General features: G+C 72.3%; 55 protein-coding genes and 2 pseudogenes (1 of these 57 running past the window's edge). 25 read left to right on the plus strand and 32 right to left on the minus strand.

The window, feature by feature from the left end:
* Positions 1 to 157: 157 nt before the first annotated feature.
* From rocD to ACIHCX_RS14820, 3 genes are all read right to left on the minus strand, one after another.
* The gene (gene rocD, locus ACIHCX_RS14810) at positions 158 to 1378 is read right to left on the minus strand and encodes an ornithine--oxo-acid transaminase (protein WP_400029355.1); all 1221 of its coding nucleotides are present in this window, start codon (positions 1376 to 1378) and stop codon (positions 158 to 160) included.
* Positions 1378 to 2196: a dimethylargininase gene (gene ddaH, locus ACIHCX_RS14815; RefSeq protein WP_400029356.1), complete on the minus strand. Its 819-nt coding sequence runs from the start codon at positions 2194 to 2196 to the stop codon at positions 1378 to 1380. Before ddaH ends, rocD begins: the two co-directional genes overlap by 1 nt.
* Before the next feature lie 121 nt (positions 2197 to 2317).
* Complete coding sequence (locus tag ACIHCX_RS14820) at positions 2318 to 2824, minus strand: Lrp/AsnC family transcriptional regulator (protein ID WP_400029357.1); 507 nt, start codon at positions 2822 to 2824, stop codon at positions 2318 to 2320.
* Positions 2825 to 3003: 179 nt separating this feature from the next.
* Here ACIHCX_RS14820 and ACIHCX_RS14825 point away from each other — a divergent pair, with 179 nt between their 5' ends.
* The 5 genes from ACIHCX_RS14825 to ACIHCX_RS14845 all read left to right on the plus strand — a co-directional run bounded on the left by ACIHCX_RS14825 (position 3004) and on the right by ACIHCX_RS14845 (position 8374).
* Positions 3004 to 4203 (plus strand): RNA-guided endonuclease InsQ/TnpB family protein, encoded by a 1200-nt coding sequence (locus ACIHCX_RS14825; protein WP_400029358.1) that lies wholly within the window; start codon positions 3004 to 3006, stop codon positions 4201 to 4203.
* A gap of 122 nt (positions 4204 to 4325) precedes the next feature.
* Entirely contained in the window at positions 4326 to 5081 is a 756-nt protein-coding gene (locus ACIHCX_RS14830; RefSeq protein WP_400029359.1) for a LytR/AlgR family response regulator transcription factor, read from the plus strand.
* Positions 5082 to 5094: 13 nt separating this feature from the next.
* The gene (locus ACIHCX_RS14835) at positions 5095 to 5454 is read left to right on the plus strand and encodes a hypothetical protein (protein ID WP_400029360.1); all 360 of its coding nucleotides are present in this window, start codon (positions 5095 to 5097) and stop codon (positions 5452 to 5454) included.
* A gap of 5 nt (positions 5455 to 5459) precedes the next feature.
* Positions 5460 to 7172, plus strand: coding sequence for a cation acetate symporter (locus tag ACIHCX_RS14840; RefSeq protein ID WP_400029361.1), 1713 nt, complete (start codon positions 5460 to 5462; stop codon positions 7170 to 7172).
* Positions 7169 to 8374 carry a sensor histidine kinase gene (locus tag ACIHCX_RS14845; protein ID WP_400029362.1) on the plus strand — a complete coding sequence of 402 codons (1206 nt, stop codon included), beginning with the start codon at positions 7169 to 7171 and terminating at the stop codon, positions 8372 to 8374. Before ACIHCX_RS14840 ends, ACIHCX_RS14845 begins: the two co-directional genes overlap by 4 nt.
* Before the next feature lie 6 nt (positions 8375 to 8380).
* Here ACIHCX_RS14845 and ACIHCX_RS14850 read toward each other — a convergent pair whose 3' ends face one another.
* From ACIHCX_RS14850 to ACIHCX_RS14870, 5 genes are all read right to left on the minus strand, one after another.
* On the minus strand, positions 8381 to 8551 hold the full coding sequence (locus ACIHCX_RS14850; RefSeq protein ID WP_400029363.1) for a hypothetical protein: 171 nt from the start codon (positions 8549 to 8551) through the stop codon (positions 8381 to 8383).
* Positions 8552 to 8712: 161 nt separating this feature from the next.
* Positions 8713 to 9663 carry a cytochrome c oxidase assembly protein gene (locus tag ACIHCX_RS14855; RefSeq protein WP_400029364.1) on the minus strand — a complete coding sequence of 317 codons (951 nt, stop codon included), beginning with the start codon at positions 9661 to 9663 and terminating at the stop codon, positions 8713 to 8715.
* Between the two features lie 121 nt (positions 9664 to 9784).
* On the minus strand, positions 9785 to 10810 hold the full coding sequence (locus ACIHCX_RS14860; RefSeq protein WP_400029365.1) for a 6-phosphofructokinase: 1026 nt from the start codon (positions 10808 to 10810) through the stop codon (positions 9785 to 9787).
* Between the two features lie 230 nt (positions 10811 to 11040).
* Complete coding sequence (locus ACIHCX_RS14865) at positions 11041 to 11769, minus strand: type 1 glutamine amidotransferase (protein WP_400029366.1); 729 nt, start codon at positions 11767 to 11769, stop codon at positions 11041 to 11043.
* 20 nt (positions 11770 to 11789) lie between these two features.
* Positions 11790 to 13028, minus strand: coding sequence for a MurT ligase domain-containing protein (locus ACIHCX_RS14870; protein WP_400029367.1), 1239 nt, complete (start codon positions 13026 to 13028; stop codon positions 11790 to 11792).
* Positions 13029 to 13178: 150 nt separating this feature from the next.
* Here ACIHCX_RS14870 and def point away from each other — a divergent pair, with 150 nt between their 5' ends.
* Entirely contained in the window at positions 13179 to 13718 is a 540-nt protein-coding gene (def, locus tag ACIHCX_RS14875) for a peptide deformylase (RefSeq protein ID WP_400029368.1), read from the plus strand.
* 87 nt (positions 13719 to 13805) lie between these two features.
* Here the strand turns inward: def and ACIHCX_RS14880 are convergent, their stop codons facing one another.
* Complete coding sequence (locus ACIHCX_RS14880) at positions 13806 to 14450, minus strand: TetR family transcriptional regulator (protein WP_400029369.1); 645 nt, start codon at positions 14448 to 14450, stop codon at positions 13806 to 13808.
* 169 nt (positions 14451 to 14619) lie between these two features.
* Between ACIHCX_RS14880 and ACIHCX_RS14885 the strand changes: the two genes are divergently transcribed.
* The gene (locus ACIHCX_RS14885; RefSeq protein ID WP_400029370.1) at positions 14620 to 15846 is read left to right on the plus strand and encodes an acyl-CoA dehydrogenase family protein; all 1227 of its coding nucleotides are present in this window, start codon (positions 14620 to 14622) and stop codon (positions 15844 to 15846) included.
* Positions 15847 to 16037: 191 nt separating this feature from the next.
* Here the strand turns inward: ACIHCX_RS14885 and ACIHCX_RS14890 are convergent, their stop codons facing one another.
* From ACIHCX_RS14890 to ACIHCX_RS14925, 8 genes are all read right to left on the minus strand, one after another.
* On the minus strand, positions 16038 to 16556 hold the full coding sequence (locus ACIHCX_RS14890; RefSeq protein ID WP_400029371.1) for a cupin domain-containing protein: 519 nt from the start codon (positions 16554 to 16556) through the stop codon (positions 16038 to 16040).
* A 7-nt stretch (positions 16557 to 16563) separates the two neighbouring features.
* The gene (locus ACIHCX_RS14895) at positions 16564 to 17793 is read right to left on the minus strand and encodes a cytochrome P450 (protein WP_400029372.1); all 1230 of its coding nucleotides are present in this window, start codon (positions 17791 to 17793) and stop codon (positions 16564 to 16566) included.
* Positions 17790 to 18926 (minus strand): type III polyketide synthase, encoded by a 1137-nt coding sequence (locus ACIHCX_RS14900; RefSeq protein ID WP_400029373.1) that lies wholly within the window; start codon positions 18924 to 18926, stop codon positions 17790 to 17792. Before ACIHCX_RS14900 ends, ACIHCX_RS14895 begins: the two co-directional genes overlap by 4 nt.
* 371 nt (positions 18927 to 19297) lie before the next feature.
* Complete coding sequence (locus tag ACIHCX_RS14905) at positions 19298 to 19537, minus strand: DUF6213 family protein (protein WP_400029374.1); 240 nt, start codon at positions 19535 to 19537, stop codon at positions 19298 to 19300.
* 25 nt (positions 19538 to 19562) lie between these two features.
* Complete coding sequence (locus tag ACIHCX_RS14910) at positions 19563 to 20948, minus strand: NADP-dependent succinic semialdehyde dehydrogenase (RefSeq protein WP_400029375.1); 1386 nt, start codon at positions 20946 to 20948, stop codon at positions 19563 to 19565.
* A gap of 76 nt (positions 20949 to 21024) precedes the next feature.
* Positions 21025 to 21510 carry an NUDIX domain-containing protein gene (locus ACIHCX_RS14915; RefSeq protein ID WP_400029376.1) on the minus strand — a complete coding sequence of 162 codons (486 nt, stop codon included), beginning with the start codon at positions 21508 to 21510 and terminating at the stop codon, positions 21025 to 21027.
* Positions 21507 to 23045: an ATP-dependent DNA ligase gene (locus tag ACIHCX_RS14920; RefSeq protein ID WP_400029377.1), complete on the minus strand. Its 1539-nt coding sequence runs from the start codon at positions 23043 to 23045 to the stop codon at positions 21507 to 21509. The genes ACIHCX_RS14915 and ACIHCX_RS14920 overlap by 4 nt, the downstream gene beginning before the upstream one ends.
* A gap of 101 nt (positions 23046 to 23146) precedes the next feature.
* On the minus strand, positions 23147 to 24145 hold the full coding sequence (locus ACIHCX_RS14925) for an NAD(P)/FAD-dependent oxidoreductase (protein ID WP_400029378.1): 999 nt from the start codon (positions 24143 to 24145) through the stop codon (positions 23147 to 23149).
* Positions 24146 to 24222: 77 nt separating this feature from the next.
* Here ACIHCX_RS14925 and ACIHCX_RS14930 point away from each other — a divergent pair, with 77 nt between their 5' ends.
* The 4 genes from ACIHCX_RS14930 (at position 24223) to ACIHCX_RS14945 (ending at position 28159) form a co-directional block, all read left to right on the plus strand.
* Positions 24223 to 24807: a helix-turn-helix domain-containing protein gene (locus ACIHCX_RS14930; protein WP_400029379.1), complete on the plus strand. Its 585-nt coding sequence runs from the start codon at positions 24223 to 24225 to the stop codon at positions 24805 to 24807.
* A gap of 93 nt (positions 24808 to 24900) precedes the next feature.
* A complete protein-coding gene (locus ACIHCX_RS14935) occupies positions 24901 to 25878 on the plus strand; it encodes an NADPH:quinone oxidoreductase family protein (RefSeq protein WP_400029380.1) in 978 nt (325 codons plus the stop codon).
* Positions 25875 to 27056 (plus strand): acyl-CoA dehydrogenase family protein, encoded by a 1182-nt coding sequence (locus ACIHCX_RS14940; RefSeq protein WP_400029381.1) that lies wholly within the window; start codon positions 25875 to 25877, stop codon positions 27054 to 27056. The genes ACIHCX_RS14935 and ACIHCX_RS14940 overlap by 4 nt, the downstream gene beginning before the upstream one ends.
* Positions 27053 to 28159 (plus strand): acyl-CoA dehydrogenase family protein, encoded by a 1107-nt coding sequence (locus ACIHCX_RS14945; RefSeq protein WP_400029382.1) that lies wholly within the window; start codon positions 27053 to 27055, stop codon positions 28157 to 28159. Before ACIHCX_RS14940 ends, ACIHCX_RS14945 begins: the two co-directional genes overlap by 4 nt.
* Before the next feature lie 14 nt (positions 28160 to 28173).
* Here the strand turns inward: ACIHCX_RS14945 and ACIHCX_RS14950 are convergent, their stop codons facing one another.
* Both ACIHCX_RS14950 and ACIHCX_RS14955 read right to left on the minus strand, forming a co-directional pair.
* Positions 28174 to 28368, minus strand: coding sequence for a hypothetical protein (locus ACIHCX_RS14950; RefSeq protein WP_141363227.1), 195 nt, complete (start codon positions 28366 to 28368; stop codon positions 28174 to 28176).
* 170 nt (positions 28369 to 28538) lie between these two features.
* Positions 28539 to 28898, minus strand: a complete 360-nt coding sequence (locus tag ACIHCX_RS14955) for a DUF779 domain-containing protein (RefSeq protein WP_400029383.1) — start codon at positions 28896 to 28898, stop codon at positions 28539 to 28541.
* A gap of 210 nt (positions 28899 to 29108) precedes the next feature.
* On the opposite strand from ACIHCX_RS14955, the gene ACIHCX_RS14960 reads away from it, so the two are divergent.
* From ACIHCX_RS14960 to ACIHCX_RS14980, 5 genes are all read left to right on the plus strand, one after another.
* Positions 29109 to 31769 carry a LuxR C-terminal-related transcriptional regulator gene (locus ACIHCX_RS14960; RefSeq protein WP_400029384.1) on the plus strand — a complete coding sequence of 887 codons (2661 nt, stop codon included), beginning with the start codon at positions 29109 to 29111 and terminating at the stop codon, positions 31767 to 31769.
* Between the two features lie 120 nt (positions 31770 to 31889).
* A complete protein-coding gene (locus tag ACIHCX_RS14965) occupies positions 31890 to 32087 on the plus strand; it encodes a hypothetical protein (RefSeq protein ID WP_400029385.1) in 198 nt (65 codons plus the stop codon).
* Between the two features lie 212 nt (positions 32088 to 32299).
* Positions 32300 to 32962, plus strand: a complete 663-nt coding sequence (locus tag ACIHCX_RS14970) for an HdeD family acid-resistance protein (RefSeq protein ID WP_400029386.1) — start codon at positions 32300 to 32302, stop codon at positions 32960 to 32962.
* 149 nt (positions 32963 to 33111) lie between these two features.
* A complete protein-coding gene (locus tag ACIHCX_RS14975; RefSeq protein ID WP_400029387.1) occupies positions 33112 to 33609 on the plus strand; it encodes an SHOCT domain-containing protein in 498 nt (165 codons plus the stop codon).
* Positions 33610 to 33667: 58 nt separating this feature from the next.
* Positions 33668 to 34150 (plus strand): hypothetical protein, encoded by a 483-nt coding sequence (locus ACIHCX_RS14980; RefSeq protein WP_400029388.1) that lies wholly within the window; start codon positions 33668 to 33670, stop codon positions 34148 to 34150.
* A 149-nt stretch (positions 34151 to 34299) separates the two neighbouring features.
* On the opposite strand, the pseudogene ACIHCX_RS14985 reads toward ACIHCX_RS14980, so the two are convergent.
* Positions 34300 to 34464 (minus strand): annotated as a pseudogene (locus ACIHCX_RS14985) (alkylmercury lyase); the annotation flags it as partial.
* 350 nt (positions 34465 to 34814) lie between these two features.
* Between ACIHCX_RS14985 and ACIHCX_RS14990 the strand changes: the two are divergent.
* The 4 genes from ACIHCX_RS14990 (at position 34815) to ACIHCX_RS15005 (ending at position 38022) form a co-directional block, all read left to right on the plus strand.
* The gene (locus ACIHCX_RS14990) at positions 34815 to 35000 is read left to right on the plus strand and encodes a hypothetical protein (RefSeq protein ID WP_400029389.1); all 186 of its coding nucleotides are present in this window, start codon (positions 34815 to 34817) and stop codon (positions 34998 to 35000) included.
* 214 nt (positions 35001 to 35214) lie between these two features.
* Positions 35215 to 36738: a hopanoid C-3 methylase HpnR gene (hpnR, locus tag ACIHCX_RS14995; RefSeq protein WP_400029390.1), complete on the plus strand. Its 1524-nt coding sequence runs from the start codon at positions 35215 to 35217 to the stop codon at positions 36736 to 36738.
* Between the two features lie 157 nt (positions 36739 to 36895).
* On the plus strand, positions 36896 to 37075 hold the full coding sequence (locus tag ACIHCX_RS15000; protein ID WP_400029391.1) for a hypothetical protein: 180 nt from the start codon (positions 36896 to 36898) through the stop codon (positions 37073 to 37075).
* Complete coding sequence (locus ACIHCX_RS15005) at positions 37072 to 38022, plus strand: ThiF family adenylyltransferase (protein WP_400029392.1); 951 nt, start codon at positions 37072 to 37074, stop codon at positions 38020 to 38022. Before ACIHCX_RS15000 ends, ACIHCX_RS15005 begins: the two co-directional genes overlap by 4 nt.
* 36 nt (positions 38023 to 38058) lie before the next feature.
* Here ACIHCX_RS15005 and ACIHCX_RS15010 read toward each other — a convergent pair whose 3' ends face one another.
* From ACIHCX_RS15010 to ACIHCX_RS15020, 3 genes are all read right to left on the minus strand, one after another.
* Complete coding sequence (locus ACIHCX_RS15010; RefSeq protein WP_400029393.1) at positions 38059 to 38727, minus strand: endonuclease; 669 nt, start codon at positions 38725 to 38727, stop codon at positions 38059 to 38061.
* Between the two features lie 106 nt (positions 38728 to 38833).
* Positions 38834 to 39301, minus strand: a complete 468-nt coding sequence (locus tag ACIHCX_RS15015; RefSeq protein WP_400029394.1) for a DUF3147 family protein — start codon at positions 39299 to 39301, stop codon at positions 38834 to 38836.
* On the minus strand, positions 39298 to 39642 hold the full coding sequence (locus ACIHCX_RS15020; protein ID WP_400029395.1) for a DUF3147 family protein: 345 nt from the start codon (positions 39640 to 39642) through the stop codon (positions 39298 to 39300). The genes ACIHCX_RS15015 and ACIHCX_RS15020 overlap by 4 nt, the downstream gene beginning before the upstream one ends.
* 221 nt (positions 39643 to 39863) lie before the next feature.
* Here ACIHCX_RS15020 and ACIHCX_RS15025 point away from each other — a divergent pair, with 221 nt between their 5' ends.
* From ACIHCX_RS15025 to ACIHCX_RS15040, 4 genes are all read left to right on the plus strand, one after another.
* Positions 39864 to 40865 (plus strand): FecCD family ABC transporter permease, encoded by a 1002-nt coding sequence (locus ACIHCX_RS15025; RefSeq protein WP_400029396.1) that lies wholly within the window; start codon positions 39864 to 39866, stop codon positions 40863 to 40865.
* On the plus strand, positions 40862 to 41983 hold the full coding sequence (locus ACIHCX_RS15030; RefSeq protein ID WP_400029397.1) for a FecCD family ABC transporter permease: 1122 nt from the start codon (positions 40862 to 40864) through the stop codon (positions 41981 to 41983). The genes ACIHCX_RS15025 and ACIHCX_RS15030 overlap by 4 nt, the downstream gene beginning before the upstream one ends.
* Positions 41980 to 42873 carry an ABC transporter ATP-binding protein gene (locus ACIHCX_RS15035; protein WP_400029398.1) on the plus strand — a complete coding sequence of 298 codons (894 nt, stop codon included), beginning with the start codon at positions 41980 to 41982 and terminating at the stop codon, positions 42871 to 42873. The genes ACIHCX_RS15030 and ACIHCX_RS15035 overlap by 4 nt, the downstream gene beginning before the upstream one ends.
* A gap of 184 nt (positions 42874 to 43057) precedes the next feature.
* Positions 43058 to 44113: an ABC transporter substrate-binding protein gene (locus ACIHCX_RS15040; RefSeq protein ID WP_400029399.1), complete on the plus strand. Its 1056-nt coding sequence runs from the start codon at positions 43058 to 43060 to the stop codon at positions 44111 to 44113.
* A gap of 70 nt (positions 44114 to 44183) precedes the next feature.
* Here the strand turns inward: ACIHCX_RS15040 and ACIHCX_RS15045 are convergent, their stop codons facing one another.
* The 8 genes and pseudogenes from ACIHCX_RS15045 to ACIHCX_RS15080 all read right to left on the minus strand — a co-directional run bounded on the left by ACIHCX_RS15045 (position 44184) and on the right by ACIHCX_RS15080 (position 52104).
* Positions 44184 to 44600: an SsgA family sporulation/cell division regulator gene (locus ACIHCX_RS15045; RefSeq protein ID WP_400029400.1), complete on the minus strand. Its 417-nt coding sequence runs from the start codon at positions 44598 to 44600 to the stop codon at positions 44184 to 44186.
* Positions 44601 to 44623: 23 nt separating this feature from the next.
* Entirely contained in the window at positions 44624 to 45043 is a 420-nt protein-coding gene (locus ACIHCX_RS15050; protein WP_400029401.1) for a hypothetical protein, read from the minus strand.
* 232 nt (positions 45044 to 45275) lie between these two features.
* Positions 45276 to 45899, minus strand: a complete 624-nt coding sequence (locus ACIHCX_RS15055) for a GTP-binding protein (protein WP_400029402.1) — start codon at positions 45897 to 45899, stop codon at positions 45276 to 45278.
* The gene (locus ACIHCX_RS15060; protein ID WP_400029403.1) at positions 45886 to 46248 is read right to left on the minus strand and encodes a DUF742 domain-containing protein; all 363 of its coding nucleotides are present in this window, start codon (positions 46246 to 46248) and stop codon (positions 45886 to 45888) included. The genes ACIHCX_RS15055 and ACIHCX_RS15060 overlap by 14 nt, the downstream gene beginning before the upstream one ends.
* A gap of 1 nt (position 46249) precedes the next feature.
* Positions 46250 to 46678 carry a roadblock/LC7 domain-containing protein gene (locus tag ACIHCX_RS15065; protein ID WP_400029404.1) on the minus strand — a complete coding sequence of 143 codons (429 nt, stop codon included), beginning with the start codon at positions 46676 to 46678 and terminating at the stop codon, positions 46250 to 46252.
* A gap of 11 nt (positions 46679 to 46689) precedes the next feature.
* A pseudogene (locus ACIHCX_RS15070) lies at positions 46690 to 49162 on the minus strand (nitrate- and nitrite sensing domain-containing protein).
* A gap of 74 nt (positions 49163 to 49236) precedes the next feature.
* A complete protein-coding gene (locus ACIHCX_RS15075; protein WP_400029405.1) occupies positions 49237 to 50244 on the minus strand; it encodes a substrate-binding domain-containing protein in 1008 nt (335 codons plus the stop codon).
* Between the two features lie 342 nt (positions 50245 to 50586).
* Complete coding sequence (locus tag ACIHCX_RS15080; protein WP_400029963.1) at positions 50587 to 52104, minus strand: MDR family MFS transporter; 1518 nt, start codon at positions 52102 to 52104, stop codon at positions 50587 to 50589.
* Between the two features lie 249 nt (positions 52105 to 52353).
* Here ACIHCX_RS15080 and ACIHCX_RS15085 point away from each other — a divergent pair, with 249 nt between their 5' ends.
* On the plus strand, positions 52354 to 52950 hold the full coding sequence (locus ACIHCX_RS15085; RefSeq protein ID WP_400029406.1) for a TetR family transcriptional regulator: 597 nt from the start codon (positions 52354 to 52356) through the stop codon (positions 52948 to 52950).
* Positions 52951 to 53190: 240 nt separating this feature from the next.
* On the opposite strand, the gene ACIHCX_RS15090 is transcribed toward ACIHCX_RS15085, so the two are convergent.
* Positions 53191 to 55214, minus strand: the 3' portion of a protein-coding gene (locus ACIHCX_RS15090; RefSeq protein ID WP_400029407.1) for a hypothetical protein. Its footprint extends 148 nt past the window's final position; 2024 of the gene's 2172 nt are visible here — the last part of the coding sequence; its start codon lies beyond the right edge, outside the window — the gene reads right to left on this strand; it ends in the stop codon at positions 53191 to 53193.

A 55214-nucleotide genomic window follows, 5' to 3' on the forward strand; every position in this document is an offset into this window, starting at 1 on the left:
AAACGTGCCGCCGGGGGGGGGGGGCCCACCAAAATGCCGGCGCCCCCCCGCGGGTTTAGCCCGCCCCCCCCCCCCCCGCCCCCCGGCGGGGGGGGGGGGCCCGGGGGGGGGGGGGGCCCCGGCCGGGCCCCCCCCGCCCCCGGCGCCGGCGGCCGCGTCAGGCGGCCAGCACCTTCTCCAGGGAGGCGAGCGCCGCGCGCAGCTCGCCCTCGGTGATGGTCAGCGGCGGCGCCAGCCGGATCGTGGAACCGTGGGTGTCCTTGACCAGGACACCCTCCCGCATCAGGCGCTCGCCGATCTCCCGTCCGGTGCCGAGCGCCGGATCCACGTCCACGCCCGCCCACAGCCCCCGTGAGCGGAAACCGACCACACCCCGGCCGACCAACTGGACGAGCCCCTCGTGCAGTACCTTGCCCAGCTCCGCCGCCCGGAGCTGGAACTCGCCCGTCTCCAGGAGCCCGATCACCGCCGTGCCGACCTCCGCGGCCAGCGGGTTGCCGCCGAACGTCGACCCGTGCTCGCCCGGCCGCAGCACCCCGAGCACCTCCCGGGACCCGACGACCGCGGACACCGGCACGATGCCGCCGCCGAGGGCCTTGCCCAGCAGCAGGACGTCGGGGACGACGTCCTCGTGCTCGACGGCGAGCGTGCGCCCGGTGCGGCCGAGGCCCGACTGGATCTCGTCCGCGATGAACAGGCAGCCCGCGCGGCGGGTCAGCTCCCGCACGGCGGCGAGGTAGCCGTCGTCGGGGATGAGCACGCCGGCCTCGCCCTGGATCGGCTCGATCAGCACCGCCGCCGTCGTCTCGTCGATCGCCGCCTCCAGGGCCGCCGGATCGTTGTACGGGACGACCTTGAAGCCCGGCGTGAACGGCCCGAAGCCGGACCGTGCCGTCTCGTCCGTGGAGAAGCTGACGATCGTCGTCGTACGGCCGTGGAAGTTGTCCGCCGCGACCACGATCGTCGCCCGGTCGGCCGGGACGCCCTTGACCTCGTACGCCCACTTGCGGGCGACCTTGATGGCGCTCTCGACCGCCTCGGCGCCGGTGTTCATCGGCAGCACCATGTCCTGCCCCGTCAGCGCCGCCAGCCGCTCGGCGAACTCGGCGAGGCGGTCGTTGTGGAACGCCCGCGAGGTCAGGGTGAGCCGGTCGAGCTGGCGGTGGGCCGCCTCGGTCAGCGCGGGGTGGCGGTGACCGAAGTTGAGGGCCGAGTAGCCGGCCAGCATGTCGAGGTAGCGGCGCCCCTCGACGTCCTCCACCCAGGTGCCCTCGGCGCGGGCCACGACCACGGGCAGCGGATGGTAGTTGTGCGCGAGGACCGGCTCCTCGGCCTCGATCAGCTCCGCGGAGGTACGGGTACGGGCGGGTGCGGTCATCAGCGGATCTCCTGGGTGCAGCACTTGATTCCCCCGCCGGCCTTGTGGAACTCGGACAGGTCGACGGGGACGGGGGCGTAGCCGCGGTCGGCGAGTTGTTCGGCCAGGGCCGTGGCCCCGGGCGAGACGAAGACGTGGTGGCCGTCCGAGACGGAGTTCAGGCCGAAGGACAGAGCGTCCTCACGGGTGGCGATCAGCGCGTCCGGGTACAGCCGGGCGAGGACCTCGCGGCTGCCCGGCGAGAACGCGTCCGGGTAGTACGCGATGTTCCCCTCGCCCTCGTCGTCGAGGACGAACAGCGCGGTGTCCAGGTGGTAGAAGTACGGGTCCACCAGGGTCAGGCCGATCACCGGCGCACCGAGGAACTCCTGCGCCTCGCGATGGGCCTCAGGGGTGGTGCGGAAGCCGGTGCCGGCCAGGATCCAGCGGCCGGCCGGCACGAAGTCGCCCTCGCCCTCGCACACCGACTCCGGACGGTAGACGTCGAAACCGGCCGACTTGAACCATGTGTCGTAGGGGAGGGACTCCGGACGGCGCTCGGGCGCGTGGAAGAGGGAGCCGAGGACACGGCCGTCCACGACCACCGCCGCGTTGGCGGCGAAGACCATGTCGGGCAGGCCGGGCACGGGCTCCACGGTGTCGACGGTGTGGCCGTGGGCGCGGTAGACGCGCATCAGCTCATGCCACTGCCGCTGGGCCAGGGACACGTCCACGGGGACGTCGGGACGCATCCAGGGATTGATCGCGTACTGCACGGCGAAGTGTCTGGGTTCGCAGACGAGGAAGCGCCGCCGGCGCGGCACACGGGATTCGGGCACAGAGGGGTCCCTCCGCTTCCTGGGTGTCGACAGGGTTGGCACAAAGGTAGGAAGTGGCGAAGACGGACGACAAGAAACAAAAGCTGCGCGTACGAGCAGCGATGCTGCGTGTTTCCCGGCCTCAGCGCACGTCTGCTGCGCCCTCCGGGGGAGCAGGCTGGCTTGCGCCCGCCTCAGGACTGTCCGGCAGCAGATGGGACAGCACCATCACGCTGATCGTCTTGCGGATGAACGGCTCGGTACGGATGCGTTCCAGCACCTCCTCGAAGTGCTCCACGTCCCGCGCCCGCACGTGCAGCAGGGCGTCCGCGCCGCCGGTCACCGTCATCGCCGCCGTGATCTCCGGATGGCGGCGCACCACCTCCGCCAGCCGCCGCGGCGGGGCCGCGCCCTCGCAGTACACCTCGACGTACGCCTCCGTGCGCCAGCCCAGCGCCGCCGGCTTCACCGTGGCGGTGAACCCGGTGATCACGCCGGTCTCGCGCAGCCGGTCCACGCGCCGCTTGACGGCCGTCGCGGACAGACCGACGGCGGTGCCGATCTCGGCGAAGCTGGTGCGCGCGTTCGCGATCAGGGCGGTGAGGATCTTCCGGTCGAGTGCGTCGAACGGTGCCGGCCTGCTGTTCATCTGGGACCTCCGAGGAAACCCCCGCCTTCAGGCGGAGGTGGGGGTACCGCCCGCTTGCGGGGGAGAATCGGACTCCTGCGGAGCAGGGCAGGGAAAGCCGGATCGCCGCCAGGGCGATCCGGCGTCCACCACCCACAATCCGCCATGGGGTCACAACCTGATTTGATAGTTTGTGAGTTATGGCCACTGGCGTGAAGCGGGCGTTCAAGTACCGCTTCTGTCCGACCGATGCGCAGGCAGCGGAGCTGTCGCGCACGTTCGGGTGCGTGCGGAAGGTCTACAACCTGGCGCTCGCGGCCCGCACGGAGGCGTGGACACTGCGGGCCGAGCGGGTCAACTACAACGCGACGTCGGCGATGCTGACGGCGTGGAAGGAGACCGAGGAACTCGCGTACCTCAACGACGTCTCCTCCGTCCCGCTCCAGCAGGCCCTCCGCCACCTCCAGACGGCGTTCACCAGCTTCTTCGGCAAGCGGGCGAAGTACCCGCGGTTCAAGTCGCGGAAGAAGTCCCGCAAGTCCGCCGAGTACACCACCAGCGCGTTCCGCTTCCAAGGCGGCCGGCTGACCCTGGCCAAGATGACCGAACCGCTGGACATCGTCTGGTCCCGTCCCCTGCCCGAGGGCGCCCAGCCGTCCACGGTGACCGTCTCCCAGGACGCGGCCGGACGCTGGCATGTGGTCCTCCTGGTGGAGGACCCCCACGTCCAGCCGCTCCCCGCAACCGATGCGGCGGTCGGGATCGACGCGGGCCTGGACCACCTGCTCACCCTGTCCACCGGGGAGAAGGTCACCAACCCCCAGCACGAGCGACGCGACCGTACCCGTCTGGCGAGGGCCCAGCGGGAGCTGCCCCGCAAGGCGCCGGGCGACGGCGCCAACCGGGCCAAGGCGCGCCGGAAGGTCGCCCGTATCCATGCGCGTATCGCCGATCGCAGGCGGGATCACCTGCACAAGCTCACCACTCGGCTCGTTCGTGAAAACCAAACGATCGTGATCGAGGACCTGACCGTTCGGAACCTGCTTAGCAACGGTCGTCTCGCCCGCGCCATCAGCGACGCGGCATGGGGCGAGTTTCGCAGCCTGCTGGAGTACAAGGCCCAGTGGTACGGGCGCGAGGTGATCGTGGTCGACCGCTGGTTCCCCTCCTCCAAGCTGTGCTCGCACTGCGGAACCCTGCAGGACAGGATGCCGCTCCACGTGCGCACCTGGACGTGCGAGGGCTGCGGTGTCACCCATGACCGCGACGTGAACGCGGCGAACAACCTGAAGGCCGCCGGGCTGGCGGTGTCGGCCTGTGGAGCCGGTGTAAGACCTCAACGGAGCACTCCGGGCGGGCAGTCGGCGGCGAAGCAGGAAACCCCACGGCGCGAGCCGTAGGAATCCCCACTCGGTCACGAGGGGGAGGAAGTCAAGGCGGCACTGTATCCAGCGCGCGGGCGCGCGGGCCTCCGTGCCCGGTGCATGTCACAGCGCGCTTTTCGCCCCTACACTCCACGTTCATGCTGCGTGCCCTCGCCGTCGACGACGAACGCCCCTCCCTCGAGGAGCTGCTGTACCTGCTGAACGCCGATCCCCGGATCGCCGGCGTGGAGGGCGCAGGCGACGCGACCGAGGCGCTGCGCCGCATCAACCGGGCGCTGGAGTCCGGCCCGGACGGGCCCGACGCGATCGACGTCGTCTTCCTCGACATCCACATGCCGGGCCTGGACGGCCTCGACCTGGCCCGGCTGCTGAACGGGTTCGCCGCGCCGCCGCTGATCGTGTTCGTCACCGCCCACGAGGACTTCGCCGTACAGGCCTTCGACCTCAAGGCCGTCGACTACCTCCTCAAGCCCGTCCGCAAGGAACGCCTCGCCGAGGCCGTCCGCCGCGCCGCCCACCTGCGCGGCGCCGCCCCGCGGATACCCGTCAGCGAGCCCGATCCCGACCACCTGCCCGTGGAACTCGGCGGTGTGACACGCTTCGTGGCCGTCGAGGACATCACCCACGCCGAGGCGCAGGGCGACTACGCCCGGCTGCACACCGGCAGGGGCAGCCACCTGGTGCGCATCCCGCTGTCGACCCTGGAGGAGCGCTGGCGCGCCCGCGGCTTCGTCCGCATCCACCGCCGGTACCTGGTGGCCCTGCGTCACATCGGCGAACTCCGCCTGGACGCGGGCACGGTGAGCGTCCTGGTCGGCACCGAGGAACTCCAGGTCAGCCGACGGCACGCGCGGGAACTGCGCGAGCTGCTGATCCGCCGGACCGCGCGCTAGGGGGATGTACGCCATGCCGCAGGACCCGACCGAACGCCGTGTCGTCGTCACCGGGCCGCCCCGGCGCACGCGACGGGCCCCGGGCCACTACCGTCCGCGCACGGAGATCGACGAGCAGACGACCCTCGGCCACACCTACGTCCGCTCGCTGATGCGCAGCCAACTACGGGCCGGCCTCACCGTGTTCGCGGTGCTCGTGCTCCTCGTGGGCCCGCTGCCGCTGGTGTTCGCCGCGGCCCCCGACGCCCGGCGGCTGAAGTGGGCGGTCCTCGGCTTCGGCCTCTACGCCCCCCTGGTGCTGCTCGCCCGCTGGTACGTGCGCCGCGCCGAGCGCAACGAACGCGACTTCGTGCGGCTCGTCGGAGACCGCTGAGCGCCGTGAACTCCGCCTACACCGTCCCCGCCGTCGCCCTCGTCGTGGTGGCCACCATCCTCGTCGGCGCCTTCGGCCTGCGCATCTCCCGCACCACCTCCGACTTCTACGTCGCCTCCCGCACCGTGGGCCCGCGCCTGAACGCGGCCGCCATCAGCGGGGAGTACCTCTCCGCGGCCTCGTTCCTGGGCATAGCCGGCCTGGTCCTCGTCCAGGGCGCCGACATGCTGTGGTACCCCGTCGGCTACACGGCCGGCTATCTCGTCCTGCTCCTGTTCGTCGCCGCCCCGCTGCGCCGGTCCGGGGCGTACACGCTGCCCGACTTCGCCGAGGCCCGGCTCGCCTCCCAGGGCGTGCGGCGGCTCGCGGGCGCCTTCGTCGTCGGCGTCGGCTGGCTCTACCTGCTGCCGCAGCTCCAGGGGGCCGGACTCACCCTGGCGGTGCTGACCGGGGCGCCCGACGCGCTCGGCGCGGTGATCGTCGCCGTCGTCGTGGTCGCCATCGTCGCCGCGGGCGGGATGCGCAGCATCACCTTCGTCCAGGCCTTCCAGTACTGGCTGAAACTGACCGCCCTGCTCGTCCCCGCCCTCTTCCTCGTCCTGGCCTGGCAGGGCGACGGGGCGCCGCGCCGCGCCTACGACGAGCCGGCCGCCTTCCGCGAGCAGCGCACCGTGCGCGTCGCGGAAACCCTCGACCTCAGGCTGGAACGCCCGCTCACCGTCACCGTGACCGGCACCGTCGACGGCCGCGCCCACCGCGAGCGGCAGGTGAACCTCCCGGCCGGGACGCACCGCGTCGAGGGCGGCACCCGGCTCACCTTCGCCCGGGGCGCCGGAGTCCCGGTGGCCGCCCACGGCGGCAGCGGCGGCATGTCCACCTCCCTGGCCGCGGGCCGCGAGGAACGCCCGCTGTACGCCACCTACGGGCTGATCCTCGCCACCTTCCTCGGCACCATGGGCCTGCCGCACGTCGTCGTCCGCTTCTACACCAGCCCGCACGGCGTGGCCGCGCGCCGTACCACGGTGGCCGTGCTCGGCCTGATCGGCGGCTTCTACCTGCTGCCTCCGGTGTACGGCGCGCTCGGCCGCGTCTACGCCCCCGAACTCACCCTCACCGGGAGCGCGGACGCCGCCGTGCTGCTGCTGCCCGACCGGGTGATCGGCGGCCTGGGCGGGGACCTGCTGGGCGCGCTGGTCGCGGGCGGCGCGTTCGCCGCGTTCCTGTCGACCGCCTCCGGCGTGACCATGGCGGTGGCCGGGGTGCTCACCCAGGACGTGCTGCCCTCGCGCGGGGTACGCCACTTCCGGCTGGGCACGGTGCTCGCCATGGCCGTACCGCTCGCCGCGAGCGTCCTGGTCGGCGGGCTGCCCGTCGCCGACGCGGTCGGGCTCGCCTTCGCGGTGTCCGCCTCCTCCTTCTGCCCCCTGCTCGTCCTCGGCATCTGGTGGCGGCGGCTCACCCCGCCCGGCGCGGCCGCCGGGATGCTGGCGGGTGGCGGCGCCGCGCTCGTCGCCGTCGCCGTGACCATGGCCGGCTTCCCCGGCACCGGGCCGCTGCACGCGCTGCTCGCCTGGCCCGCCCTGTGGTCGGTGCCGCTGGGCTTCCTCACGATGATGCTGGTGTCCCTGGCCACACCCGGCCGGGTGCCGGCCGGCACCGCGGCCGTCCTGGCCCGGTTCCACCTGCCCGAGCAACTGCGGGCGGAGGTGACGGGATGAGCGGCTTCCTCGCCGGGCTGTGCGCGGCCGCGCTGCCGCTGCTCGCCGCCGGGTACTGGCTCGGCCGGCGCACCGCCCGCCCGCAGACCCTCGGCGGGCTCGGCACCCCCGTCGAGCACGCCACCTTCCAGACCCTGCACGCCGCCTCGCTCGCCGCACCCCCGCTGCGGGCCGGGCTGACGGAGGAGACCGCCCGCAGATCGGCCCGCCGGCTGCGCTCCCTGCTCGGCACCGACGCCCTGTGCCTCACGGACGACGCGCGGGTCCTCGCCTGGGACGGCGTGGGCGGCCACCACCGCACCGAGATCATGGAACGCGTCACCGGGGCCCTGGAGACCGGCCGCGGCGAGGCCTTCCGGCTCAGCTGCCGGAGCCCGGACTGCCCGGTGCGCTGGGCCGTCGTCACCCCGCTCACCGTCGACGACCGCGTCCACGGCGCCCTCGTCGCCTGCGCTCCCCGCGAGTCGGCCGTGCTGGCCCGCGCCGCGGCCGAGGTCGCCCGCTGGGTCTCCGTGCAACTGGAACTCGCGGACCTCGACCGGTCCCGCACCCGGCTCATCGAGGCCGAGATCAAGGCCCTGCGCGCGCAGATCTCCCCGCACTTCATCTTCAACTCGCTCGCGGTGATCGCCTCGTTCGTCCGCACCGACCCCGAGCGGGCGCGGGACCTGCTGCTGGAGTTCGCCGACTTCACCCGCTACTCGTTCCGCAGGCACGGCGACTTCACCACGCTCGCCGACGAACTCCACGCCATCGAGCACTACCTGGCGCTCGTACGGGCCCGCTTCGGCGACCGCCTGTCGGTCACCCTCCAGATCGCGCCCGAGGTGCTTCCCATCGCGCTGCCGTTCCTGTGCCTGCAACCGCTGGTGGAGAACGCCGTCAAGCACGGCCTGGAGGGCAAGACCGGCACCTGCCACATCAGGATCACCGCGCGGGACGCGGGCGCCGAGGCGGTGGTCGTCATCGAGGACGACGGGGTCGGCATGGACCCCGGCCTGCTGCGCCGCATCCTCGCGGGTGAGGACAGCCCCTCCGGCGGCATCGGCCTGTCCAACGTCGACGACCGGCTCCGCCAGGTCTACGGCGACGGGCACGGGCTGGTCATCGAGACCGCGCCGGGTGCGGGAATGAAGGTCAGCGCCCGGCTGCCGAAGTACCAGCCGGGCGTCCACTCGGCGACGCGGCTCACCGGGGAGTGAGCCTCCTCAGGTGCCGCGGGTGACCACCATGCCCAGCGTGACCAGGCCCAGCACGACCCAGCCGAACCACAGCCAGCCGTTGCCGCCGAGTGCCACCGTGTAGGCCGTCACCGCGACCAGCGAGCCGACGGTGAGCACCCCCATCGCCTTCGTGGAACCGTCCGTGGAACCGTGCATCGCGGCGCCCTCCTCATGGTCCGTAACCTCCATGGTGCCCCGGTTCGGCCCATCGGCATCCCCCCACAACAGGCTTGTTCCGGCGGGACGGCGTAGACGCGGACGGGGCGGGGGTGTGGCGGCGCCGCCACACCCCCGCCCCGTCCGGGCGGCCCGCTTGCTCAGTTGCCCCGTGCGTTGAGGGACGCCAGGTACGCGTTGTACGCCTCGAGTTCCTTGTCTCCGTCGCGCTCCGCGGCGCGGTCCTTGCGGCGGGCCTGGCGCTGTTCGGAGGCGTACCACTGGAAGAGCAGGGCGAGCAGCACCAGGACCGAGGGGACCTCGCTGAACGCCCAGGCGATGCCGCCGGCCGCGTTCTGGTCGGTCAGGGCGTCGATGCCGAGCGAGGCGGGCGGGTTCTTGAAGGTGTTCACCATGGGCGTGGTCGCCATCATCAGCGCGATGCCGAAGAACGCGTGGAACGGCATGCCCGCGAACAGCTCCAGCATCCGCATGAGGTAGCCGGGCCGGTTCGGGCCCGGGTCGACGCCCATGATCGGCCAGAAGAACACCAGGCCCACCGCGAGGAAGTGCACCATCATCGCGATGTGCCCGGCCATCGAGCCCATCAGGAAGTCGAACAGCGGCGTGAAATACAGGGCGTACAGGCTCGCGACGAACATCGGGATGGTGAAGGCGGGATGCGTGACGACCCGCAGGTACCGGCTGTGCAGCAGGGCCAGCAGCAGCTCACGCGGCCCCTTGCGGCCCCTTGCGGCCACCGGCAGCGCGCGCAGCGCCAGGGTGATCGGGCCGCCGAGCAGGATCAGGATCGGCGACAGCATGCTGATGACCATGTGCTGGACCATGTGCACGCTGAACATGACCATGCCGTAGTCGTTCAGCTTGGTGCACATCACCAGGGCCACGGTCAGCACACCGATGACGTACGCCACCGTCCGGCCCACCGGCCAGGCGTCGCCGCGCCGCCGCAGCCGCACCACACCCCAGCCGTACAGACCGAGCCCCAGCAGGCAGGCGACGAGGAAGAACGGGTCCGCGGACCACTCGAGACCGCGTCCCAGCGTGAACGGCGGCAGATCCGTCATCATGCCGTGCCCGCTGTGATCCATCCGCCGGCTCCTGATTCATGGGGATTGTGCGCTGTCTGTCCACAGCTGTCTGTCCGCACCCAGAGTAGAACCGCCCCCGGCCGCAGCTGCGACCGGGGGCGATGGGGACGTGCGGTGTGTCCTACAGCACGCACTCCGCCTCGGCGTACCGATCCGCCGGGACCGTCTTGAGGGTCGCCACCGCCTCGGCCAGGGACACCATCACGATGTCCGTGCCGCGCAGCGCCGTCATCCGGCCGAACTCCCCGCGGTGCACCGCCTCCACGGCGTGCCAGCCGAACCGGGTGGCCAGCACCCGGTCGTACGCCGTCGGCGTGCCGCCGCGCTGGACGTGCCCGAGGATCACCGGCCGGGCCTCCTTGCCGAGCCGCTGCTCCAGTTCGAGGGAGAGCTGCCGGGCGACGCCGGCGAACCGCTCGTGGCCGTAGACGTCCTTGCCGCCCTCGTCGAAGTCCATGGTGCCCGCCCTGGGCTTGGCGCCCTCCGCGGCCACGACGATCGCGAACCGCTTGCCCGCCTCGAACCGCTCGCCGACCTTCGCTGCCAACTCCTCGATGTCGAAGGGGCGTTCAGGAACGACGATGGCGTGGGCGCCGGCCGCCATGCCGGACTGGAGCGCGATCCAGCCGGTGTGACGGCCCATGACCTCCACGATCAGCATCCGCTGGTGGGACTCGGCGGTGGTCTTCAGCCGGTCCAGGGCCTCGGTGGCGACGGTCACGGCGGTGTCGAAGCCGAAGGTGAGGTCCGTGACCGCGATGTCGTTGTCGATGGTCTTGGGCACGCCGACGATCGGCAGGCCGTTGTCCGACAGCAGCCGGGCCGCCTTGAGGGTGCCCTCGCCGCCGATCGGGATGATCGCGTCGAGCCCCAGCTCCTCGACGTGACCCCTGGCCCGCTGCACGCCGTCCCGCAGGTGCTCGGGACGGACCCGGGAGGAGCCGAGGATGGTCCCGCCGCGGGCGAGGATGCCGCTCACCGCGTCGAGGTCGAGCTTGAGGTAGTCGCACTCCAGGAGGCCCTTCCAGCCGTCGCGGAAGCCGATGACCTCGTCGCCGTGGTCGACGACGGCACGGTGCACGACGGAACGGATGACGGCGTTCAGGCCGGGACAGTCGCCGCCGGAGGTGAGCACGCCAATGCGCATAGCCCGAATAACCTTCTCAACGTGGGCGCGGGGACCGGACCACGTTGTCCGGTCGGTCCCCGCCACCCTAGCGGCACCGGGCGGCGGGGCCGAACCGTGCGTCCGCCTGCTGGACGGCCACGCTCACCTGTGCGGACACCCTGTCAGACGGGCTCCCGCCGCGGCCGTCGCGCAACTCTCACGCGGGCTGCTGCGCACCTGTTCTCACGCAGGCTGCTGCGCACCTGTTCTCACGCAGGCTGCTGCGCAGCCGCGATGCGCTCGTTGCGCAGCGCCTCGTACCAGTGGTCGTCGGTCGGCGGCAGCGCGTTGACGTCGAGGGCCAGCTTCAGCAGCAGGTCCGCGATCAGCGGGTTGCGGGCCAGCACCGGCCCGTGCATGTACGTGCCGAAGACGGTGTCGTTGTAGGCGCCCTCCGTGCCGTCGCCCGTGCCGTTGCCCCGGCCCAGGCGGACCTGGGCGAACGGGCGGGCGGTGGGGCCGAGGTGGGTGACGCCCTGGTGGTTCTCGAACCCGGTCAGCGAGGGCAGGCCGAGCCGCGGGTCGACGTCGCCCAGCACGTCGCCGACGCACCGCTCGCCCTCACCGCGCACCGACACGACGTCGAGCAGGCCGAGTCCCGGCTCGCGCTGCCCGAGGTCGTTGACGAACTCGTGGCCGAGGATCTGGTACCCGGCGCAGACGGAGAAGACGATCGCGCCGTTCTCCACCGCCCTGTGCAGGCTCCCGTCGCGGCGCAGCCGCTCCGCCGCCAGCCGCTGCGGCCGGTCCTCGCCGCCGCCGATGAGGTAGATGTCGCCGGAGGTCGGGATCGGCTGGTCGCTGCGCACGTCGAGACGGGCCACGTCCAGGCCGCGCTGGCGGGCCCGGCGCTCCACCACGAGGACGTTGCCCTGGTCGCCGTAGGTGCTCAGCAGGTCCGGGTAGATCCACACCAGCCGCAGTTGGTTGTCACTCATGAAGTGCTCGTCCTTTGTGGTCAGTTGCCGACGCGGCGGCGCAGGTCCTGGAACGCGGTGTAGTTGGCGATGACCTCGATCCGGCCGGCCGGGGCCTGCTGCACGGCCTCGTCCAGGCTCTCGCAGACCTGGAACTGCTGGCCCGCGACCTCCAGGCGCACCGCGAGGTCCAGCTTCCGGTCGCCGAGCACGAAGAGCGGGTGGCCGGTCAGGCGCGTGTAGTCGACGTCCCACAGCCAGGAGGTGTCGGTGCCGTCGGCGCTGCGCGCGTTGACCGACAGGATGACCGGGGCGGGCGGCGGGTCGATCAGGGAGAACGTCTCCAGCCAGCCGGCCGGGTTCTTCGCCAGCAGCAGGCGCAGGTCGCGGCCCTGGAACTGCACGACGTCGTAACGGCCGGCGACCGCCTGCACCTGGTACATCCGCTCCAGGGCGACCTGCGGCGGCACCCCGAAGACGGCGGCGACGGCCGCGGAGGAGGCGGCGTTGGCCTTGTTGGCGCGGCCCGGCAGCTGAAGGTGGATCGGCCAGGCGGAGCCGTGCGGGTCGAGGACGTGGTCGCCGGACAGGGCCCAGCTGGGGGTGGGCCGGCGGAAGCCGCACTCGCCGCAGAACCAGTCGTCGCCCGGGCGCTGCATCACTCCGCCGCAGGACGGGCAGGACCAGGCGTCGTCCTTCCACATCTGCCCGGCGGCCACCCAGATCACGTTGGGGGACGAGGACGCGGCCCACACCACCAGCGGGTCGTCGCAGTTGGCGACGAGCACGGCCTTGGACCCGCTCAGCGCCTCGCGCCAGTTCTCGGCGAGCATCCGGGTCTCACCGGCCCGGTCGAGCTGGTCGCGGGAGAGGTTGAGCAGCGCGATGCACTTGGGGTCGGTGTCCCGGGCCACGCCCGCGAGGTACTTCTCGTCGACCTCTATCACGCCGAACTTCGATTCCGAGCCGCCGGCGAGCGCGGAGGTGATGCCCGCGGGCATGTTCGCGCCGAGCGCGTTGGACACGACCGGGCCCGCGGCCCCCAGGGCCTCGGCGATGAGCCGGGTGGTCGTGGTCTTGCCGTTGGTCGCCGAGACCAGGATCACGTCCAGGTGCTGGGCGAGCCGGGCCAGTAGATCGGGGTCGAGTTTGAGGGCCACCCGACCACCGATCACCGAACCGCTGCCGCGTCCAGCGGCCCGCGATGCCGCAGCGACCGCCTTGCCCGCGGTCACGGCCAGCTTGGCCCGCGGCGTGAGCGGGTCCGAGTTGCCTGCCATCAGTTCTCGATCCTCCTTGCGTACGCGCCGCGCGTTGAGCCATTCGGCAACGTGGTGTGGACCTCAGCCTATCGAGATCTGTTGACGCTCCCGAATCCCGCCCATGCCCGCGCGGTCGGCAGGGGCAGAGGGAACCGTACCCTTGCCGCCATGCGACACGGCTCGATCCCGGGCGCCCGCGGGCGCGTCCGGCCCCTTTCCCTGCTCGGCAGCACCGTTCTGCACGCCCCCTGCGAGGAGGTCACCGACTTCGGTCCCGAACTGTTCCAGGTGGTGGAGGACTTGTTTGCGACGATGTACGCGGCGGGCGGAGTGGGCCTCGCTGCGAACCAGATCGGGCTGCCGCTGCGCGTCTTCGTGTACGACTGCCCGGACGACGAGGACGTGCGCCACCTCGGTCATCTGGTCAACCCGCGGCTGGTGGAGGCGGACGGAGTGGAGATCCGCGGGCCGGAGGGCTGCCTGTCCCTGCCGGGCCTGGAGGCGGGGACGGAGCGCTACGACCACGCGGTGGTCGAGGGCCTCACGGTGACCGGTGAGCCGGTCACCGTGCACGGGACGGGGTTCTTCGCGCGCTGCCTCCAGCACGAGTGCGATCACCTCGACGGCCGGGTGTACGCCGACCGCCTCACGGGGTGGCGGCGCGGCCGGCTGCTGAGGCAGGCCGCGCGGGCACCGTGGGGTCGGTGAACCACCGCGCGGCCGCGGGGCGTCGGCGGCCGGCCGCGTCCCGCCGCGGAGCCGGACGGTGACGCGCGCCGGGCCCGGGGGCGCGGCTCAGAAACCGGGGCCGCCCGTCTTGTCGTCCACCGCCGCCAGCCGTCCCCACAGCAGGTCCGCCAGGCTGCGTACGAGTTCCGCCCGCGAGCAGGGCCGCTCGCCCAGCCACCAGTCGCCGGCCGCGTGCATCATGCCGACGATGCCGTGACCCCACACGCGGGCCAGCTGCTGTCCGGCCGGTCCCAGGTCGAGCCGCTCCTCGATGACCCGGGCCAGTTCCTCGCCCATGCGGCGCAGCAGCGGAGCGGAGTGCCTGCCGACGTCGAAGCCCTGGTCGGTGCCCTGGCCGCCCTCCGCCGGGTGCATCAGGAAGCGGTAGACCTGCGGGCGGGCCTCGATGGCCGCGAGGTAGGTGTCCAGCGTCGACTCCACGCGCTCCCGACGGTCCGCGGGGGCGTCCAGCGCGGCCCGCAGGGAGGCGAGCAGGGCGTCGGTGTGCCGCTGGGCGAGGGCGGCGTACAGCCCTCCCTTGTCGCCGAAGTGGCGGTAGAGGATCGGCTTGGTGATGCCGGCCTCGGCGGCGATGGCGTTCATCGACGCGTGCGGGCCGTCGCGCAGCACCACCCGGTCGGCGGCCTCCAGCAGCTCGCGCCGTCGGCGGTCGGCGGACCGCTGCTGATCGGTCCGCTGCGTGGTGTCCATGAGATCTCCCCACCCGTACTGGTTCGGTGACGCCTGCGCAAAGTAACACTGACGGGGCCGGACATCTCGAACGGGCTGCCGGGGAATGATCACGAGTTGACTTCTTCTACCCGGCAGTAACATAGTACGGTTACCGCAAGTAACATGCAGGTGTGCCGCTGGAGGGGACATGGCCGAGTTCACCATGGAGCTCAACGACGAGCAGAGGGAGGTCCGGGACTGGCTGCACGGCTTCGCGGCCGATGTGATCCGTCCCGCCGCCGCCGAATGGGACGAGCGCGAGGAGACCCCCTGGCCGGTCATCCAGGAGGCCGCCAAGGTCGGCATCTACTCCCTCGACTTCTACGCCCAGCAGTACTTCGACGCCACCGGCCTCGGCATCCCGACGGCCATGGAGGAGCTGTTCTGGGGCGACGCCGGCATCGCGCTGTCCATCGTCGGCACCGGCCTCGCCGCCGTGGGCGTCCTCGCCAACGGCACCGACGAGCAGATCGGCACCTGGATTCCGCAGATGTACGGCGACCCGGGCGATGTGAAGGTCGCCGCCTTCTGCTCCTCCGAGCCCGACGCAGGCTCCGACGTGGCCTCGATGCGCACCCGCGCGGTGTACGACGAGGCCAAGGACGAGTGGGTGATCAACGGCACCAAGACCTGGGTGACCAACGGCGGCATCGCCAACGTGCACGTGGTCGTCGCCTCCGTCGATTCCGCACTCGGCTCCAAGGGCCACGCCTCCTTCATCGTCCCGCCGGGCACGCCGGGGCTGACGCAGGGGCAGAAGTTCAAGAAGCACGGCATCCGCGCCTCGCACACCGCCGAGGTGGTCCTGGACGGCGTCCGCGTCCCGGGGTCCTGCCTGCTCGGCGGCAGACAGAAGCTGGACGAGCGGCTCGCCCGCGCCCGGGAGAAGGCCCGCAAGGGCGGAGAGAGGGTGAAGAACGCGGCGATGGCCACGTTCGAGGCGTCCCGCCCCGCCGTCGGCGCCATGGCGGTCGGCACCGCCCGGGCCGCCTACGAGGTCGCCCTCGACTACGCCCGGACGCGGGAGCAGTTCGGCCGGCCGATCATCGACAACCAGGGGGTCGCCTTCCAGCTCGCCGACATGCGCACGCGGATCGACGCCGCGCGGCTGCTGGTCTGGCGGGCCTCGTGGATGGCGGTCAACGGCAGGCCGTTCGAGGCCGCCGAGGGCTCGATGTCCAAGCTGTTCGCCAGCGAGACCGCGAAGAAGGTCACGGCCCAGGCCATCCAGATCCTCGGCGGCAACGGCTACACCCGGGAGTACCCGGTGGAGCGGATGCACCGCGACGCGGCCATCTACACCATTTTCGAGGGGACCAGCGAGATCCAGCGGCTGGTGATCTCCCGCACGATCTCGGGCATGCCGATCCGCTAGGGCCTCTCGTTTGGATCAGGCCGGGCTCGCGGGGTCTGGCACCGCGCCTCGCGGCGTTGTCGTCGGTTGGCAGGGCTCCGCCCTGCCGCCCTCCTCCGCCTTGCGATGCTCCCCCACTGCCTGAACGGCGTGGGAGGTGCCCCCATCACCAGACCCCGCTCCCTGATCCGGCCTGATCCAGACGAAAGACCCTAACGGTGCCGCAGCGGCGTCAGCTGCTCGATGTCGTAGCGCTTCCTGAGTTCCTCGATCGCCGCGTGGTCCGGCGGGCCCCCGTTCCCCAGGATCGCCAGGAGTTCCTCGAAGTACCGCTCGTGATCGGGTGGCGGGGACGCCTGGAAGAACATCTTCGCGGGAGCGTCGGTGGGGTTGGCGAAGGCGTGCGGGCAGCCCGGCGGGACGACGATGACCGTGCCCGGGGTCGCCCGCACCACGCGGTTGCCGGAGTGGGACTCCCACCGCTGCCAGCCGTCGGGGGTCCGGATCCGCGGCTCGAAGGCGAGCACGTCCAGCTCGCCCTCCAGCACGTAGAACAACTCCTCGCTGCGTGTGTGCACATGGGCGCCGACGTCGAAGCCGGGCGGGACCTCCACCTCGAACGTGGAGGCCGTCCGCGAGTGAGAGCCCGTCACCTTGAACGTCACCCGCTGGGCCGGCGCCTCGACGATGCGGCCCTGGCCCGGCGGCACGAGCAGTCCTTCCGTGGTCATCGCCGGATCACCACGTCACCGGCAGGGACTCGGGCCCGCGGATCAACGCGCCCTGGCTGAAGGGCACTTGCTCTTTCGGCACCGCGAGCCTCAGAGTCGGCATCCGGTCCAGCAGGACGTCGACCAGCAGCTCCGACGCCAGCCGGGCGAGCCGGTCGCCCGGGCAGTGGTGCGGGCCGGAGCCGAACGCCACATGCGGGTTCGGGCTGCGCGAGAGGTCGATCGTCCCGGGGTCGGCGAAGACGTCCGGGTCGCGGTTGGCGGCCGGGTACGACACATGGACCACCTCGCCCGCCCGGATCCGCACCCCTCCGATCTCCACGTCCTCCAGGGCGATCCGGGACAGCGCGACCCCGTTGCGTTGCGGGACGCAGCGCAGCAGTTCGTCGACGGCCCGCGGGCGGATCGGCGGGTCCGCGCGCAGCCGGTCGGCCAGCTCGGGGCGGGTCAGCAGGAGGTAGAACATCTGCCCGCTGCTGCCGGTGACCGCCTCGCCGCCGGTCTGCAGGAGAACTGCGAGTCCCACGGCCTCCTCCAGGGTGATCTCACGGCGTGCCACGGCCGTCCCGAGCAGCGAGGCGACGTCCTCCCCGGCGCTGTCCGCGCGGGCGTCGAGGAGCTCGGCGAAGTACGTGTCCATCTCCTCCCTGGCCTGCTCGCCGACGGCGGTGCCGGGCGCGGAGGACAGGACCAGCCGGGTCCAGACGCGCATCCCCTGCCGGTCTGCGACCGGCACACCCAGCAGCTCGCAGAGCACCGCGATCGGGAACGGGCGGAGCACCTCGGCGGTCAGGTCGGCGGGCGGCCCGTTCGCGAGCAGGTCGTCGACCAGTTCGTCCAGCATCCGGCGGGCGCTGTCCCGCACCCGCTCCACACCGTCCGCGGTGAGGGCCGGGGCGATCGAGCGGCGCAGCCGGGTGTGGCCCGACGGCTCCAGGGAGCCGGTCGCGCCGCGCGCCGGGACGAAGCGCGGGGCCGGCCGGGCGACCTGCCGGTCGGTGACCGCCTCGCGGCTGAACCGGGGGTCGTCGGTGACCGCCCGCACGTCGTCCATGCGGGTCACCAGCCACGCCCGGCCCTCGGCGCCCGGCAGCTCGACGCGGGTGACCGGACCTGCCTCCACCGGCTCGCGGAGCGCCGGGTCGAAGGCCACGTCCGCCAGGTCGTGCGCCGGCCGGTGCCGGACCGCCGGCGCCGCCTGGGTGCGTGCCTCCTCGACGAGTGTCTCCTCGGTCATGCCTCGCCCCCGGTCTGCCAGCAGCCGAGCGACATCTCGGCGGTGATCCCGGGGCCGAATCCGGCGAGCAGCCCGCGCGCCCGGTCCTCGGGGTCGCCCTCGTCGAACAGCCGGCGCAGCGCGTCCAGGACGACGGCGCTGGCGATGTTGCCGTACTCGGTGAGCGTGGCCCGGCTGAACCGGAACGCGTGCGGCTCGACGTTCAGGAACTTGCTGAGGTCGTCCAGGATGCGCGGGCCGCCCGCGTGGATGACGTAGAAGTCCAGGTCGGACGCGTCCCAGCCGTGCAGTCCGGCCAGGGCCTGAAGGGCCGGGGCGAGCGGCTCCATGGTGGTGGGCACCCGCTTGTCCAGCAGGAAGTGGAAGCCGGTCTCCCGGACGTCGTAGGCGATCCACTCCTCCGTCTTGGGGATCAGGTACGAGCCGTTGCGCTCGAGCCGGACGCCCGTGCCGCCGGTGCCGCGGACCACAGCGGCGGCGATGCCGTCGCCGAACAGGCCGTTGGAGAGCAGGGAGCCGACGCCGAGGTCGGTGGGCTGGTAGCACAGCGAGCAGAACTCGCAGGCCACGATGAGGGCGTTTCCGTCCGGGTACGCCGTGCAGAAGTCGTGGGCCCGGTTGATCGCGGCGCCCCCGGCCGCGCAGCCCAGTTGGGCTATGGGGATCTGGCGGGTCGTCGAGTCGAACTCCATCGTGTTGATCAGCCACGCGGTGAGCGACGGCATCATGAAGCCCGTGCAGGAGACGTAGATGATGACATCGATGTCCCTGGTCAGGAGCTCGGCGTCGTCGAGGGCCCGCTGGATGACGGCGGGGACCCGGGCCTTGGCCTCCTGCTCGTAGAGCTTGTTGCGCTCCTCGAAGCCGGGGTGCTTGAGGGTCTCCGCGATGGGCTGCACGATGTGCCGGGTCTGCACACCGGTGTTCTCGATGAGCCGGAGGGCCAGCGGGAGCTGCGGGTGGTCCGCGTGGCGGGAGCGCGCGAGTTCCAGCGTCTCCTCCATGGTGATCACGTGCTCTGGTACGGACACCGAGGGTCTGCACAAAGTCGCCATGAGCCGTGCCTGCTTTCGCCTTCCGGAAGGCCGGTTGCCCCCCGGGCAGAGGGTGCAGCACCCAAAAGGGTGGCTCATCCACGATCGCCCAGGAGAGCGACGATCTTCTCGCGGAACTACTCCAATCCGGCGACGGCGGACAACGCCCTCCGGGCTCGCGGATCCTGCCCCAAAAGGCCGGGAAGCCGGCTCCCACGAGCGGAAAATGCCTGCTCACAGCCTTGCGGGTCGCGGACCGCCCGGGACCTGCGGCCCGCCTCGACCGCCACCCACCACACGAAGATCCGGGCCGCGCCTTCCGTCCCGCCCGGGCGGGCGCCGGCCTCCGCCATCCGGGGCACAACGCCGCCCCGCACGGCCGTCGTGCGTGAGGTGCGGCGCGGCCGGGCGTGGCGAAGCGGTAGCCGGCCCGTGCCGCGGTGGTTCCGGCGCGGCACGGGCCGGCCCCGTCAGCCGGAGGCGGATCCGCTGCTGTGGGCGATGCAGGCCACGTCGATGCGGTCGGCGAGTTTGGCCAGCTCGATGGTCAGCGCGGCCACCGTGTCCTCGTCCAGTCCCGCCTGCCCGGTCTCCACCAGACGCAGCCACCGCCCGCCGACCGTGCGCAGCAGCTTGCTCACGTCGGCCGCGGCCACCTGCAAGGTACCGCGGTCGTCGACGATCAGAGGCAGAGTCACTTCGCGGTTCACAAAGGGGATCGTAGCCGCGGAAGCGTCACGCCCCGTGCCACACGGTGGTGATGTTGCAGAACTCGCGGATTCCGTGCCCGGACAGCTCACGTCCGTACCCCGACCGCTTCACTCCACCGAACGGGAACGCCGGATGCGAGGCGGTCATCCCGTTGACGTACACCCCGCCCGCCTCCAGGTCCCGCACGAACCGTTCCACCTCGGTCTCGTCCTCCGTCCAGACGTTCGAACTCAGGCCGAAGGGCGAGTCGTTGGCGATGAGCACCGCCTCGTCGAGGTCGGTCGCCCGGTACAGCGTCGCCACCGGGCCGAACGCCTCCTCGCGGTGGATGCGCATCTCGCGGGTGATGCCGGCCAGCACGGTCGGCGGGTAGTACCAGCCGGGGCCGTCGGACCGTTCGCCACCGCACAGCACAGCGGCCCCGCCACGCCGGGCGTCGTCGACGAGCTCCTCCAGATCCGACCGGCCCCGCTCACTGGACAGCGGCCCGACCTCGGTGTCCTCCCGCATCGGGTCACCGATCCTCAGCGCCCTCATCCCGGCGACGAAACGCTCGGCGAAGGCGTCGTGGACGTCCGTGTGCACGATGAACCGCTTGGCGGCGATGCAGGACTGGCCGTTGTTCTGCACGCGCGCGGTCACCGCGACCTCGGCGGCCCGGTCGACGTCGGCGGACGGCATCACGACGAACGGGTCGCTGCCGCCCAGCTCCAGCACCGTCTTCTTGATCATCTCCCCGGCGGTGGACGCCACAGCCCGTCCGGCCGGCTCGCTGCCGGTCAGGGTGGCCGCCCGCACCCGCTCGTCGCGCAGGATGTCGTCGACCGCTCCGGAGCCGATGAGCAGGGTCTGGAAACAGCCCTCGGCGAACCCCGCCCGGTGGAACAGGTCCTCCAGGTACAGCGCCGTCTGCGGCACGTTGGAGGCGTGCTTGAGCAGGCCGACGTTGCCGGCCATCAGGGCGGGCGCGGCGAAGCGGACCACCTGCCACAGGGGGAAGTTCCAGGGCATGACGGCCAGCACCGGTCCGAGCGGCCGGTAGCGGACCAGGACGCGGGAGGCACCGGAGTCCTTCACGTCCGACTCGGCGGGCCGCTCGTCGGCGAGCAGTTCCTCGGCGTGCTCGGCGTACCAGCGCATGGCCTTGGCGCACTTCGCGGCCTCCGCGCGGGCCTGCCTGACCGGCTTGCCCATCTCCGTGGTCATGACACGGGCGATCTCGTCCTGGTCCTCGTCGAGGAGAGCGGCGGCCCTGTTCATCAGACGGGTCCGCTCGCCGAAGGCCGTCGTCCGGTACGTACGGAACGTGGCCTGCGCGAGCTGGAGCCGGCGCTCGATCTCTTCCTCGCCCATGGCCTCGTACGTCTTGAGCGTCTCGCCGTTGGCCGGGTTCACCGTGGCGATGGACATGGCTGACCTCCCTGGGAGCGGCCTGTGCTTCGACCTTCCCGCGCCGCGGGGCCGAGCGCAACGTGTGCGGCGCTCGTCAGGGCGAGTGCTCGGCCAGCCGGTCGAGAAACGCGGCCTGGGCCCTGACGATCACCGCGCGGGCCCGGTCAAGACCGAGCCAGGCCACCCGGTCCAGCTCGGGGAACTCCCGGGTGCGCCCGGACCGCGGCGGCCACTCCATGAGGAACGTGCCGGGGACGACCGCCGCGGGGTCGAGGTCGGCCTCGACCGCCCAGGCCGTGACGGTCTTGCCGTTCGTCTGCCGGACCTCACCCAGCGGCACGGCCTCCCCGTCCGGCGGCGGCAGCCCCAGCTCCTCCTGGAACTCGCGGCGGGCCGCCTCCCACGCGGGTTCCTCCGGGCCGTACTCACCCTTCGGAACCGTCCACGCCCCCGCGTCCCGCCGGGCGAAGAAGGGGCCGCCCATGTGCCCGAGGAGCACCTCCAGGCCGCCGCCGGAGCGCCGGAACAGCAGCAGACCGGCACTGCGCCGACCCCGCCGTGCCTCCCGCGGGGCGCTCATGGCGCGATCTCCGGGTGCGCGGCCAGCAGCGTCGTGACGGTGTCGGCGTCCTCGGGGCGCTTGTCCTCGCGGTAGCGCACGACCCGGGCGAAGCGGAGGGTCACGCCCGCCGGGTAGCGGGTGGAGCGCTGCAGGCCGTCGTAGGCGATCTCGACGACGAGCTCGGGGCGCACGGTCACCACCCGGCCGTCGTCCTCGACGGCGAGCCCGCGCAGCCGCTCGGTCTGCCAGGCCAGCATCGCGTCCGTCATGCCCTTGAACGTCTTGCCGAGCATCGCGAAGCCGCCGTCGGCGGTGCGCGCGCCCAGGTGCAGGTTGGACAGCTTGCCGGTGCGCCGGCCGTGGCCCCACTCGGCGGCCAGGACCACCAGGTCCAGGGTGTGCACGGGCTTGACCTTGAGCCAGGACGCGCCGCGCCGGCCCGCGCTGTAGGCGGCGTCGAGGGCCTTGACGACCACACCCTCGTGGCCGCGCCGCAGTGTCTCGGCCAGGAACCGCTCGGCCTCGCCGACGTCGTCGGGCCCCGACACCAGGGTGCGCCTGACCCGCATCGGCTCCGGCACGAGACGGGCCAGCTCGGCCTGGCGCTCGGTCAACGGCAGGTCGAGCAGATCGCGGTCGCCGACCGACAGCGCGTCGAAGAAGACGGGGGAGACGGGGACCGCCTCGGCGGCCGTGGCCACGTCGACGCGTGAGCCCACGCGCCCGGCGGTCTCCTGGAACGAGCGCGGCCGCCCGTCCGCCCCGAAGGAGATGACCTCGCCGTCCAGGATGAACCGCTCGCCGGGCAACGCCTGTGCGACCGCCGTCAGTTCCGGAAGCCGGTCGGTGATGTCGTCCAGGGTGCGGGTGTGCACCCGTACGGTGCCGCCGTCCCGGTGGACCTGGACCCGGATGCCGTCGAGTTTCTCCTCGACGGCGCACGCGCCGAGCCTTTCGACCGCCTCGGCCACCGAGGAGGCGCTGTGCGCCAGCATCGGCAGGACCGGGCGGCCGACGGTGAGCCGGAAGCGCTCCAGCGCCGCCGGGCCGTCCGCGAGCAGGGCCTGTGCCACCGTCCGCAACGAACCGGCCAGCATCACCGCCCGCCGCACGTCCGCCGGGGGTGCGCCCGTCGCCCCGGCCAGCGCCTCGACGGCGATGGCGTCCAGCGCGCCCTGCCGGACCTCCCCGGTGAGCAGCCCGCGCAGGAACCGCTGCTCGTCGTCGGTCGCCGCGCCCATCAACTCACCGACGATCCGGGAGCGTTCGGTGTGCGATCCGGGGCCGGAGACCTTGCCGAGCTCGCTCAGTCGGGCATCCACCTCGCGCACGGTGAGCGACGCCTCGGCGGCGGGGGCGACCCGGCGGCCGAGCACCTTCCAGCCCACGCCGAGCCGCCCCTGCGGCAGCCGGCCTGCCAGATAAGGGATGACGACCGGCACGTCCTCGGCCCCCGCCTCCCGGAACAACTCGGCGAGCAGAACCGTCTTCCGCGACCGCGCCGAGGCGGCGGCCACCTCCCGCGACACCTGGGCCAACCGGGCGAGCAACATGCAGCCATGGTGCACCGCACGGCGCCGCCCCACACCCTCGCTCTGCCGCGCCCCCGCTCGCCGGCCCTCGGGTGGACGCGCCCCGGTCCGCCCGTGCCGTGCTACCCCCGTGCCGCGCTCCCCGTCGCCACCGCCGCGTCCAGGTCCGCGAAGAGCAGTTCGCCGTTGATCGCCGCGCCGGCGCGGTAGCCGCGGCTGGCGGCGTTGACGACCTGCTCGGCGAAGCCGCTGGCGTTCCCGGCCGCCCACAGGCCGGGGACGGTCGTCAGGCCCCGTTCGTCGATCACCGGGAACGAGCCGAACGGCGTCTCGCGCAGCTCGGCGCCCAGTTGCTGGAGGAGACCGATCTGCGGCAGCGCGCGCGGCGCGACGAACAGCGCCTCGCGGGCGTGCGTCGTCCCGTCCGCGAGCCGGACCCCGGTCAGCCGGTCGGCCTCGACGACGACCCCGGCCACCTCGCCGGGCACCACGTGGACGCCGGCCGCGGCCAGCCTGCGCAGGTCGTCGTCGGTCAGCGCGTCCTCGCCGACCCGGTGCAGGAAGAGCGTCACGTCCTTGGACCACTGGGTCACCATCAGTGCCTGGTGGACGCTCAGCGGTGTCGTGGCGAGCACGCCGAAGGCCTGGTCGCGCACCTCCCAGCCGTGGCAGTACGGGCAGTGCAGGACGTCACGGCCGAACCGTTCGGCGAGGCCCGGGACCGCCGGCAGCTCGTCCTTCAGGCCGGTGGCGACGACCATCTGCCGGGCGTGGACCGTGCGGCCGCCGGCCAGCGTCACCTCGAACTCGCCGTCGGCGTCCCGCAGCGCTTGCACCGCCCGGTCCCGGACCAGCTCGACCCCGTACCGTTCGATCTCCTCGCGGCCGGCGGCGAGGAACCGTGCCGGGGACATGCCGTCCCGGGACAGGAAGCCCTGCATGTGCGCGGACGGCGCGTTGCGCGGTTCGCCCGCGTCGACGACCAGCGTGCGCCGCCGGGCCCGGCCGAGGACCAGCGCGGCGGACAGCCCCGCCGCGCCGCCCCCGACGACGACGACCTCGTACTTCTCGGTCTTCTCGGTCTTCCGGCTCTTCTCGGTCTTCTCGCTCTTCTCGGTCATGGTGACCACCTCCACCGAGAAGGTCGTCCCTGCGGTGCCGTATTGACAAACGGATTTGCCGGTCCTGCAATCGGGGTATGAGCATCGAGGACGTTCTGGCCGACGTGGGCCCCCGGCTGCGCCGGATACGCAAGGAACGGGAAGTCACCCTCGCCGCCCTCGCGGAGGCGACCGGGATCTCCGTCAGCACCCTCTCGCGCCTGGAGTCGGGCCTGCGCAAACCCAGCCTGGAGCTGCTGCTGCCGATCGCGCAGGCCCATCGGATGCAGCTGGACGAACTGGTCGGCGCCCCTCCGGTGCGTGACCCGCGGGTACGGGCCGAGCCGATCGTGCGCGGCGGCCGCACCCACTGGCCGCTGACCCGGCAGCCCGGCGGCCTCCAGGCGTTCAAGGTGCTGGAACCGCGGCGCAGGCTCGAACCGGACCCGCGGACCCACGAGGGCTACGAGTGGCTGTACGTGCTGTCGGGCAAGCTGCGGCTGGTGCTCGGCGGGCACGACGTGGTGCTCACGGCCGGGGAGGCGGCGGAGTTCGACACGCGCGTGCCGCACTGGTTCGGGTCGACCGGCGAGGGGCCGGTGGAGTTCCTGAGCCTGTTCGGACCGCAGGGGGAGCGCATGCACGTACGGGCGCGGCCGACGCGCGGTGGCCCGGACGTCTGACCACGGGTGGTTCCCCGATCGGCAAGCGACTGCTTAGTATGCGACCGACCCCGGTCAGACGACGCGACGACGCGGTCCCCCTGGAGGCGGCGCATGCAGGCATGGCGAGTGCACGAGAACGGCGAACCGGGCGAGGTGATGCGGCTGGAGGAGACCGGGCCGCCCACCCCGGGCGAGGGCCGGATCCTGCTCAAGGTGCGTGCCGCCACCATCAACTTCCCGGACGCGCTGCTGTGCCGCGGCCAGTACCAGGTCCGGCCGCCGCTGCCCTTCACCCCGGGCGTGGAGATCTGCGGCGAGACGGAGGACGGCCGCCGCGTGATCGCCAACCCTGCGCTGCCGTACGGCGGTTTCGCCGAGTACGCCGTCGCCGCCACCGACGCCGTGCTGCCCGCCCCCGACACGCTGGACGACGCCGAGGCGGCCGCCCTGCACATCGGCTACCAGACCGGCTGGTTCGGCCTGCACCGCCGGGCGCGGCTGGAGGCCGGCGAGACCCTGCTCGTCCACGCCGCCGCCGGAGGCGTCGGCAGCGCGGCCGTGCAGCTCGGCAAGGCGGCGGGCGCCCGGGTCATCGGTGTCGCCGGCGGTGCCGCGAAAGCCGCCGTGGCCCGCGAGTTGGGCTGCGACGTGGTGATCGACCGGCACACCGACGACGTCGTCGCCGCCGTGAAGGAGGCCACCGGCGGCCGGGGCGCGGACGTGATCTACGACCCGGTCGGCGGCTCGGCCTACGCCCAGTCCGCCAAGGCCGTCGCCTTCGAGGGCCGGATCCTCGTGGTCGGCTTCGCCGGCGGCACCGTCCCCAGTCCGGCGCTCAACCACGCACTCGTCAAGAACTACTCCATCGTCGGCCTGCACTGGGGTCTGTACCACACCAAGAACCCCGAGCTGGTCCGGCACTGCCACGAGCAGCTCACCGCCCTGGCCGCCCGGGGCGCGATCAAGCCGCTGGTGAGCGAGCGGGTGCCGCTGGCCGAGGCCGCGGCCGCCGTCCAGCGGGTCGCCGACGGGGCCACCACCGGGCGCGTCGCCGTGGTGCCCGCCCTGGAGAACGGAGCCGCCCTATGACCGACGCCGAGGAACTGCGCCGCCGCACCCGCGAGTTGCTGGCCGCGCATCCGCCGGCCACCACCGGCCGGCTCGACTTCCTCAGGGCCCGTTTCGACGCGGGGCTCGCCTGGGTGCACTACCCGCGGGGCCTCGGCGGACTCGGCGCCGCCCGCTCCCTCCAGGCCGTCGTGGACGCCGAGCTGGCGGCGGCGGGCGCCCCGGACAACGACCCGCGCCGCATCGGCATCGGCCTCGGCATGGCCGCGCCGACCCTCCTGCGGCACGGCACCGAGGAGCAGAAGCGGCGCTTCCTCAGGCCGCTGTGGACCGGGGAGGAGGTCTGGTGCCAGCTGTTCAGCGAACCGGGCGCCGGATCCGACCTGGCCGCCCTCGGCACCCGGGCGGTCCGTGACGGCGACACCTGGGTGGTCAGCGGCCAGAAGGTGTGGACCTCCAGTGCCCACCTCGCCCGCTGGGCCATCCTCATCGCCCGCACCGACCCCGATCTGCCCAAGCACCAGGGCATCACCTACTTCCTCTGCGACATGACCGACCCCGGCGTCGAGGTGCGGCCCCTGCGCCAGATCACCGGGGAGGCCGAGTTCAACGAGGTCTTCCTGACGGGCGTGCGCATCCCCGACGCCCACCGCCTCGGCGAGGTCGGCGACGGCTGGCGGGTCGCCCGGACCACGCTCATGAACGAGCGCGTGTCCATCGGCGGAATGCGGCTGCCCCGCGAGGACGGCATGATCGGCCCCGTGGCCAGGACCTGGCGCGAACGCCCGGAACTGCGCACCCACGACCTGCACCAGCGGCTGCTGAGGCTGTGGGTGGAGGCCGAGGTGGCCCGGCTGACCGGCGAGCGGCTGCGCCAGCAGCTGGCCGCGGGCCGGCCCGGCCCCGAGGGCTCCGGCGTGAAGCTCGCCTTCGCCCGCCTCAACCAGGAGATCAGCGGCCTGGAGGTCGAACTCCTCGGAGAAGAGGGGCTGCTGTACGACGACTGGACCATGCGCCGTCCCGAACTGGTCGACTTCACCGGCCGCGACGCCGGCTACCGCTATCTGCGCGCCAAGGGCAACAGCATCGAGGGCGGGACCAGCGAGGTCCTGCTGAACATCGTCGCCGAGCGCGTCCTCGGCCTGCCCGCCGAGCCGCGCACCGACAAGGACGTCGCCTGGAAGGACCTCGCCCGATGAGTGCGACGAGCATGACGAGCACCGAACCCGACCTGCTGTACTCGGAGGAGGAAGAGGCGCTGCGCGCCGCCGTCCGGGACCTGCTCACCGACCACTGCGCCCCGGCGGACGTGATCGCGCGCGCCGAGTCGGACGCCCCGCACGACCTCGCCCTGTGGAAGACGCTCGCCGACGGCATGGGCCTGGCCGGTCTGCTGGTGCCCGAGGAGCACGGCGGCCAGGGCGCCACGCACCGTGAAGCGGCCGTGGTCCTGGAGGAGTTGGGTCGCGCGGTGGCTCCTGTCCCGTACCTCACCAGCGCCGTGGTCGCCACCGAGGCGCTGCTGGCCTGCACGGGCGATGCCGCCGCCGGGCTGCTGTCCCGCCTGGCGTCCGGTCGAGAGATCGGCGTCCTGGCGGTCGGGCTGCACACCGCGCCGGGCGCCTTCCGGACGGTAGGGGCGGAATCCGGGTTGCTGCACGGGGAGTTGACCGGCATCGCGGACGCGATGGCCGCCGACGTGCTGCTCGTTCCGACGGAAGACGGCGGACTCCACGCCGTGGACGCGGGCGACGCCACCCTCACCCCGCAGGTGTCCCTGGATTCGACCCGGCCGCTGGCGACCGTCTCCCTCGACGCCGTGCGGGGCCGCCGGCTGGGCGACGCCGGACCCGCCGTGCGCCGGGCGCTGCGCGCGGGCGCCGGACTGCTCGCCTCCGAACAACTCGGTCTCGCTGACTGGACGTTGACTGAGACCGTGCGCTACCTCAAGGAACGCAAGCAGTTCAACCGTCCCGTCGGTGGCTTCCAGGCGCTCAAGCACCGGCTCGCCCAGCTGTGGCTGGAGATCACGGGCCTCCGCGCCGCCGCCCGGTCCGCGGCCGACGCACTGGCCCGGGAGGCGGACGCCGATGTCGCGGTGGCCCTCGCCCAGGCCTACGCGGCACCCGTCGCCGTCCACGCCGCAGAGGAGGCACTGCAACTGCACGGCGGCATCGGCATGACCTGGGAGCACCCGGTCCACCTGTACCTGAAGCGGGCCAAGGCGGACTCGATCGCGTACGGCACCGCGGGCGCCCACCGCGAGGCGCTGGCCCGGCTGGTCGACCTCGCGGCGCCCTGACCACGGGCCGCGCGTCAGGGATGCAGGCTGCCGACGATCTGCGCGGTGGCCATCAGACCCTCGTGAATGGTGGGCGCCATGCTCGTACCCGCCAGGAAGAAGCCGAGCAGGACGCAGACCAGGGCGTGCGAGAACTTCAGCGCGCAGTTGCGCACGAAGATCACCGCAAGGAGCAGGAGCAGCAGCACCACAGAGATGGAAATGGCCATCGTCGTCCTCCTCCGCCACGCCCACTTCGCGGCTTCGGCCGCAAGTGTGGCGTAGCGGGGGGTCAGGTTGTGCGGGAGACGTGTCCTCCGAACGTGTGGTTCTGCCACCGTCCCGGCACCGCGCCCCGGAATGCGGAACGAGAAACCGGGTGCGCGTGCCGGTGCGGGGCTCAGGCCTCGATGACGCGGGAGCGGATGAGGAACCGCACTCCCTCGGGCGCCTCCAGGGAGAAACCGCTGCCCCGTCCGGGCACCACGTCGACGATGAGCCGGGTGTGACTCCACACCTCGTACTGGCTGCGCGACATCCAGAACGGGACCGGCCGCTCCACGCCCTCGACCTCCAGTTCCGCGAGCAGCACGTCCGAGCCGCCGGTACGGAACTCGCCCTCCGGATAGCACATGGGCGCGCTTCCGTCACAGCAGCCGCCCGACTGGTGGAACATCAGCGGCCCGTGCGCCTCGCTCAGCCGCCGCACCAGGCCGGCCGCCGCGGGGGTGAGCTCCACACGCGGGATCTCCTCGTACATCGTCGCCGCCCTTCGCCGCCCCGGAAGAAGAAGCCGAACACAGACGAGCAGCCAAGCAGCACGGAGGTTGCGACAAGGTTGCACGGTCCGCCTTCACGGGCCCGCCCCCGCGGGCGGGCCGTCGTGCCCCCCCGCGGCGCGGCGCGCGCGTACGGGCCATCACTGAGATCCTGACCGGGAGAAGCGCTGCCCATGACATGACCGGTGGTGGTGAGCGCGGTGTCCGAACGCGGCGACAACAGTCCCGGGCCGACGGCCGCGGGCGTGGACCCCCTGGGGGACCCGTTCCTGCGCACCCGCTTCGCCGTGCCGGTGCCGCCGGCCACGTTCCTGCGCCGGGAGCGGCTGGCCGAGCATCTGGACCAGGCACTGGCCACACCGCTGACCATGGTCAACGGCGGCGCAGGTGCGGGCAAGACGCTGCTGGTCGCCGACTGGGCCGCCCAGCTGGACCAGCCGGTGGCCTGGCTCACCGCGGACGCCGCCGACCCGGCACCCGGCGTCTTCTGGGCCTACCTGCTGGAGGCCCTGCGCGCCTGCGGGGCGAACGGGATCCGCGACGTCGGCTGCCCGGCCGAGGCGGGCATGGTGGACCACGGCCTGCTCGCCCGGCTCGCCGCCGGGCTGAACGGCCGCGGCCGGCCCGTCACCGTCGTCCTCGACGAGTACGACCGCGTGACCGACCCGGAGATCGCCGACCAACTCGCCTTCGTCCTGCACCACGCCGGACAGGGCGTGCACCTGGTCCTCGTCACCCGCACCGAGCCCACGCTGCCCCTGCACCGCTACCGCGCCGACGGCACCCTGACCGAGATCAGGGACGCGGAACTGGCCTTCACCCCCGAAGAGGCGGCGACCCTCCTGGAACTGCACGGGCTGTGCCTCGGCGGCGGCGCGGCCCGCGCGCTCGTCGAGCGCACCCGGGGCTGGGCGGCGGGCCTGCGGCTGTGCGCCCTGGCCGCCCAGCAGAGCAGCGACCCGGAGACGTACCTCAAGGAGTTCGAGGCCGGGCAGAGCACGATCGCCGACTTCCTGCTGGCCGAGGTGCTCAAGAGACAGCCGCCCCCGACCCAGGACCTGCTGCTGCGGGTCAGCGTCCTGGACCGGTTCTGCCCGGACCTGGCCAACGCGCTCGCCGGGCGCCGGGACGCCGGACCCGTCCTGGCCGAGCTGCACCGGGCGAACGCGTTCGTGGAGGACCTCGGCCACTCCTGGTACCGCCTCCATCCGCTGTTCGCGGAGATCCTCGCGGCGCACCTGCGGGTGCGGTTCCCCCACCTCGAGCCCGAACTGCACCGCAGGGCCGCCGAGTGGCTGCGGCACACCGGGCCGCTGCCCGAGACGCTCGCCCACGGGGCCGCGGCCGGCGACTGGCGGTTCACCGCCCGCACCCTGGTGGACGACCTCGCGATCGGGCAGTTCTTCACCGGCCTGCGCTCCGGTGACCTGGGCGAGCTGTTCTCCCGGATGCCCCACGGGACCACCGGCCCCGACGCCGACCTCGTCCGCGCGGCGCGCGAGCTGTCCGACGGCGACCTCGGCCACGCCCGCCCGCACCTGGAGCACGCCCGTCGGGAACTGACCCGCGCCGGTTCCGACAGGGCGGCGGCCCGGCTCGGCCTCGCCCTCCTGGACACCCTCGCCGCCCGGCTGACCGGCTCCCCGGGCGGGGCCGAACACGCCGCCCGGACGGCACGCGAGCTGCGCCAGGACATCCCCGACCATCTCCTGGCCAAGCACCCCGAACTCGCCGCCCTGACACAGACCCACCTGGGCGCCGCCCGCCTGTGGGCGGGACGCTTCGAGGACGCCAGGGCCGCGCTGTCCGCCGCGGCCGCCGGCTCCGACGGGGCCACCGCGCTGCCCCGGGAGGAGTCCCTGACCCAGCTCGCGCTGATCGACTACCTGACCGGCTGGCCCACGCGGGCCGAACGCGGGGTCCTGGCGGCGCTCACCGACGCGGACCGGTTCAGCCTGGCCGGGTCGACCGGTTCCGGACTCGGCCACGCGGTCCTGGCCGCGGTGGCCGTCGACCGTGACGAACTGGGGGAGGCCCAGGCCCTGCTGGACCGGGCGACGGCCCCGCAGCCGGTGCCGCGGGACCCCGTGACGGCCGCCGGTCTGCTCATCGCGCGCGCACGCCTGCACCTGGCCCGCGGAGAGGTCCGCGCCGCCCTGGAGACCGCCGAGTCGTCCGTGCCCGCCGACGTGCCGTCGCCCTGGGCCGAGGCCCACACCGCGCTCGTCGTCTCCGCCGCCCACCTCGCCGAGGGCCGCCCCGAGACGGCCGTGAAGGCACTGGAGGACGTCGTGGGCCGGGACGCCGCCTGCACGGTGGCGGCGGCCCGCGCCCATCTCGCCGCGGGTGACCCGGGCACCGCCCTGGACCTGCTCGACGCGCTTCCTCCCGGGCGGCGCAGCGGCCCCGCCGTCACGGTCCGGGCCCTGCTGGTGCGCGCCGAGGCCACCGTCCGGCAGGGCGACCACACCACCGCGCGTCGGCTGGCGGCCCGCGCGCTGCTGGAGGCCCGGAACGAGCGGCTGCTGCGGCCCTTCCGCGAGACCGGACCGTGGCTGCGCCGCCTGCTGGACCCGGACGCGTTCCCCCGGCTGCCGGCGGGCCCGGGCCCCCGGTCCGGGACCGTGCGGGAGGCGGGCCGCCCGTCCGCTCTGGTCGTCGACCGGCTCAGCGGCCGTGAGCGGGACGTGCTCCAGCGGCTCGCGCTGATGATGACGACCGAGGAGATCGCCGCGGACCTGTTCGTGTCGGTCAACACGGTCAAGACCCACCTCAAGAGCGTGTACCGCAAGCTCGGTGTCAACCGGCGCAACGAAGCGGTGCACCGGGCCCGCGAACTGCGCCTGCTGTGAACCGCACGGGCCGCACCGCTTGCCGTATCACCTGCGCCGGGTGAGGCCCGGCGGCCCGGCCGGGCGGACCCTCGGACAGGGGCGTGGTAGACCCGTCCCCAGGCACCGTGGGAGCGGCTGATGCGCTACGAGATCCGCGTCGACGGGCACATGTCGGAGACGCTGACCAGGGCATTCCCGGAGCTGGAGCACGTGGTGATGTTCGGTCAGACCGTCCTGTTCGGACCCGTGGTGGACGAGGCGCAGCTGTACGGGCTGCTGGCCCGCTGCCGGTCACTGGGCCTGCGGGTCCTGGAGATGCGCCGTATCCCGGAGTGAGCCGCCCCGGCGGCCGGAGTGAGCCGCCCCTGCTGCCGTCCGGGAGACGGGGCGCGGCCCGTCCGGATCAAAGCGGCGGGGCGGGAGGCGGATCACCCCCCAGGGGTGACCCGTGGGACACCGCCCCGCGGGACGCTGGCGGACAGGTCCTCGCACACCGTCCCGTCGGCGGTCGGCAGCGACCTGCAACCGATCCCCGCGAGGAGGAGCCCATGAGCATGTCGCCTGGCTCGGCACCGGGTGCCGGACCGGAGAACACGCCCGGCGGGACGGGCACCCACCCGGACGGCGACCCCGCCGACGTGCTGGCGGGACTCGGCGGTTCGTGGTCCTGGATCCTGGCCTCGGCGCTGGCGACGCTGGTGCCGGGGATCATCGTGCTCGCCTGGCCGAACGAGACCCTGCACGTCCTGGCGATCGTGATCGGGCTGTACCTGCTCGTGACCGGCGCCTTCCGGTTCGTCACCGCCTTCTCGCGGGAGGAGCACGGCGAGCGCCTGCCGCGGCTGCTGGTCGCGGTGCTGTTCGTCCTCGCCGGGGTGCTGTGCCTGCGGCACCCGTTGCAGACGATCGCCGCGCTCTCACTGATCGTCGGGATCGTCTGGCTGCTGTCCGGCATGCTCACCGCCTACACGGCCCTCGCCTTCAGAAACCTGCCCCACCGCGGCTTCCTCCTCGGCGTGGCGGCGCTCGGTGTCGTCGCGGGCATCGTGGTGCTGGTGCTGCCCGCCCAGTCGGCCCTGGTGCTGACCCGGCTGCTGGGCCTGTGGCTCGTGCTGCTCGGCCTGGTCGAACTGGGCCTCGCCCTCGCCTGGCGGTCGGCGCTGCGCAGGGCCGCCACCCGGACGCCGACGGGGCCCGCGGCCACGGTCTGAGCCCCGTCCGGCCACCGAGACGCCGGCGCGTGGCCGCGGCGGCGTCTCACCGCTCACCCCCATCGGGTGAGGCGTCCCCGTCCTGCCGTGCGCACGCTGACAGAGGGCAGACCGCGCCGCCGGGCACCGGCCCGGAACGGAGGAGAGAAATGAGCACGCAGCCGAACCTCGCGTACGACTACCCGCTGCTGAGCGCCTTCTGGACGATGCTGTGGTTCTTCCTGTGGATCATGTGGTTCGTCCTGCTCTTCCGGGTCGTCCTCGGCATCTTCCGCGACGGCGGCCTGAACGGCTGGGCCAAGGCCGGATGGCTGGTGTTCTGCCTCGTGCTGCCGTTCCTGGGCGTCCTCGTCTACGTCATCGCCCGCGGCAGGAGCATGAGCCGCCGGGAGTTCGCACACGCGCGGGAGCAGCAGGAGGCCTTCAACGCCTACATCCGGCAGACCGCGGCCGGGGGCGGCGGGTCCAAGGTCGACGAACTCGCCCGGCTGTCCGACCTGCGCGCCCGCGGAGACATCACCGACGAGGAGTTCGCCCGGGGCAAGGACATGATCCTGAGCAGCGGGGTCCCCGAGGGCCGCGCCACCTCCGTGACCTCCGGCCCTGAGGGCCCCGACAGCTCCGTCAGCTCCACTCCCGGCCGTTGACGAGCACGCCGGACCGGTACGCCGGACCGGATGAGACGAGAGGAAACGAGGCGAGAAGATGACCGCGACCCACACCGCACGGCCGCATTCGGCGAGGCAGGCATGGGCCACCGGCCTGACGGCCTTCGCCGCCGTCATGCTGATGATCGCCGGAGTGCTCGACATCTTGCGCGGAATCATGGGTATCGCCCACGACGACGTCTTCGTCACCACGCGCAACTACGTCTTCCAGTACGACCTCACCGGCTGGGGCTGGATCCACCTCGTCCTCGGGGTGCTCGCCGTGATCATCAGCATCGGCCTGTTCCAGACGGCGCTGTGGGCGCGTGTGGCGGGTGTGGCGATCGCCGGGCTGATCATCCTGGCCAACTTCCTGTCCCTGCCGTACTACCCGGTCTGGTCGGTCGTGATGATCGCGTTCTCCGGGTTCATCATCTGGGCCCTGTGCGTGCTGCGGCCCGAGGAGTCCCCGGCCTCTCCCCCCGCGGCGCCCCCCACTTCCACCTCCACCACGGGGTCCGCCCCGCCCCGCAACCCGTGAGGGGACGTGCCGCCGCCGGCCACGTCCAGGGCACGCCGCAGGTCGGCGACGCTCGGCGCCCCGTCGGCCGTGCCGTCCGCTCTCCGGTACCGGCGGCACGAGACGGAAGCCGGGACACCCGGTACGGCGAAGGGATCCACGCCGTCGACGAGCACGGTGGGCGATCCGGTCATCCCGAGTGCCCGGGCCTGTGCCTCGTCGGTGACCTCGACCAGTTCCACCTCGGCGCCGCGGCCGTTCAGCGCGCGGGCGATCCGTTCCCGCACGACGGGCACGTTCGGGCAGTCGGGCACCATGAGTACGGTGATGCGCATGGCCTCATCCTCCCAGCTCGGGGCCTGTGCGGCCGCAGGCGGGCCGTCCAACGCCCCGGCTCGGCGGGGGGAGGGGCCCCGACACTTTGGCAGGTGTCCGTGTTCCGGAGTGGTAGTAACGTGGACAAAGGGTGTTCTGCACCCTGGCCGGATGTGACCGCCGCGAACCCGAGGAGGTGAACGGGGTGAGTCCTTGCGGTAGTAGTCCCAGCTCCCATCATTCCGTTGCACCCGGGGCGCCCGGCGGGCACCGCACCGCCGTCTGACGGCCTGTCCCGACACGGTGCCGAGCGGTGATTGTTTCGCCGCCGGTGCGCCCGAGGGTGCCGATCAGGCGGAGGTGTCTCATCATGACGATCACCATCACCCTGCCCCGTATCCCCGTACCCGCCGTGACCGAGCGTGGTCTGCGGCTCCTGCTGCCGGTCGTCGCCGAACCGGTCCTGCTCGCCCTGGCCGACCTGTGCGGTGTCGGAACGCCGGTGCGGCTGCTGGGGCTCGGCATCAAGCTCGTCCTGCCGCCCACGCAGGACTGATCGGCGACCCGGTCACGCCCCGAAAATCCGGGTGTCGCGTCGGCGGCCCGGCCAAGCACATCGACCATTCGAAGGGTGTCGGTGTACTTGGCCGGGCCGCCGACCATTCGAAGGGTGTCGGTCCGTCGGCCGAGCGACGTTCACCGGTACCGGTTTGCCCACGTCGCGAACCGGATACCGCTGGTGTTCACGTGCCGAGTCAGGAGATCCCCGCATGCGTCTGCTGCTGGTCCACCCGAGCGCCCTGATGTACTCGGAGATCTTCCTGCGCCTCGAGCCCCTCGGGCTGGAACGCGTCGCGGGCGCGGCACGTGAGGCCGGCCACGACGTGCGCATCGTCGATCTCCAGACACAGTCGCACACGGACCTGCACCGGCTGGCGGCCTCCTTCCGGCCGGACGCGATCGGCGTCTCCCTGAACTATCTGGCGAACATCCCCGAGGCCATCGAGATCGCCCGGCGGGCCAAGCGGAGCCTGCCGGGCGTCTTCGTGTTCTTCGGCGGCCACAGCGTCTCCTTCATCGCCGAAGAGGTGCTCCAGCAGGCCGACGGCGCGGTGGACGCCGTCGCCCGCGGCGAGGGCGAGACGGTCGTGGGCCCGCTCCTGGAAGCGGTGCGCGACGGCGGACTCGCCACGGTCCCGGGTGTGGTCGCACCGGACGGCCGCGGTCCCGAGCCCCGGATGCTGCACACCATCGACACCCCGCGGCCCGCCCGTGACCTGCTGCGCCACCGGCGCCGCTACTTCATCGGCGAACTCGACCCCTGCGCCTCCATCGAGTTCACCCGCGGCTGTCCGTGGGACTGCAACTTCTGCTCGGCGTGGACGTTCTACGGGCGCAGCTACCGCAAGGCGTCCCCGCAGGCCGCGGCCGAGGAGATGGCGGGCATCCGCGAGCGCAACGTCTTCATCGTGGACGACGTGGCCTTCATCCGCCCCGAGCACGGGGACGCGATCGCCGCCGAACTGGAACGCCGCGGCGTCCGCAAGCGGTACTACCTCGAGACGCGTGCCGACGTCCTGCTGCGCAACGTGGAGGTGTTCGAGCGCTGGTCACGGCTCGGGCTGAAGTACATGTTCCTCGGCATGGAGGCCATTGACGCCGAGGGGCTGGACCTCTACCGCAAGCGCGTCAGCCCCGACGAGAACTTCCGGGCCCTGGAGGTCGCACGCAGACTGGGCATCAGCGTGGCGATCAACCTGATCGTCGATCCCGGCTGGGACGTGGAGCGCTTCCGCACCGTGCGGGAGTTCGCCACAGCGGTTCCGGAGATCGTCCATCTGACGGTGATGACGCCGTATCCCGGAACCGAGGTCTGGCACACCGAGTCGCGCAAGCTCACCACACGCGACTACCGGCTCTTCGACATCCAGCACGCCGTCGTCCCCACGACGCTGCCCCTCGACGTCTTCTACCGGGAACTCGTCCGCACACAGGCCGTCATCAACCACAAGCACCTCGGTCTGTGCACGGCGCTGGGAGCGGCACGCGTCCTCGCCGCCAACCTCGCTCGCGGCCAGACCAACTTCGCGCGCATGCTGTGGCGCTTCAACCGCGTCTACAACCCCCGCCGTCAACTGGCCGACCACACCCGCCCGGTCCGCTACGAACTCCCTCTGCCACGGCCCCTGGAGGCGGGAGACCGGCGCCAGCTGTACATCCACAGCAGGCCGGTCCCCACGCGCGGCAGCCGCACCGCCGCCACGCCGCCCGAGGACCAGCGTCCCACTCCCTGATCCCCTCCCGTCTCCGCTCCCATGCCTGCTCCCGTGCCTGGTCACGCGTCTCGGGATGCGCCGCCCGTACCGGCGCGTAGCGTGGAAAGGGCGACGGCGGAAACGACGGCGCAGGAAACAGAGAGACCAGGACAGAGACCAGGCGGGAGGGATTCTCGTGGGCGCAGCACCGGAGACTCTGCAGAAGGCCGAACTGACGGAGGAGCAGCAGCGCGCCAGTGAGCGTGAATGGTTCCTCGACGCCGACACCGGGGAGTTGAAACCGGAGGCGAACGCCGACCGCGACGAGCAGGCCGGACCTGGCCCGGTCCGTGTGGCCCGCTGGACCTTCGATTGACCGTTCCGCCCGAGGACCGCGTCTGGGCGCGCCACCACCGGCGTACGGGAGCGGCGCTGATCGTCGGCGCGGGAGCGGTCGGTGGATTCCTCGCCGAGGAACTCGCGCGCATCGGATTCAGCCCGCTCCGGCTGGTCGACCCCGACACGCTCGCGGTGGAGAACCTGATCCGCCACCCGCTCGGTGCGCCGGCCCTGGGACAGCCCAAGGCCCTGGCACTGGCCGGGAAGATCCGTCGCGACTTCCCCTCGTGCGACGCCAGGGGCCACCAGGCGGACTTCCTCGAACTGCCCGAGGACCGGCAGCGGTCGCTGGTGGGCGGTGCGGACGTGGTGGTGGCGGCGACGGACTCGGCCGTGTGCCAGCGGCACGTCAACCGCGTGGCCCTCGCGGTGGGCAGACCCGCGGTGTATCCGGCGGTCTGGGTGGACCCCAGGATCCGTGACGCCGAGGTCGGCGAGATCCTGTGGGTGCTCCCCGGCAGGCGCACACCCTGCTACGAGTGCGCGGTGGCCTTCCGGCAGGGGACCGCCGACGCCCAGGCGGCCCGCGGCGCCCGCGTGGACATCCAACTCGTCGCCCTGGCCACGGCCCAGGTCGTGACCGCACTGGCACACCCCGGCGACGACCGCTCGGCGATCCTCGACCCGCGGCGCACCGCCATCTACCTCCACGGACTGACGCCCACTTCGCCGGGCGTCCGGGCCACCTTCCCCACCGCGGGGCTGAGCAGCCAGAACGTGCGGGTCCCTTTCCCGTCCCGGCCGTGCGCCGCCTGCCACGGCTGGCGCAACCTGGCCTCATCCCCGGCATCCGCCGTCGCGGGAGCCGGTAGGCGACCCGGTGAGGAGGCGGACGGGGGACGCGGCTGGCCGGTCTTCGCCGCCGTCGTGCTGTGCATCGTGATCCTGTTCATCGTCTCGGTCGCCCACGGCAAGCACATGTAGTCGCCCCACGCGCGTCCACGGGGCATACCGGCCCCGCTATGCGGCCTTCGCCCGGGCGCGGACGTCGTCGGCGAGCGGTTTGTCCAGAGCGGCATGGACCAGTCCGTCGGTGAACCGGGCCAGTTCGCGCGTGCTCACCAGGTGCGCGAGGTGCTCGGGCGAGGTGGGAAGACCGAGGCGTTCGGCGCCGTCCTGCGCCTTGCGGTCGACGTAGGGCGCGAACTCCGGCCAGACCCCCTGGACGGCGCGCAGGTAGATGTCGACGCCCGTGGGCCCGAGCCCGGGTATGTCCCGGAGGGCCTTCTTCGGGTCGTCTTCCTCGCGCAGCTTGCGCAGATCGCCGTCGTACCGCTCCAGCAGCAGTTCCGCGCCCTTGCCCAGGATGGTGGCGGTCCGCTCGTCGTACCGTCGGTATCCGCCCTCGCCGAGCGCGTCCACGCGCTGCTGCCACGACGCCTTCGCCATCGAGCGCGCACTGCGCAGGCCCGCCTCGAAGAGCGCCCGTGCGGCGGCCACCGCGATGTCGGCCCTGATCCGGGCGCTGAGCAGGACGGCCAGGACGAGTGCCTGGTAGAGAGGGGCGGGGGTGTTCCGCAGCCTGACCCCTGCCTGGGCCAGGTAGGTGGACCCCTGCCGGTCGAGCAGCGCCCGCACCAGCGCCTTCTCGGTGCGGGCGGGGGACTTCTTCCTGGTCGTGGAGCTCATGACGCCTCGCAACGTCGGTGGGGCCCGGGTGCGGCCCGGGCGGACGTGGGGCGGGTTGCACTCCTTCGGGTGGCCGCGGGTTCCCCGACCAAACCCGCGCGGGGCTTCACCTGTCCGCCGGGGACCGTTCGTCGCCTCCGTGCCCTGCCGCTCGTGCGACCGCGTGGGCGCCGAGTGACACCACGACCCACGCCGCCGTCGCGGCGCCGAGCGCGAGCCACGCCGAGTGGTGACGCAGGAGCACCGCGGCGACGACGGCGAACGCCACCAGTCCCAGGGTGCCCAGGGCGGCGCCACGCGCGTCGTCGCGGGCGCTCCTGAGCCCCTCCTCCTCGGCCACCAGCGTCAGGCTGGCCAGCAGGATGGCGGGAAAGGCGAGGAAGACGCCGCCGACGAACGGCCCGAACAGCCGGGACACCACGGCCGCCAGGAGCGACACGCCCGCGCCGAAGCCGAACCGGAGGAGCAGATCCTTGCGCGGCGTGCGCGCGACCGCCCGCAGGTCCACCCGCACCCGGTCGGTGTCTTCGGCCCCTGTCGCGCCCCCGTGCGCGGGCCGGCCCGGTCGCTTCACGGCGCCACCGCGAAGGCGATGGCGGCCGCGGTCGCGAACCACACCACCAGGGCCGCCGCGGACCCGCGCGTGGCTCCGAACCTGCCGAGCGCCGGAACGTCGACGAGGCAGTAGGCGGTGAACGCCAGTGCTCCGGCGACCATGCCCCGGGCCGCGGTCGCCGCGTCGAGGTCGCCCTTGAACACCACCGTCAGGACCAGTCCTCCCAGCGCCACCGAGGGGGCGGCGGCGAAGATCCCGGCCAGCCGCTTGGGCTGGACGGCTTCCGCCACCAGAGCGAAACCCACCACGAGCAGACCGCCGATGAAAGGCTTCAGGACGATCTCGAGCAGGGTCTCCATCCGCACAACCTCAACGCCGGGGCGACGCTTGCGCAACGACCCACGCGGGCGGCGCCGTCAACACACGCCGCCCGGACGCATCCGCCGTACCGGCACGCGGGCGGTCACCGCGGTCGTCCGCACAGCCCGGCGATCACGGCGGGCCGACGGTGGGTGAGGGCGGGTTCGGGACGCCACGTACGCTTAGGCGAGCCTTAGCTAAGTGATACAGGGAAGGGTTCATGTCAGGAGTCGCAGGACGCCGCTTCGGGTGGCTGGTCACCACTCTTCTCCTGTTGTCGCTGGCGGTGCTGCTCAGTCTCGCCGTGGGCAGTCGCCCGGTGGCGCCCTCGGTCGTCTGGGACGCCCTGCTGCACGGCGGAACCAGCGCCGACGCGCAGGTCGTACGGTCGTTGCGCGTGCCGCGGACGGTCGTCGGGGTGATGGTCGGGGCCGCGCTCGCCGTGGCTGGAACGGTTCTTCAGGGGATCACCCGGAACCCCATCGCGGAGCCCGGCATCCTGGGCATCAGCCAGGGGGCGTCGATGGGCGTCGTCTGTGCCATCGCCTTCCTCGGGGTGCACAGCCTGACCGGATACGTCTGGTACGCGTTCGTGGGCGCGGGAGTCGCGGCGGTCCTGATCTACGCCGTCGCCAGCAGCGGGCGGGGCGGGGCGTCCCCGGTCAAGCTGGCGCTGGCGGGTGCGGCGATGAACGCGTTCCTGGCCTCGCTGATCTCGGCCGTCCTCACCACCGACGCCCGCGCCCTGGACGAGTTCCGGTTCTGGGACGTCGGCTCGATCAGCGGCCGGGACGCCACGATCGCCGGGCAGGTCTGGCCGTTCCTCCTCGCCGGACTGCTGTTGGTGCTGGCCATGGCGCGCGGCCTGGACGCGCTCGCGCTCGGCGACGACATCGCCCGCGGCCTCGGCCGCAACGTCGCGCTGCTGCGGGCGACCGGCGCCCTGGGCGCGACCGTTCTGACCGGTGCCGCGGTCGCGGCGGCCGGCCCCATCGCCTTCATCGGTCTCGCCGTGCCGCACATGGCCCGTGCCCTGGTCGGACCGGGCCACCGCTGGCTGCTGCCGGTGGCCGCGCTGCTCGGGCCGGTGATGCTGCTGCTGGCGGACGTGCTCGGACGGGTCGTGGTACGGCCCGCGGAGGTGCCCGTGGCCGTGATGACCGCGCTGGCCGGTGTGCCGTTCCTGATCGTGCTGGTCCGGCGGAAGGCGGTCGCGGCATGACGCGGCTGAGTCACGGGAGGCGCGTGGGCCGCGGACACACCGTCGATGGCGCCGGGGGCGGGCGTCCACCCGGCCGGCCCGCCGGGCATGCCGTGCTGCGGGCCGGGCGGGGCAGTTTCCTGGTGCACCGCAGGGCCCTGGTGGTGGGTGCCGTCCTCACCGCGCTGCTCACGGCGGCGGCGGTGACGTCGCTGTGCGTCGGCGAGTCGTTCGTCGCGCCGGGCGAGGTGGTCCGCGTCCTGCTGGGACTGCCCAGCCCCGACCAGCTGGTGGTCGGCACGCTGCGGTTGCCGCGCCTGGTGACCGGCCTGCTGGTGGGCGTCGCCTTCGGCCTGTCCGGGGCACTGATCCAGACCATGGCCCGCAATCCGCTCGCCAGCCCGGACGTCATCGGCGTCACGCACGGCGCGGGTGCGGCGACGGTCGCCGCGATGACGTTCGGCCTCACCTCGTACGCCGTGCTGCCGTACGTGTCCGTGGCGGGCGGGCTGCTCGCCGCACTGCTCGTCTACCTGTTCGCCTGGCGGGGCGGGATCGCCGCCTCCCGCTTCGTCCTGATCGGCATCGGCATCTCGGTGGCGCTCGGTTCGCTGACCCGGCTGTGGGTGACCAAGGGCGACTATCTGGTCGCCCAGCAGGCCAGGACCTGGCTCACCGGATCGCTTAACGGCCGCGGTTACGACCAGGCGGCACCGCTCGCGACGGTCCTGGTGCTGCTGGTGCCGTTCCTGCTGTGGGCGGCCCGTGCGCAGCGCGGCTCGGCCTTCGACGACGACACGGCCGTCGCCCTCGGTGTCCGGCTCGGGCGCGTCCGGATCGGGCTCAGCGTCCTCGGCGTCGTGCTGGCGTCCGTCGCGACCGGGGCGGCGGGTCCTGTCGACTTCGTGGCCCTGCTCGCCCCGCAGATCGCCCGCCGGCTCACCCGCGCCCCGCACATTCCGCTGGTCTGCTCCGCGTTGACGGGCGCGCTGATCGTGGTCGTCGCGGATCTGCTCGCCCGCAGGCTCCTCTCGCCGCTGGAGCTTCCGGTCGGCGTGTTCACCGCCCTGGTGGGCGCCCCCTATCTGATGTGGCTGATCGTCCGTACCCGTAGCAGCCGTTCCGGAGGAACCGCGTGACCGGCAACCCACCCACCGCCCCGGGGCGTTCCCGTCTCGCCGCACGGGCGCTCACCCTCGCCTACGAGGACCGTACGGTCGTCGAGGAACTGGACCTGGACGTCCCGGACGGCAGGGTCACCGTCATCGTGGGCCCCAACGCCTGTGGGAAGTCCACCCTGTTGCGCGCCCTGGGTCGGCTGCTGAAGCCGCGGCACGGAGCCGTCCTGCTGGACGGAACGGAATTGGCCCGCCTGCCCACCAAGCGGATCGCCCAGGTGCTCGGGCTGTTGCCGCAGACCCCGGTGCCGCCGGAGGGCATCACGGTCGGGGACCTGATCGCGCGCGGGCGCCAGCCGCACCAGAAGTGGTGGCAGCAGTGGTCCGAGACGGACGAGACGTCCGTGTCGCAGGCCATGGAGCGCACCGGCACCACCGAACTCGCCGAGCGTCCGGTCGACGAGCTGTCGGGCGGGCAGCGCCAACGGGTGTGGATCGCCATGGCGCTCGCCCAGGACACCGATCTGCTCCTGCTCGACGAGCCGACGACGTACCTGGACATCGCCCACCAGGTGGAGGTCCTGGACCTGGTGCGCCGGCTCAACCGGGAACGCGGCCGGACGGTGGTGGCCGTGCTGCACGACCTGAACCAGGCGGCGCGCTACGCCGACCATCTGATCGCCATGCGGGCGGGGAGGATCGTCGCGCAGGGGGCGCCCGGCGACATCGTCACCGCCGAGCTGGTCCAGGAGGTGTTCGGGCTCGCGTCGGTCGTCGTGCCGGACCCGGTCACGGGCGGCCCCATGGTGGTACCCGGCCCTCCGCGGTTCGCCGACGGCACGAGCGCGGGGGAGGCCGCGGAGGGCGCGACGACCGTCCTCGCGGCGGGGACGCCGCCCGGTGACCTCTGAGCCGGCGCTTCGGGGACCAGCGGACATGGCGGCGTGTGAGCGGAAGCACACGCTCTGGTGGGGTCAGGCGCACGGAGTTCTCATAAGGTAAGCCTTACCTAAAAACTTCGCGGGTTTCTTTGGGGCCCCGCCCCTGCCGTCTCCCGCGTTGCCCCACCCCTCTCACGACGGGAGCGCCTTTCCCATGTCCGCCGGACGCCGACGCACCACCGCCGCAGCCCTCACCCTCGCCGCCGCACTCGCCCTGACGGCCTGCGGCGGATCCTCCGCGGGCGGCGAGGGCGCCGGCGGCTCGTCCTCGGCCGAGGCCGGGGCGGGGAGCAAGAAGTCCGTAGCCCAGGGCGGGGAGGACTTCGGGGACGCGGCGAAGAAGACCGCCGCCATGGGCACGGACGCCGCACCGGGCGAGTGGCCGCGCACCATCACCCATGCCATGGGCAGGACCGAGTTGAAGTCCCAGCCCAAGCGCGTGGTGGTCCTCGATGTCGGCGAACTCGACAACGTCGTCTCCCTGGGCGTCAAGCCGGTGGGCCTCGCGCCCACCGAGGGCTCCCCCGAACTCCCGTCCTACCTGAAGAAGGACGCGGGCAGCCCGAAGAACGTCGGCACGATCAACAACCTCAACCTGGAGGCGATCGCCGCGCTCAAGCCCGACCTCATCCTGGGCAGCCAGCTCCGCGCCGCCGACAAGTACGACGCGCTGTCGCAGATCGCGCCGACCGTCTTCTCCGTACGCCCCGGCTTCACCTGGAAGGAGAACTACCTGCTCAACGCCGCCGCGCTCGACAGGACCGCGCAGGCGAAGCAGAAGCTCGCGGCCTACGAGCAGAGGGCCCGGGCCCTCGGCGAGAAGCTCGGTGCCGACAAGCCGACCGTCTCGATGGTCCGTTACCTGCCCGACGGCGTCATCCGCCTGTACGCGAACGCCTCGTTCATCGGCACGATCCTCAAGGACGCCGGTATCCCGCGTCCGAAGAACCAGGACATCAACGACCTCGCCGCCGAAGTCAGCGCCGAGAACATCGACCAGGCCGACGCCGACTACATCTTCACCGGCGTCTACGGCGACGCGAAGGCCACCGACAAGTCCACGGCGCAGAACAACCCGCTCTGGAAGAACCTCACCGCCGTCAAGGCGGGGCACGCCTACGACGTCCCGGACGAGACCTGGTACCTGGGCCTCGGTGTGACGGCCGCCGAGGAGGTACTCACCGACCTGGAGTCGCTCCTCACCAAGTAGACCCCCACCGCGAGGACCGGGTCGCGTGTCCCGGAGGCGGGCGGCCCTGACGGCCCCGGTGCGGGCGCCGTCAGGGCGACTCGTTCAGAAGCCGGTCCAGGTGGCTGTCCAGGTCCAGCGCCTCGGCCTCCCGGGCGGCCGGCACCAGCCGGTAGGTGCGGAACAGCCACTGCGCCAGGGCCGGGAGCGGGGCGACGAGGTGGGCGGAGCCGCCCGGAGGAGTCAGAAGAACGTGCAGGAGGGCTCCCGGGCCGGTTCCGGTCGGCCACACCCTCACGTCGCCTTCTCCGCTGGGCGCCAGCGTCCCCCGGGCGAGCAGCTCGCGCGAGATGATCCAGGACACGGGGCTCGGGGCCAGGCCGTGGAAGAGGAACTCCACCACCAGCGGGTCCTGTGACCTGTAGAGCAGGTGGGTCGGCACCGGGAGCCGTGTGCCCACGGGTGACACGAGCTCCATGTCGAGCGTGCGGTCCACGCAAGTGATCATGGTTCTCCTGGTGGCCGCGGTCCTCAGCGGTGGGAGCCGACGTGGGGCTTCAGGCTGTCGCTGCCCCAGTGGGCGTTCGAGCGGTCGCCGGTCCAGCGGAGCTGGTCGAGAACCCACTGCTGACGGGTGTGGCCGATCCGGGCCTGGTGACCGTCGCGCTTGTCGTACCGGAACCAGCGGCGGCTGTCGAGGTCGTGCCGGTCTCCACGGTGCTGGTCTCCACGGCGCTGGTCCCCACGGTGGTGGTCCACGCTGTGGCGGTTCACGCTGCGGTGATCCGTGGTGTGGTGGTCGGCGATCCGGACGACGGAGACGACCCCCGGCCGGCTGCCGCCCGGGTTCGTCGCAGCCGAGGCGGAGCCGCCGGTGGCGAGGAGCCCGGCTGCCGCGACGGCCGTCGAGGCGATCGTGACGACAACCCCACGAACAGTCCTGCTTGCCATGGTGTTACCTCTCATTTCTCACCCCACGCGGAGAACGGGGGGAATGGGTGCTTGTGTGCCTCATTGGGCACTGAAGACACTAACCCCAGTTCGTTGAACGATGAACTATCTAGCTCGTGAGGTGCGCCACGGGCCGAAGAGCCGTCGCGCCGGAATATCGCCGCCCCCCCTCGCGGTTGCGGGCCGGTTCCCAGGGGCGGACGGTGAACCCGCTGTTCCGCCTCGCTGGACCTCAGCCGCCCCGAGGAGGGCGGGGCCGCGCCGCGTCCGCCTCCGCCTCGGTGGCCGAGGCGATCAACTGGTCGACCAGGGCGATTAGAACGTCCCGGCACGACTCGCGGTCCCGTGCGTCGCACAGCAGCACCCGGGTGTGTTCGGGCAGCGCCAGGGACTCCCGGATCTCCTCCGGCGGGTAGGGGTGCCGCCCGTGGAAGCCGTTGACGCCGACGACGAACGGAATGCCCCGGCTCTCGAAGAAGTCGATGGCGGCGAAGCTGGTCTCCGGGCGGCGGACGTCGATCAGGACCACGGCCCCGAGCGCGCCCACGGCCAGGTCGTTCCACATGAACCAGAACCGCTGCTGACCCGGTGTGCCGAAGAGGTAGAGCACCAGGTCCTGGCTGACCGTGATCCGGCCGAAGTCCAGGGCCACGGTGGTGGCTTGCTTGTCCTCGATGCCGTCGAGGTCGTCGATGTCCAGGCCCGCGGCGGTCAGCGGTTCCTCGGTGCGCAGCGGGGCGATCTCGCTGACCGACCCGACCAAGGTGGTCTTGCCGACTCCGAAACCCCCGGCGATCAGGATCTTCGCCGTGTCGGGGGCCGGCGACGGCCGAACGGTGGTGTCAGAGCCGGCCAAGGCCGTCCCTCACTTTCTGCAGAAGGTCCAGGTCCAGGTCCGGGGTGCGGGAGACCGGGGCCGGCCGGTGGAGTGCGATCCGTCCGGCCTCCAGCAGATCGCAGAGCATGATCACCACCACGCTCACCGGAAGATCGAGATGCACGGCCAGCTCTGCCACGGTGACCGGTTCCGCGCACCGTCTCAGGATCCGCGTGTGCTCGGGCTGGGGCCGGACGGCCCGCTCAGGCGGCGGATCCACGGTCGTCACCATCGTGATGAGGGTGAAGTCGGCGCGGCTGGGACGGGTCCGTCCACCGGTCAGGGTGAACGGCCGAACGAGCCGGCCCGCCGCGTCGCCTCCGTTCACCTCACTCGCCGTCGCCGGACGCGACGGCACCCGCACGCGGGGCCGCACTCAGGTGCTCGCCGATCTTCTTCACCAGCATGTTCATCTGGTAGGCCACCACACCGACGTCGGCGCCCGGACCGGTGAGGACGACGAGGTGGGCGCCCGGTCCGGCCGAGGTGAGGAGCAGATAGGTGTGGGCCAGCTCGATGAGCGCCTGCCGCACCGGGCCGCCGCCGAAGTCCATGCTGACGCCCTTGCTGAGGCTCATCAGGCCGGACGCGGTCGCCGCCAGCCGCTCGGCGTCGTCGCGCGGGAGTCCGGTGGACTTGCTGACCACCAGTCCGTCCTCGGAGAGGACGACGGCGTGGTTGACCTCGGCGACCCGTTCCACGAGACCGGTCAGCAGCTGGTCGAGCTGGGTGTGCGTGGCGGGGGTGGGGCGTGTCATGAGGGTGTCCTTCATGTGCGGTCGGCGGGCGGGGTCGAGGGTGGATGTCCCCCCTGCTCGAACACGGTCGAGACCTTGGGGGTGGCGGTGTCCGCGGCGGGAACGCGCGTATCGGAGCCGTCCGGTGAGGCACTGTCAGGCCTGGTGCCCTCCTGCGTGGCCCCCTCCTCCGGGGCGTCGGCCTGTTCCTGGGGGTCGTCGTCCCGCGCCTGGCGCGTGCCGCGCTGGAAGCCGGCCAGTGAGGAGGCGGCCCGTTCGGCGGTGAAGTCGTCGAGGGGGCCGTTCTCGACGACGGGCGCGGCGTCCCCGCGCAGCTCGGCGGTCAGACTGGTCTGCGGCACCCGGCGCGGCAGCGGCGAGAGCCCCGGCCCACGTGTCCGTTCCGCCCCGCGTCCGCCGTCGCCCGCACGCGAGGTGCTCCGCTGCGCGGTCGGCTTCCTCCGCCGGGCCGTGCCGGCGGGTTCCGGGCGCTCGCCGGTCGGTTCCGGGCTTCCCGGGCCGGGCACCCGCCCGGACTCGGACGGCTGCGTGCGCGTCTGCGGGGAGCCGGGGGCCTCGTGCACCACGATGTCGTGCGGGACGAGCACGATCGCGGCGGTTCCGCCGTAGGGCGAGGAGCGCAGGGTCACGGAGATGCCGTGCCGGGTGGCCAGGCGGGCGATCACGAACATGCCGAGCCGCAGGTCGTCGGCGAGCGCCACCACATCGAACTGCGGGGGCACGGCCAACTGGGCGTTGAGCTGCGCGTAGTCCTCCTCGGACATGCCGAGGCCGCGGTCCTCGACCTCGACGACGAGGCCCTTGGCCACCATCGCCGCCCGCACGCCGACGGGGCTCGGCGCGGCGGAGTACGCGGTCGCGTTGTCGATGAGCTCGGCGAGCAGATGGATCACGTCGGCCACCGCCGGCGGCGCGAGGTACACCTCCTCGTCGGTGTGCACCTCCACCCTCTGGTACTCGGCGACCTCGCCGACGGCGCCGCGCAGGATGTCGATCAGCGCGACCGGTTCGGTCCAGCTGCGCCGGGGCTGCTCGCCGCTGATGATGACGAGGTTCTCCTCGTAGCGGCGCAACTGGCTTGCCATGGAGTCAAGTTCGTACAGCCCCTGGAGGACCTCCGGGTCCTGGTGCCGCCGTTCCAGCGCGTCGAGCTTGCTGAGCTGAAGGTTGATCAGGTTCTGGCTCTGCCGGGCGATACCGAGGATCACCTTCTGGAAACCGCGCCGGGTGTCGGCGAGTTCGACCGCGGTGTGCACGGCCGTACGCTGCGCGGTGTTGAACGCCTGGGCGACCTGGCCGAGTTCGTCGCTGCCGTAGTCCAGCGGCGGCGTCGCGGACTCCACGTCCACCTTCTCGCCCCGCTCCAGCCGGGCCACCACGTCGGGCAGCCGCTCCTCCGCCAGGCGGAGCGTGGCGATCCTCAGCCCCAGCAGACGCCGGGACAGGGACCGGGTGATCCGCCACGACATGCCGACGCACGACCAGGGCGGCCAGGCCGGCCGCACTCAGGACGGCGGCCTTCAGCAGCAGCCCGTGCGCCCGGTCGGCGCTGCGGTCGAGCAGCCCGGCCGTCTCCTGCCGGATCAGCGTCGCGTACTGGCCGGACAGCTTGTCGATCGCGGCACCCCACCGCTCGCGTGCGTCCGGCAACGCGATCCCGCGCGCACCGGCGGCCCTGCCCCGGGCCGAGAGCACCTGGTCCTCGACGGCCTCCAGGGTTCGCCACTGCGCCGACTGAAGGATCCGTTCGGTCTGCGTCTTCGTGCTGCCCTCGAGCGAGGGGACGATCTGGTCCTCGACGAGCCAGCGGCGGGCGTGGACCAGTTGGGCGAACCTGCTCCACGCCTCCTGGTCCATGTGCCCGGACGACCACGCCAGCGTGAGCTGAGCGTCCTCCTGGGAGACCAGCTCCGCGGCATGCTCCAGCGCCACGAGCGGACCGGCCTGGGAGGTCAGGTCGCCGTCGTCGACCTGTGAGATCTCCTGGAAGGCGTGGATCTGGTCGTCGATGATCGCGGTGTACTGGTCCAGGGCCTGCTCACCGGTGATGTCCGTCGGCTTGTCCACCTGGCCCCGGTAGTACTCCAGGCTGCCCACCGACGCGACGACCGAGTACATCCGGTTCTTGATGCGGGCGGGGGCCTGCCTGATCGCGCCGGCCTGGCCGACCAGCTCGGCCACCGCCTTGTCCGTGGCCCCGCGCTGTGCGTCCAGGGCGGCCCGGGAGCCGTGCGGGGACGCCAGCCACGCCGCCGACAGCCCGCGCTCCCGCTGGAGGGCGAGCGCTGCGTCGGTGCCCATGGCGCCGGTCGACCTGCTCAGCCCCGTCTGCGAGAGCAGCCGGAGCCCCTCCGAGAACATCTGGGTCGTGGTCACACCCCACATGGCGGCGAGCGTGACACTGGGGACCAGGGCCAGGAGGACCAGCGAGAGCCGTATGGAACCGAGACGGCGCCGGGGACCTGTCGGAGTCCGTGGAGACATCATCGTCCTAGAGCGATCGGCGGGAGGACAGGGACGGGGGAACGAGAGGGCGGGGTGGGGGCGCCGGCGTTTCCTCAGCGTGTGCCGGCGGCGGCCAGCTTCGCCACCGACGCGACGTTCGCCTTGGTCACGAAGGCGGGACCGGTGAGCACCGGAGCGACGCCGCCACCGCTCACATTGCCGTTGGACTTGTGGAGCCAGAGCGCGTCCACGGCCAGATAGCCCTGGAGATAGGGCTGCTGATCCACCGCGAACTGCACATCCCCGTCCTGGACGGCCTTGACCAGGTCCTTGTTCAGGTCGAAGGTGGCGACGTGCGCCCTGCTGCCCGCCTTGCGCACGGACTTGACCGCGGCCAGCGCGAACTGTGCGCCGTTGGTGACCACTTCGTCGATGTCCGAATCCACCCGCAGCCGGGCCGCGATCGACTCCGTCAGGGCGTCCATGTCGGTGCCGTCGCCGTAGAGCATGTCGGTCCTGCCACCGAAGGACTTCTTCACCCCGGCGCAGCGTGCCTCCAGCGCGATGTTGCCCCGCTCGTGGATGACGCACAGGGCGTGCTTGGCTCCCAGGTCGTCCAGCTTGTCCCCGACGGCCCGGCCCGCGAGGCTCTCGTCCTGACCGAAGTACTGCAACACACCCCCGGAACGCCAGGCGTCGATACCGGAGTTGAGCCCGACCACGGGTATGCCCGCCGCCTTGGCGTCCGCGATCGGCCCCTTCATCGCGTCCGGCTTGGCCAGCGTCAACGCGATGCCGTCGGCCCCCTCCCGGATCGCGTCCCGCACCAGCTCCGCCTGCCCGGCGGCGTCGGGATCGCTCGCGTAGGTCAGTTCGATGCCGTCCTTGGCCGCGGCCACCTCGGCGCCCTTGCGCACCAGTTGCCAGAAGGCATCCCCCTCGGCCCCATGGGTGACCATGGCGACCTTGAGCCCGGACCCGCCGGAGACCCGAGCGTCCGACCCGGACTGCGAGCCGCCGGAACCGGAGCAGCCGGCCAGGAGCAGGCAGACGGCGACGGCGGCTGTCAGAACGGTGCCGGGGGTGGATCTGCGGTACCTGTGCGAGGGAGGAGTCTTCATGAGGGTGCGGCACCTCACTGTGCAGCCGAGCAACTGGCAATCGGGGGGGTGGACGGGGGCGCAGCACCCGCGGACGTGACCGGGCGGTTGGCTCTCGTTGAGCCGGAGCCAACCGCGTGTGACGTCCGGTAGTCAAGTGATCGGCGACCTGTCGTGGCTTGTTGCCGCCGCATTGTGATCATGTGCGTTACGGCGCGGTCGCAGCCGGGGTCCGGTACGTCGTGCGCGTCGGGCGCCCCCCGCAAGGCGGGAGGCGCCCGACGCGTCGACCATGTCCGCGGACCGTTCTGTGCCCGTCGGCCCGTCAGGCCTCGATCGTCATGCCTGTTGGCCCGTCAGGCCTCAGTCGTCGGTGCTCTGGCCCGGCAGGTCGACGCTGTCGCGGAGGGTGACCGGGCTGAGGAACAGCGCGGCGACGGCACCGACCGCGGCGATGATCGCGGAGATCAGGAAGATGTGACCGGTGGCGTCTCCGTAGGAGGTGCGGACGACTTCCTGGACCGGGGCCGGCAGCGCCTTGATGTTCAAGGTGGATCCTCCGCCGCCCGAGCCGGCCTTGATGCCGAGCTCGGCCAGGCCTTCGGTGATCTTCGTGCTCACGGTGTTGGCCAGAACCGCCCCGAGCACCGAGACGCCGATCGTGCCGCCGAGGGAGCGGAAGAAGGTGATGGCTCCACTGGCCGCGCCGAGTTCCTTGAGCGGGACGCTGTTCTGGAGGATGAGAACCAGGTTCTGCATCGACATGCCGACGCCGACGCCGACCGTGGCCATGCCGGCCGACACCGCGACGAGGGACGTCTCGTGGCCGATCGTGGACAGGCCGAGGAAGCCGAGCACGAGGACGACGACACCGATCAGTACGACGGGCTTGGGCTTGCCGGTCTTGGAGACGATCCGCCCGGCCACCGTGGAGGAGACGAGCACTCCGGCCATCAACGGCATGGTCAGCAGGCCGGCTTGGGTGGGCGAGTAGCCGCGTCCGATCTGGAAGTACTGGCCGAGGAAGACCGCTCCGCCGAACATCGCCATGCCGACCGCGAGGCTCGCCGTGATGGCCAGGGCGGGGTCGCGCCGCGTGATGATGTGCAGCGGAATGACCGGTTCGTCGACCCGGGACTCGACCCACAGGGCCGCACCCAGCAGCACGACGGCGCCGACCACCATGGTGGCGGACTGCCAGGACAGCCAGGCGAACGAGTTGTCGACGAACGTCACCCACAGCAGCAGGAGACTGACGCCTGCCGCGATGAGCGAGGCTCCCCAGTAGTCGACCTTGGTTTCCGGCCGCCGGACGTCCTGCAGGTGCAGGGTGCGGCTGAGGATGAAGGAGGCGACGACCGTGAAGGGCAGCGCGATGAAGAAGCACCAGCGCCAGCCAAGCCAGGAGACGTCGGTGATCGCCCCGCCGAGCAGCGGACCGCCGACGGTGGACACCGCCATGACGGCGCCGAGGTAGCCGTTGTAACGGCCGCGCTCCCTCGGGCTGACCATCGCGGCTATGACGACCTGCACCAGAACCTGAAGTGCGCCCATGCCCAGGCCCTGTACCGCGCGGAAGCCGATGAGCTGACTGGTGTTCTGCGAGAAGCCGGCGCCCAGGGAGCCCACCACGAAGATCGTGATCGACGTCTGGAGCAGGAGCTTCTTGCTGAAGAGGTCGGCCAGCTTGCCCCAGATCGGCGTCGAGGCGGTGGAGGCCAGAAGGGTCGCGGTGACCACCCAGGTGTACTGCGACTGCGTGCCGTTCAGCGAGCCGATGATCTGCGGCAGCGCGACCGAGACCACGGTCGAACTGAGCATCGCGGCGAACAGCACCGTCAGCAGCCCGCTCAGTGCCCGCAGCACGTGCTTGTGGTCCATGATCGCGGAGCCGTCCGGGCCCCCTGTTACCGCTGTATGCGCACTCACGCGCAAACCTCCGGAAGAAGTGAGAAAGAAGTGAGAACGAGGACAAGGCCAGGCCGACGGGAGAACGGCACGACGGCACGAGAGTCGGCCGACAACGCGGTCCGGACACGGCCGGGACGCCGACCGACCCAGAATACATGCGCAGTGCGCAATTTTGCCTACTGCGCAAAGCTGTTCCCGTCCTCGTAGGATGGCGGCACCATGGAGCGCACAGTGGGACTACGTGAACGCAAGAAGGCCGCCACACGGCAGGCGGTCCACGAGGCCGCGCTGCGCCTGACAGTGGAGCGCGGATTCGACGCGGTCACCGTGGAAGAGGTGGCCGACGCGGTGGGCATCTCGCGCCGGACGTTCTCCAACTACTTCGCCACCAAGGAAGACGCCGTCCTGTGGGGCGACGAGCGCTACCTCGAGGAACTGGTCGCCGCGTTCCGCGCCCGCCCTCCCGAGGAGAGCGCCTGGGCCGCCCTGTGCAGCGCCGTCCTGGACCGACTGCCGGAGAGCGGCGCCCAGGAGTGGGAGATACTCGTCCGCACCCGACTGGCGCTGCGCCACCCCGCGCTCCTGGCCCGTCAGCTCGCCAACCACGCCGGTCTTGAGGCAAGCCTCACCGAGGCGATCGTCGAGCGCCGTCCCACCGGGTGCGCGGACACGGCTCTCGACGCCCGGGTCATGGCGTCGGCCTTCCTCGTCGCCCTGCGCATCTCCATGCGCCGCTGGATCGAAGGCGACCTCGCCGAGGACCCGCGTGAGCTGGTCGCCGACACCATGAACCGCATGGCGCGCCCGTTCGTCTGACGCCCCCTGGGCCGGCGGATGCATCTGCGCCGGCGGATCCGGATCTGCGCCTACGGATCCACATCCGCGCCTACGGGGTCCGCACCTCACTGGGGGCTACGGCACGAAAAGCCGCCGGCGTCCCTCGTACGGTGGGACGGCCGGCGGCTTCGAGTCGGTGGCGAGGAAAGCGAAGGGGCTGGAATCAAGGAGTGATGAGAAGGAAGCCCCCTCATGGCCTCGCCACGGCCACGTTAGCAGTCAGGCGGGGATCAGGTCGCGCAGATTTTCGGGGGTGACGACACGTGACTCCGGGTGCAGCCCGTCGGGCCTCTCCAGGCCCACGTAAGTGACGGGACCCGCCGGTACCGCCTTCCCGTCCCACACGGTGACGGTCGTCGCGCCCTCGGTCATCAGGTCGGTGAGATGGCGCACCGTGAGATGCTCGCGCTCGACGATGCCGCGCACCAGCGTCGCGACCGTCACCCGGTTGCCCTCGACCCGGTTGGACGTCGGAGTCCCCTTCAGGTAGAGGTGCAGCCACTGGGCACGCCACCGGCCGTCGGACCCGCGCAGGAACGCCAGCGGCAGCGCGACCCGGCCGGGACCGCGCAGCTCCGACTTCATGCGCACCGTGCGCGGCTCGAACGGGCGTCCCTTCTGCTCCCCCTCGCGCAGCATGAACCCGAAGAACGACTCCTCGACCTCCTCGAAGCCCTCCCCGGAGAAGATGTTGACCTGCGGGACGACGCAGGTGCCCCGCACGGCGCCCAGCCGCAGGTTGATGAACTCCGTGGCCCCGTCGGGCGCGTCCGTGATGTCACCGGAGTGCTCGCCCTCGGCGTCGCGGAGGTTGGTGTACGACAGCCAGGAGACGGTCGCGTAGTCGCCGTTCAGCAGCAGCGCCGACAGGTCGAAGTCGGTGGTGCGCGCGGTCTGCTTCCAGTACACGAAGAAGCGCAGCAGCTCCCCGTCGACCGGGGACACCGAGCCACGCGGCAGCACACCGAGCCCGGACGCGGTCGCCCTGCCGCTGAGCGGCAGCGCCACGTCCAGGACGGCCGGGTCGATCAGCAGGTGGCCCGCGGGGGGCAGCCGGCGACGCAGCTCCACGTCCAGGGCGGCGATCAGCCGCTCGCGCTCGGGCGCGGGCACCGGCGCTCGGGTGTCGTCGGTGACCCAGGCCCGGCCGAGGCGGTTGACGAACACCCGCTGCTCGCCGGTCTCCTTCGCCCGGTTGTGCAGGTGCTGGCGCACCGACAGCGCGACCCTGCCGGAGACGTCGGGGACGACCTGCTCGGCGGCGGCCACGACGGCGTCGCGCTCGTCCTGCGTGAGGGCGGTGCGCAGCAACCGGTCCAGGGAGCGGAACAGCTTGCCGGGCGCGGCCTTCAGGAGTTCGACCGCGCCGGTGATGTCGTTCGTGGCGAGCAGCTCCTCCACCCGGCCGTCCAGGGAGTGCGCCGCCTTCTCGCCGCGAGCGACGGCGAACACGTCGGCCGCGTGCGGCCACCGCGGGTACTCGTGCGGGTGCAGCCGCTCGCCGAGCCGCTTCCACATCTCGCGGTGCGCGGGCACGTCGGCGAGCTTGGCCGGCGCCGCGGCGACGACCTCGTCAAGCCCGGCGAGCAGCGCCCGGCGCACCGCACGGGGCAGCGTGCGCAGCCGCGTCGGCTCCTGAAGGGTCACGTCACCGCCCGAGAGCGCGCAGGCCAGCCGGAGCACATCGGTGACCGTGTCCAGCAGCAGGCCCGCACCGGCCATCAGCCGGGCCTGGTTGACGACGGCCCGGTTCTCCCGCACCGGGATCTCCGCGGGCTGCGGTCCGTCCGCGCAGTGGCCGGCGAGGTCCCGCAGGTCCCGCAGGCCGTCCTCGCCCAGAGGCGTGCTGCTGCCCGCGAGCGCCAGGTACAGGGCGGTGAGTTCGTCGTCCAGGGAGCCGCCCAGGTGCAGGACCGTCATGCGGTCGCCCGCCGCGGCGATCAGCTCGTCGTGGTGGGCGAGCATCTCGGTGTACGTGTGCCGGTAGTCGCCGTACGACGGGAGGGTGAGCAGGTTCACCACACCGATGCTCAGCTGCTCCAGCGTGCTCGCGCGTGCCCCGTCGTCGGCGAGCGCCTCGGCGATGCACCGCGTCCAGAAGTCGAAGGTGTCCGGCACGTTGGCCGGGAAGTCGACGAAGTACACGTTGTGCCGGACGTGGTCGCCGACCATCTCACGGACGGTGCCCAGCGTCCGTACGGCGGTGTCGACGACCGTGCCCTCGGACAGCTCCGACAGACGCT

Origin of the sequence: Streptomyces sp. NPDC052043 (assembly GCF_044548235.1) — a bacterium.
In the GTDB taxonomy this organism is placed as follows: Bacteria; Actinomycetota; Actinomycetes; order Streptomycetales; family Streptomycetaceae; genus Streptomyces.

Coding starts and splice junctions, on each gene's coding strand:
- ACIHCX_RS14900 (WP_400029373.1), bottom strand. CDS start 18,926: ATGAGCCACCCTTTTGGGTGCTGCACCCTCTGCCCGGGGGGCAACCGG.
- ACIHCX_RS15085 (WP_400029406.1), top strand. CDS start 52,354: ATGGAGCGCACAGTGGGACTACGTGAACGCAAGAAGGCCGCCACACGG.
- ACIHCX_RS14920 (WP_400029377.1), bottom strand. CDS start 23,045: ATGTTGCTCGCCCGGTTGGCCCAGGTGTCGCGGGAGGTGGCCGCCGCC.
- ACIHCX_RS14935 (WP_400029380.1), top strand. CDS start 24,901: ATGCAGGCATGGCGAGTGCACGAGAACGGCGAACCGGGCGAGGTGATG.
- ACIHCX_RS14825 (WP_400029358.1), top strand. CDS start 3,004: ATGGCCACTGGCGTGAAGCGGGCGTTCAAGTACCGCTTCTGTCCGACC.
- ACIHCX_RS14945 (WP_400029382.1), top strand. CDS start 27,053: ATGAGTGCGACGAGCATGACGAGCACCGAACCCGACCTGCTGTACTCG.
- ACIHCX_RS14970 (WP_400029386.1), top strand. CDS start 32,300: ATGAGCATGTCGCCTGGCTCGGCACCGGGTGCCGGACCGGAGAACACG.
- ACIHCX_RS14880 (WP_400029369.1), bottom strand. CDS start 14,450: ATGGACACCACGCAGCGGACCGATCAGCAGCGGTCCGCCGACCGCCGA.
- ACIHCX_RS14855 (WP_400029364.1), bottom strand. CDS start 9,663: ATGGATCACAGCGGGCACGGCATGATGACGGATCTGCCGCCGTTCACG.
- ACIHCX_RS14845 (WP_400029362.1), top strand. CDS start 7,169: ATGAGCGGCTTCCTCGCCGGGCTGTGCGCGGCCGCGCTGCCGCTGCTC.
- ACIHCX_RS15080 (WP_400029963.1), bottom strand. CDS start 52,104: ATGGACCACAAGCACGTGCTGCGGGCACTGAGCGGGCTGCTGACGGTG.
- ACIHCX_RS14975 (WP_400029387.1), top strand. CDS start 33,112: ATGAGCACGCAGCCGAACCTCGCGTACGACTACCCGCTGCTGAGCGCC.
- ACIHCX_RS14930 (WP_400029379.1), top strand. CDS start 24,223: ATGAGCATCGAGGACGTTCTGGCCGACGTGGGCCCCCGGCTGCGCCGG.
- ACIHCX_RS15020 (WP_400029395.1), bottom strand. CDS start 39,642: ATGGAGACCCTGCTCGAGATCGTCCTGAAGCCTTTCATCGGCGGTCTG.
- ACIHCX_RS14830 (WP_400029359.1), top strand. CDS start 4,326: ATGCTGCGTGCCCTCGCCGTCGACGACGAACGCCCCTCCCTCGAGGAG.
- ACIHCX_RS15075 (WP_400029405.1), bottom strand. CDS start 50,244: ATGAAGACTCCTCCCTCGCACAGGTACCGCAGATCCACCCCCGGCACC.
- ACIHCX_RS14890 (WP_400029371.1), bottom strand. CDS start 16,556: ATGACCACGGAAGGACTGCTCGTGCCGCCGGGCCAGGGCCGCATCGTC.
- ACIHCX_RS14965 (WP_400029385.1), top strand. CDS start 31,890: ATGCGCTACGAGATCCGCGTCGACGGGCACATGTCGGAGACGCTGACC.
- ACIHCX_RS15045 (WP_400029400.1), bottom strand. CDS start 44,600: ATGATCACTTGCGTGGACCGCACGCTCGACATGGAGCTCGTGTCACCC.
- ACIHCX_RS14950 (WP_141363227.1), bottom strand. CDS start 28,368: ATGGCCATTTCCATCTCTGTGGTGCTGCTGCTCCTGCTCCTTGCGGTG.
- ACIHCX_RS14915 (WP_400029376.1), bottom strand. CDS start 21,510: ATGAGCGCCCCGCGGGAGGCACGGCGGGGTCGGCGCAGTGCCGGTCTG.
- ACIHCX_RS15050 (WP_400029401.1), bottom strand. CDS start 45,043: ATGGCAAGCAGGACTGTTCGTGGGGTTGTCGTCACGATCGCCTCGACG.
- ACIHCX_RS14860 (WP_400029365.1), bottom strand. CDS start 10,810: ATGCGCATTGGCGTGCTCACCTCCGGCGGCGACTGTCCCGGCCTGAAC.
- ACIHCX_RS14910 (WP_400029375.1), bottom strand. CDS start 20,948: ATGTCCATCGCCACGGTGAACCCGGCCAACGGCGAGACGCTCAAGACG.
- rocD (WP_400029355.1), bottom strand. CDS start 1,378: ATGACCGCACCCGCCCGTACCCGTACCTCCGCGGAGCTGATCGAGGCC.
- ACIHCX_RS15010 (WP_400029393.1), bottom strand. CDS start 38,727: ATGAGCTCCACGACCAGGAAGAAGTCCCCCGCCCGCACCGAGAAGGCG.
- ACIHCX_RS14885 (WP_400029370.1), top strand. CDS start 14,620: ATGGCCGAGTTCACCATGGAGCTCAACGACGAGCAGAGGGAGGTCCGG.
- ACIHCX_RS15040 (WP_400029399.1), top strand. CDS start 43,058: ATGTCCGCCGGACGCCGACGCACCACCGCCGCAGCCCTCACCCTCGCC.
- ACIHCX_RS14820 (WP_400029357.1), bottom strand. CDS start 2,824: ATGAACAGCAGGCCGGCACCGTTCGACGCACTCGACCGGAAGATCCTC.
- ACIHCX_RS14850 (WP_400029363.1), bottom strand. CDS start 8,551: ATGCACGGTTCCACGGACGGTTCCACGAAGGCGATGGGGGTGCTCACC.
- ACIHCX_RS14925 (WP_400029378.1), bottom strand. CDS start 24,145: ATGACCGAGAAGAGCGAGAAGACCGAGAAGAGCCGGAAGACCGAGAAG.
- ACIHCX_RS14895 (WP_400029372.1), bottom strand. CDS start 17,793: ATGACCGAGGAGACACTCGTCGAGGAGGCACGCACCCAGGCGGCGCCG.
- hpnR (WP_400029390.1), top strand. CDS start 35,215: ATGCGTCTGCTGCTGGTCCACCCGAGCGCCCTGATGTACTCGGAGATC.
- def (WP_400029368.1), top strand. CDS start 13,179: ATGCGACACGGCTCGATCCCGGGCGCCCGCGGGCGCGTCCGGCCCCTT.
- ACIHCX_RS15025 (WP_400029396.1), top strand. CDS start 39,864: ATGTCAGGAGTCGCAGGACGCCGCTTCGGGTGGCTGGTCACCACTCTT.
- ACIHCX_RS14990 (WP_400029389.1), top strand. CDS start 34,815: ATGACGATCACCATCACCCTGCCCCGTATCCCCGTACCCGCCGTGACC.
- ACIHCX_RS14835 (WP_400029360.1), top strand. CDS start 5,095: ATGCCGCAGGACCCGACCGAACGCCGTGTCGTCGTCACCGGGCCGCCC.
- ACIHCX_RS14940 (WP_400029381.1), top strand. CDS start 25,875: ATGACCGACGCCGAGGAACTGCGCCGCCGCACCCGCGAGTTGCTGGCC.
- ACIHCX_RS14870 (WP_400029367.1), bottom strand. CDS start 13,028: ATGGCAGGCAACTCGGACCCGCTCACGCCGCGGGCCAAGCTGGCCGTG.
- ACIHCX_RS14980 (WP_400029388.1), top strand. CDS start 33,668: ATGACCGCGACCCACACCGCACGGCCGCATTCGGCGAGGCAGGCATGG.
- ACIHCX_RS15030 (WP_400029397.1), top strand. CDS start 40,862: ATGACGCGGCTGAGTCACGGGAGGCGCGTGGGCCGCGGACACACCGTC.
- ACIHCX_RS14865 (WP_400029366.1), bottom strand. CDS start 11,769: ATGAGTGACAACCAACTGCGGCTGGTGTGGATCTACCCGGACCTGCTG.
- ACIHCX_RS15065 (WP_400029404.1), bottom strand. CDS start 46,678: ATGACACGCCCCACCCCCGCCACGCACACCCAGCTCGACCAGCTGCTG.
- ACIHCX_RS14955 (WP_400029383.1), bottom strand. CDS start 28,898: ATGTACGAGGAGATCCCGCGTGTGGAGCTCACCCCCGCGGCGGCCGGC.